General features: G+C 60.8%; 51 protein-coding genes and 2 pseudogenes (1 of these 53 only partly in view). 23 read left to right on the forward strand and 30 right to left on the reverse strand.

What is annotated here, in order from left to right:
- Positions 1-293 precede the first annotated feature (293 nt).
- A complete protein-coding gene (locus FHT70_RS21225) occupies positions 294-1,508 on the forward strand; it encodes a YbfB/YjiJ family MFS transporter (RefSeq protein WP_183704645.1) in 1,215 nt (404 codons plus the stop codon).
- A 123-nt stretch (positions 1,509-1,631) separates the two neighbouring features.
- Complete coding sequence (sbmA, locus tag FHT70_RS21230; protein ID WP_085778978.1) at positions 1,632-2,897, forward strand: peptide antibiotic transporter SbmA; 1,266 nt, start codon at positions 1,632-1,634, stop codon at positions 2,895-2,897.
- A gap of 235 nt (positions 2,898-3,132) precedes the next feature.
- Here the strand turns inward: sbmA and FHT70_RS21235 are convergent, their stop codons facing one another.
- Positions 3,133-4,122: a polysaccharide deacetylase gene (locus FHT70_RS21235; RefSeq protein ID WP_183704647.1), complete on the reverse strand. Its 990-nt coding sequence runs from the start codon at positions 4,120-4,122 to the stop codon at positions 3,133-3,135.
- 121 nt (positions 4,123-4,243) lie between these two features.
- Here FHT70_RS21235 and FHT70_RS21240 point away from each other — a divergent pair, with 121 nt between their 5' ends.
- The 3 genes from FHT70_RS21240 (at position 4,244) to der (ending at position 7,054) form a co-directional block, all read left to right on the forward strand.
- A complete protein-coding gene (locus FHT70_RS21240) occupies positions 4,244-4,828 on the forward strand; it encodes an NnrU family protein (protein ID WP_183704649.1) in 585 nt (194 codons plus the stop codon).
- Between the two features lie 104 nt (positions 4,829-4,932).
- Positions 4,933-5,616 (forward strand): tetratricopeptide repeat protein, encoded by a 684-nt coding sequence (locus FHT70_RS21245; protein ID WP_085778974.1) that lies wholly within the window; start codon positions 4,933-4,935, stop codon positions 5,614-5,616.
- Positions 5,617-5,632: 16 nt separating this feature from the next.
- A complete protein-coding gene (gene der / locus FHT70_RS21250; protein ID WP_064804199.1) occupies positions 5,633-7,054 on the forward strand; it encodes a ribosome biogenesis GTPase Der in 1,422 nt (473 codons plus the stop codon).
- A 62-nt stretch (positions 7,055-7,116) separates the two neighbouring features.
- Here der and FHT70_RS30725 read toward each other — a convergent pair.
- The 3 genes and pseudogenes from FHT70_RS30725 to FHT70_RS21265 form a co-directional block, all read right to left on the reverse strand.
- Positions 7,117-7,414, reverse strand: a pseudogene (locus tag FHT70_RS30725) (MarR family transcriptional regulator); the annotation flags it as partial.
- Positions 7,415-7,487: 73 nt separating this feature from the next.
- Positions 7,488-8,669: a glycosyltransferase family 1 protein gene (locus FHT70_RS21260; protein WP_183704653.1), complete on the reverse strand. Its 1,182-nt coding sequence runs from the start codon at positions 8,667-8,669 to the stop codon at positions 7,488-7,490.
- Positions 8,670-8,904: 235 nt separating this feature from the next.
- Complete coding sequence (locus tag FHT70_RS21265; protein WP_011426340.1) at positions 8,905-9,945, reverse strand: glutamine synthetase beta-grasp domain-containing protein; 1,041 nt, start codon at positions 9,943-9,945, stop codon at positions 8,905-8,907.
- A gap of 432 nt (positions 9,946-10,377) precedes the next feature.
- Between FHT70_RS21265 and gstI the strand changes: the two genes are divergently transcribed.
- On the forward strand, positions 10,378-10,569 hold the full coding sequence (gstI, locus tag FHT70_RS21270; RefSeq protein WP_097597128.1) for a glutamine synthetase translation inhibitor GstI: 192 nt from the start codon (positions 10,378-10,380) through the stop codon (positions 10,567-10,569).
- A gap of 82 nt (positions 10,570-10,651) precedes the next feature.
- On the opposite strand, the gene FHT70_RS21275 is transcribed toward gstI, so the two are convergent.
- From FHT70_RS21275 to FHT70_RS21305, 7 genes are all read right to left on the reverse strand, one after another.
- Positions 10,652-11,575, reverse strand: a complete 924-nt coding sequence (locus tag FHT70_RS21275; protein WP_183704655.1) for a sugar kinase — start codon at positions 11,573-11,575, stop codon at positions 10,652-10,654.
- A 184-nt stretch (positions 11,576-11,759) separates the two neighbouring features.
- Positions 11,760-12,101 (reverse strand): hypothetical protein, encoded by a 342-nt coding sequence (locus tag FHT70_RS21280; protein ID WP_011426337.1) that lies wholly within the window; start codon positions 12,099-12,101, stop codon positions 11,760-11,762.
- 167 nt (positions 12,102-12,268) lie between these two features.
- Positions 12,269-13,255, reverse strand: a complete 987-nt coding sequence (locus FHT70_RS21285; RefSeq protein ID WP_183704657.1) for an oligopeptide/dipeptide ABC transporter ATP-binding protein — start codon at positions 13,253-13,255, stop codon at positions 12,269-12,271.
- A complete protein-coding gene (locus tag FHT70_RS21290) occupies positions 13,248-14,249 on the reverse strand; it encodes an ABC transporter ATP-binding protein (RefSeq protein WP_183704659.1) in 1,002 nt (333 codons plus the stop codon). Before FHT70_RS21290 ends, FHT70_RS21285 begins: the two co-directional genes overlap by 8 nt.
- A gap of 1 nt (position 14,250) precedes the next feature.
- The gene (locus FHT70_RS21295; protein WP_085778968.1) at positions 14,251-15,168 is read right to left on the reverse strand and encodes an ABC transporter permease subunit; all 918 of its coding nucleotides are present in this window, start codon (positions 15,166-15,168) and stop codon (positions 14,251-14,253) included.
- Positions 15,165-16,088, reverse strand: a complete 924-nt coding sequence (locus FHT70_RS21300) for an ABC transporter permease subunit (RefSeq protein ID WP_183704661.1) — start codon at positions 16,086-16,088, stop codon at positions 15,165-15,167. The genes FHT70_RS21295 and FHT70_RS21300 overlap by 4 nt, the downstream gene beginning before the upstream one ends.
- 48 nt (positions 16,089-16,136) lie before the next feature.
- On the reverse strand, positions 16,137-17,717 hold the full coding sequence (locus FHT70_RS21305) for a peptide ABC transporter substrate-binding protein (RefSeq protein WP_183704663.1): 1,581 nt from the start codon (positions 17,715-17,717) through the stop codon (positions 16,137-16,139).
- Positions 17,718-18,003: 286 nt separating this feature from the next.
- On the opposite strand from FHT70_RS21305, the gene FHT70_RS21310 reads away from it, so the two are divergent.
- On the forward strand, positions 18,004-19,725 hold the full coding sequence (locus tag FHT70_RS21310) for an alpha-glucosidase (protein ID WP_183704665.1): 1,722 nt from the start codon (positions 18,004-18,006) through the stop codon (positions 19,723-19,725).
- A gap of 22 nt (positions 19,726-19,747) precedes the next feature.
- On the opposite strand, the gene ade is transcribed toward FHT70_RS21310, so the two are convergent.
- Positions 19,748-21,445 (reverse strand): adenine deaminase, encoded by a 1,698-nt coding sequence (gene ade / locus FHT70_RS21315; protein ID WP_183704666.1) that lies wholly within the window; start codon positions 21,443-21,445, stop codon positions 19,748-19,750.
- A 116-nt stretch (positions 21,446-21,561) separates the two neighbouring features.
- Positions 21,562-22,665, reverse strand: coding sequence for a branched-chain amino acid ABC transporter substrate-binding protein (locus FHT70_RS21320; protein ID WP_183704668.1), 1,104 nt, complete (start codon positions 22,663-22,665; stop codon positions 21,562-21,564).
- A 450-nt stretch (positions 22,666-23,115) separates the two neighbouring features.
- On the opposite strand from FHT70_RS21320, the gene FHT70_RS21325 reads away from it, so the two are divergent.
- A complete protein-coding gene (locus FHT70_RS21325; RefSeq protein WP_183704670.1) occupies positions 23,116-24,030 on the forward strand; it encodes an HD-GYP domain-containing protein in 915 nt (304 codons plus the stop codon).
- Positions 24,031-24,108: 78 nt separating this feature from the next.
- Here FHT70_RS21325 and FHT70_RS21330 read toward each other — a convergent pair whose 3' ends face one another.
- The 6 genes from FHT70_RS21330 to FHT70_RS21355 form a co-directional block, all read right to left on the reverse strand.
- Entirely contained in the window at positions 24,109-25,434 is a 1,326-nt protein-coding gene (locus FHT70_RS21330; protein ID WP_183704672.1) for an aspartate aminotransferase family protein, read from the reverse strand.
- Between the two features lie 338 nt (positions 25,435-25,772).
- On the reverse strand, positions 25,773-26,090 hold the full coding sequence (locus tag FHT70_RS21335; RefSeq protein ID WP_183704674.1) for a metalloregulator ArsR/SmtB family transcription factor: 318 nt from the start codon (positions 26,088-26,090) through the stop codon (positions 25,773-25,775).
- A 108-nt stretch (positions 26,091-26,198) separates the two neighbouring features.
- A complete protein-coding gene (locus FHT70_RS21340; RefSeq protein ID WP_183704676.1) occupies positions 26,199-26,948 on the reverse strand; it encodes a pyridoxamine 5'-phosphate oxidase family protein in 750 nt (249 codons plus the stop codon).
- A gap of 31 nt (positions 26,949-26,979) precedes the next feature.
- Positions 26,980-28,032 carry a choline ABC transporter ATP-binding protein gene (gene choV / locus FHT70_RS21345; protein ID WP_064804161.1) on the reverse strand — a complete coding sequence of 351 codons (1,053 nt, stop codon included), beginning with the start codon at positions 28,030-28,032 and terminating at the stop codon, positions 26,980-26,982.
- Positions 28,029-28,874 carry a choline ABC transporter permease subunit gene (choW, locus tag FHT70_RS21350; protein ID WP_097596985.1) on the reverse strand — a complete coding sequence of 282 codons (846 nt, stop codon included), beginning with the start codon at positions 28,872-28,874 and terminating at the stop codon, positions 28,029-28,031. Before choW ends, choV begins: the two co-directional genes overlap by 4 nt.
- Before the next feature lie 74 nt (positions 28,875-28,948).
- Positions 28,949-29,905: a choline ABC transporter substrate-binding protein gene (locus FHT70_RS21355; RefSeq protein WP_183704678.1), complete on the reverse strand. Its 957-nt coding sequence runs from the start codon at positions 29,903-29,905 to the stop codon at positions 28,949-28,951.
- Between the two features lie 235 nt (positions 29,906-30,140).
- Here FHT70_RS21355 and FHT70_RS21360 point away from each other — a divergent pair, with 235 nt between their 5' ends.
- The 3 genes from FHT70_RS21360 (at position 30,141) to FHT70_RS21370 (ending at position 33,408) form a co-directional block, all read left to right on the forward strand.
- On the forward strand, positions 30,141-30,743 hold the full coding sequence (locus FHT70_RS21360) for a thymidine kinase (protein ID WP_183704679.1): 603 nt from the start codon (positions 30,141-30,143) through the stop codon (positions 30,741-30,743).
- 228 nt (positions 30,744-30,971) lie between these two features.
- Entirely contained in the window at positions 30,972-32,045 is a 1,074-nt protein-coding gene (locus tag FHT70_RS21365) for a hypothetical protein (protein ID WP_183704681.1), read from the forward strand.
- Between the two features lie 232 nt (positions 32,046-32,277).
- Positions 32,278-33,408 (forward strand): DUF2333 family protein, encoded by a 1,131-nt coding sequence (locus FHT70_RS21370; protein WP_183704683.1) that lies wholly within the window; start codon positions 32,278-32,280, stop codon positions 33,406-33,408.
- Between the two features lie 11 nt (positions 33,409-33,419).
- On the opposite strand, the pseudogene FHT70_RS21375 reads toward FHT70_RS21370, so the two are convergent.
- Together FHT70_RS21375 and FHT70_RS21380 are read right to left on the reverse strand one after the other, a co-directional pair.
- Positions 33,420-33,880: pseudogene (locus FHT70_RS21375) on the reverse strand (PAS domain-containing protein).
- 45 nt (positions 33,881-33,925) lie between these two features.
- A complete protein-coding gene (locus FHT70_RS21380) occupies positions 33,926-34,651 on the reverse strand; it encodes a LuxR family transcriptional regulator (RefSeq protein WP_085778952.1) in 726 nt (241 codons plus the stop codon).
- 331 nt (positions 34,652-34,982) lie between these two features.
- On the opposite strand from FHT70_RS21380, the gene FHT70_RS21385 reads away from it, so the two are divergent.
- The gene (locus FHT70_RS21385) at positions 34,983-36,608 is read left to right on the forward strand and encodes a hypothetical protein (RefSeq protein WP_183704685.1); all 1,626 of its coding nucleotides are present in this window, start codon (positions 34,983-34,985) and stop codon (positions 36,606-36,608) included.
- A gap of 67 nt (positions 36,609-36,675) precedes the next feature.
- Here FHT70_RS21385 and FHT70_RS21390 read toward each other — a convergent pair whose 3' ends face one another.
- Complete coding sequence (locus FHT70_RS21390; RefSeq protein WP_097596981.1) at positions 36,676-37,206, reverse strand: TIGR00645 family protein; 531 nt, start codon at positions 37,204-37,206, stop codon at positions 36,676-36,678.
- A gap of 155 nt (positions 37,207-37,361) precedes the next feature.
- On the opposite strand from FHT70_RS21390, the gene FHT70_RS21395 reads away from it, so the two are divergent.
- Positions 37,362-39,041 carry a formate--tetrahydrofolate ligase gene (locus FHT70_RS21395; protein WP_183704687.1) on the forward strand — a complete coding sequence of 560 codons (1,680 nt, stop codon included), beginning with the start codon at positions 37,362-37,364 and terminating at the stop codon, positions 39,039-39,041.
- A gap of 181 nt (positions 39,042-39,222) precedes the next feature.
- Here FHT70_RS21395 and FHT70_RS21400 read toward each other — a convergent pair whose 3' ends face one another.
- Both FHT70_RS21400 and FHT70_RS30730 read right to left on the reverse strand, forming a co-directional pair.
- Positions 39,223-40,173 carry an extensin family protein gene (locus FHT70_RS21400; protein WP_183704689.1) on the reverse strand — a complete coding sequence of 317 codons (951 nt, stop codon included), beginning with the start codon at positions 40,171-40,173 and terminating at the stop codon, positions 39,223-39,225.
- 147 nt (positions 40,174-40,320) lie between these two features.
- Positions 40,321-40,593 (reverse strand): hypothetical protein, encoded by a 273-nt coding sequence (locus tag FHT70_RS30730; protein ID WP_348649560.1) that lies wholly within the window; start codon positions 40,591-40,593, stop codon positions 40,321-40,323.
- On the opposite strand from FHT70_RS30730, the gene FHT70_RS21405 reads away from it, so the two are divergent.
- The 6 genes from FHT70_RS21405 (at position 40,496) to queF (ending at position 47,774) form a co-directional block, all read left to right on the forward strand.
- Entirely contained in the window at positions 40,496-42,700 is a 2,205-nt protein-coding gene (locus FHT70_RS21405) for a TonB-dependent hemoglobin/transferrin/lactoferrin family receptor (protein WP_348649559.1), read from the forward strand. The genes FHT70_RS30730 and FHT70_RS21405 overlap by 98 nt on opposite strands.
- 266 nt (positions 42,701-42,966) lie before the next feature.
- Positions 42,967-45,156 carry an anthranilate synthase gene (locus tag FHT70_RS21410; RefSeq protein ID WP_183704693.1) on the forward strand — a complete coding sequence of 730 codons (2,190 nt, stop codon included), beginning with the start codon at positions 42,967-42,969 and terminating at the stop codon, positions 45,154-45,156.
- 103 nt (positions 45,157-45,259) lie between these two features.
- The gene (locus FHT70_RS21415; protein ID WP_183704695.1) at positions 45,260-45,499 is read left to right on the forward strand and encodes a hypothetical protein; all 240 of its coding nucleotides are present in this window, start codon (positions 45,260-45,262) and stop codon (positions 45,497-45,499) included.
- Positions 45,500-45,513: 14 nt separating this feature from the next.
- Positions 45,514-46,170, forward strand: coding sequence for a DUF2161 family putative PD-(D/E)XK-type phosphodiesterase (locus tag FHT70_RS21420; RefSeq protein ID WP_183704779.1), 657 nt, complete (start codon positions 45,514-45,516; stop codon positions 46,168-46,170).
- A gap of 225 nt (positions 46,171-46,395) precedes the next feature.
- The gene (gene emfA / locus FHT70_RS21425; protein WP_183704697.1) at positions 46,396-47,310 is read left to right on the forward strand and encodes a CDF family cation efflux transporter EmfA; all 915 of its coding nucleotides are present in this window, start codon (positions 46,396-46,398) and stop codon (positions 47,308-47,310) included.
- Positions 47,310-47,774, forward strand: coding sequence for a preQ(1) synthase (gene queF / locus FHT70_RS21430; RefSeq protein ID WP_085778944.1), 465 nt, complete (start codon positions 47,310-47,312; stop codon positions 47,772-47,774). Before emfA ends, queF begins: the two co-directional genes overlap by 1 nt.
- A gap of 135 nt (positions 47,775-47,909) precedes the next feature.
- On the opposite strand, the gene FHT70_RS21435 is transcribed toward queF, so the two are convergent.
- Positions 47,910-48,671 carry a DUF2076 domain-containing protein gene (locus FHT70_RS21435; RefSeq protein WP_183704699.1) on the reverse strand — a complete coding sequence of 254 codons (762 nt, stop codon included), beginning with the start codon at positions 48,669-48,671 and terminating at the stop codon, positions 47,910-47,912.
- 231 nt (positions 48,672-48,902) lie between these two features.
- On the opposite strand from FHT70_RS21435, the gene FHT70_RS21440 reads away from it, so the two are divergent.
- The 3 genes from FHT70_RS21440 (at position 48,903) to leuA (ending at position 52,928) form a co-directional block, all read left to right on the forward strand.
- Positions 48,903-49,487 (forward strand): ATP-dependent Clp protease proteolytic subunit, encoded by a 585-nt coding sequence (locus FHT70_RS21440; RefSeq protein WP_011426306.1) that lies wholly within the window; start codon positions 48,903-48,905, stop codon positions 49,485-49,487.
- 149 nt (positions 49,488-49,636) lie between these two features.
- Positions 49,637-50,866 carry a benzoate/H(+) symporter BenE family transporter gene (locus FHT70_RS21445; RefSeq protein ID WP_176536209.1) on the forward strand — a complete coding sequence of 410 codons (1,230 nt, stop codon included), beginning with the start codon at positions 49,637-49,639 and terminating at the stop codon, positions 50,864-50,866.
- A gap of 343 nt (positions 50,867-51,209) precedes the next feature.
- Complete coding sequence (gene leuA / locus FHT70_RS21450) at positions 51,210-52,928, forward strand: 2-isopropylmalate synthase (RefSeq protein ID WP_183704701.1); 1,719 nt, start codon at positions 51,210-51,212, stop codon at positions 52,926-52,928.
- 348 nt (positions 52,929-53,276) lie between these two features.
- Here the strand turns inward: leuA and FHT70_RS21455 are convergent, their stop codons facing one another.
- The 4 genes from FHT70_RS21455 to FHT70_RS21470 all read right to left on the reverse strand — a co-directional run bounded on the left by FHT70_RS21455 (position 53,277) and on the right by FHT70_RS21470 (position 56,440).
- Entirely contained in the window at positions 53,277-54,116 is an 840-nt protein-coding gene (locus FHT70_RS21455; protein WP_183704703.1) for an anti-sigma factor, read from the reverse strand.
- 1 nt (position 54,117) lies between these two features.
- Entirely contained in the window at positions 54,118-54,627 is a 510-nt protein-coding gene (locus FHT70_RS21460; RefSeq protein WP_183704705.1) for an RNA polymerase sigma factor, read from the reverse strand.
- A 185-nt stretch (positions 54,628-54,812) separates the two neighbouring features.
- Positions 54,813-55,373, reverse strand: coding sequence for a hypothetical protein (locus FHT70_RS21465; RefSeq protein ID WP_085778938.1), 561 nt, complete (start codon positions 55,371-55,373; stop codon positions 54,813-54,815).
- A 158-nt stretch (positions 55,374-55,531) separates the two neighbouring features.
- Positions 55,532-56,440, reverse strand: coding sequence for a metallophosphoesterase (locus FHT70_RS21470; RefSeq protein ID WP_183704780.1), 909 nt, complete (start codon positions 56,438-56,440; stop codon positions 55,532-55,534).
- Between the two features lie 70 nt (positions 56,441-56,510).
- Between FHT70_RS21470 and FHT70_RS21475 the strand changes: the two genes are divergently transcribed.
- The gene (locus FHT70_RS21475) at positions 56,511-56,990 is read left to right on the forward strand and encodes an NUDIX domain-containing protein (protein ID WP_183704707.1); all 480 of its coding nucleotides are present in this window, start codon (positions 56,511-56,513) and stop codon (positions 56,988-56,990) included.
- Between the two features lie 83 nt (positions 56,991-57,073).
- Here FHT70_RS21475 and FHT70_RS21480 read toward each other — a convergent pair whose 3' ends face one another.
- A protein-coding gene (locus FHT70_RS21480; protein WP_183704708.1) for a glutathione S-transferase family protein crosses the window boundary here: on the reverse strand, positions 57,074-57,150 show its final stretch. 937 nt of this gene lie beyond the right edge of the window; the window shows 77 of its 1,014 coding nt (coding positions 938-1,014); its start codon lies beyond the right edge, outside the window; its stop codon occupies positions 57,074-57,076.

Here is a 57,150-nt window from a genome sequence, read left to right on the forward strand (position 1 = left end):
TGAGGCACGAGTTCGAAACCCAAGGATGACACGCATCCCCGTCGCGCAGCCCGTTTATACACCAACGGCAACGTACAAGGATAAGGCTCTCTTGGAGGCTGTGCCCATATTCCTGCGCCCGCGGTCATAAGCGCGGCATCCTTCAAAGCCGCTCATGCTGAGGTGCGCAGCCCATAGGGCGAAGCCTCGAAGCACGCCGCAACGCCGCTCCTTGCATCCATCGAACTCGGAGCGCTCACCTCATCCATCGACTTTCGCAGAATTGATCAATCAATCAGAAATAGTCGTTTGCGATGCCGGTGCTGCAGGGCGATAAGCGCTGCATGCTTTCTCGCCCACCCCATTCTTTACCAAACTTAGTTTCGACGGCCGCCGCCGGCGCCGTAGCCATGGCGGCGGCCATGGGCTTCGGGCGCTTCTCCTACACGCCGATCCTGCCCGGCATGATGAGCGGCGTGCCGCTTTCTGCGGCCGATGCCGGTTCTATTGCGTCGGCGAATTTCGTCGGCTATCTCGTCGGCGCCGTGCTGGCGGCCTATGGCTGGGCGGCGGGGCGCGAACGGCTGGTGGCGCTTGCAGCATTGCTGGCCAACGCAATCCTGCTCGCCGCAATGGCCGCCACCGATTCCGTTGCGGTCTTTGCCGTCATCCGGTTCCTCGCCGGTCTCGCCAGCGCTTTTGCGATGGTCTTCACTTCGTCGATCGTGCTGAGCCACGGTGCTGCTGCCGGCAACGACCATGTGCAGGCGGCGCATTTCGGCGGGCCTGGAGCGGGCATTGCGCTTTCGTCGGTCATGGTGCTCCTGATTGGTCTTGGCTTTCACGATGAGCCGGGCGGCTGGCGCGCCGATTGGATCGGCGGAGCGCTGTATTGCGCGGCAAGTCTCGCCGTGGTCTGGTGGCTCTTGCCCACGGCGCCGGCACAAACAGCGCGAACGGGCAAGGAACCGGCGCTCAACTGGAGTCGGCCGATGGTGCTTGTCACGCTCTCCTACGGCCTGTTCGGCTTCGGCTACGTCATCACGGCAACGTTTCTCGTCACCATCGCGCGGCTATCTGCGACGGGAGCTTTCATCGAGTTTCTCTGCTGGTTTATCGCCGGGGTGACGTCGGCGATTGCCCTCTTCGCCTGGAAGCCGCTGGTGAGGCCGCTTGGGCTCGGCGGCGTCTATGTCGCGGCGCTTCTCATCGAGGCCGCCGGTGTGCTCGCAACCGTAGCGCTGCCGCCCTCGGTCGCGCCGCTGATCGGCGGGGCGCTGTTCGGGGCGACGTTCCTTGCGATCACTGCCTACGGGCTGCAGATCGGCCGCAAGCTTTCCCCAGAGAGTCCGCGGCGGATCCTGGCGATGATGACGGCTGCCTTCGGCGTCGGCCAGATCGTCGGGCCGATTGTTGCCGGCTGGATTGCCGAACGCTCGGGCAGCTTTACCCTGCCGACGGTGATCGCTGCCGCAGCACTTCTTGTCTGCGCGGCGCTCGTAATGCCCGTCGTCAGGAAAATCGCCTAACCGGTTACATCTGCGTAACAATCGGCCAAACCCATTGCTGCTTCCTTCGAACTGCCGTAGTTTCCGGCACAATCAGTGTTCCGACACTCCCGAGACTCACAGTTCAGGAAAGCAAAGCCCCCCGTGTTTCATTCCTTCTTTCCCCAGCCGAAACCTTTCTTCATTTCGCTTGTCGTCTGGACGCTGATTTCAATATTGGGCTGGTATTTCTTCGCGGCCGGTCTCGGCGCGTCGCTTGGCTTTGCGCCGGTTCCCGAAGAGCAGCAGCCGATCGATCTTTCCTTCTTCTTGCTGCCCGAAAATGTCTGGTTCTACAGCTATTTCTTTCTCTCAGCGCTGATCTTCTGCGGCGCCTGGCATCTGATAGCGCGCAATCATCCCTGGAAGCTGTGGTCGATCTGGGGTTCGGCGCTCATCATTTTCGTGACCTATTTCGGCGTGCAGATCACGGTCGTGATCAACAATTGGCGCCGGCCGTTCGGCGATCTTCTGCAGAACGCCTTGTCGAAGCAGCCGGGCATTTCAGTGGATAATTTCTACAGCCTGATGTGGGTCTTCTGTCAGATCGCGTTCCTCAGCATGTTCGTGTCGATCATGACCGACTTCTTCACGAGCCACTACATCTTCCGCTGGCGCGCCGCGATGAACGATTTCTATATGTCGAAGTGGGAAAAGCTGCGTCACATCGAAGGCGCTTCACAGCGCGTGCAGGAAGACACTATGCGTTTTTCGAGTACGCTCGAAGGTCTCGGCATCAGCCTCATCAATTCGGTGATGACGCTTGTGGTCTTCCTTCCGATCCTTCTGGCGCTGTCGCATTATGTGACCGAACTACCGGTCATCGGACCGCTGGCGAATTCGCTCTTCTGGTTGGCGCTCTTCTGGTCGGCATTCGGCACGTTGCTTCTGGCGGTCGCCGGTATCAAGCTGCCGGGCCTGAACTTCCGCAATCAGCGCGTCGAAGCCGCCTATCGCAAGGAACTCGTCTACGGCGAGGATCATGCGGACCGGGCGCAGCCGCTGACGGTGAGGGAGCTTTTCAACAACGTACGGCGCAACTATTTCCGCATGTATTTCCACTACATGTATTTCAATGTCGCCCGCTATTTCTACATTCAGGCGGACGCGCTCTTCGTGATCTTCATGCTGGTGCCGACGATCGTGGCCGGGACGATCACTTACGGTATCTTCCAGCAGATCTCGACGGCCTTCGGCCAAGTCAGCAACTCGTTCCAGTATCTGGTCAATTCTTGGACGACGATCATCGAGCTGCTCTCCATTCACAAGCGCCTCAAGGCATTCGAGGCGGCCATCGACGACGAGCCGTTGCCGGCCATCGATCGGCACTATCTGGAACGAGAGGCGGGTGTCGTGCATGCGGATGGTTGATGGGTAGAGCCTGCCCCTGATCGAAAACGTCGGCGTGTGCGGCCCCCTCATCCGCCTGCCGGCACCTTCTCCCCGGGGGGAGAAGGGACTCGAGGCAGCCCCTCGTGATTATCCATTTCTTGAGAACATATCCGGCGACATCTCGATACCCCCTTCTCCCCAGCGGGGAGAAGGTGCCCGTTAGGGCGGATGAGGGGGCTACACGGCACCCCCGGTCGTTCTCAAAAGGCGCCCGTCAGAGCCCTGACGTCTGCTGCAGTTTCCCGCGTGCTTCGATCATCGGGATCGCTTCCGAATAGCTGACGCAGGCCACATCCGCCCGATGGCAGACGTCGCTGACCAGGCGGTCAAGCGCGCGCCAGTAGGCGCCGCCGTTCATTTCGACGAAATGGAAGCCGAGCTGGAGGGGGATGCGGTCGCCGTTATACTGGCTGTCGAAAACCTGGGAGAAGGCGGCGTAGGCGCGGTCCTCGAATGCCTTCGTATCCGCGCTGTCCTCCTGACCCTTGGAATGGCGAACGAAGAGGTTGTAGTCCATGCCGATGACCGGCTTTTCGCTGGGGCCTTCGGGAATCAGGGGGAGGCCGAAGCGGAGGATGCCGTCTTCCTCGACAGGCATCGCCGGGCCTTTGGTCACGAGGCTTGCGTCATAGGTGAAGCCCGCCTTCTTTTCGGCGGCGATCATGTCGGCGCCCGCCGTCGCCGAGAGATAGGGGGCGCGAAAGCCTTTGATGCCATGGTCGACCAGATCCTGCCAGCCGGCGGGTTCTTCGAGGCCGACGCTCTTCCAGGCATTTTTCAACGTAGCATGGAAGATCGCGTATTCGGCTGACCAGTCGGCTGCGCTCCAGAGGCGGCCGTCAAAATGGCCGCAGGCATGGCTTGCTATGTCGTGCCCTCCAAGATGTGCATGCCAGATATTGCCGAGGCGCTCGCGAATCTCGTCGTCACTCTGGGCAAAACCGACATTGGATTTGCCGCGTTTCTGGTGCGGCGCCTGGTAGGCTCTCTTCGCCGCCTCGTTCATCAGGAAGGTGCAGGAAAGGAAATAAGTGAAGTGGGCGCCGTTCTTCGCCGCCATCTCGCGGCTCTTCAGCCAGAGCGCGTTGTCATGGGCGCCGTCGAAAGAGATGATGACGAGTTGCTTCGGCAGGTCGGCCGCCTTTGCCGCCGCGGGAAGAACGAGGGAGGCGACCAGACAGGTGGCGAGAAGAGGACGAGACATGGGCACCGCGACAATTTGTTCGCGGTTTCCCTCCGATAGAATTGCGGCGAAGCTGCGGTCACAACTGGCATTTTTTCCCGCCAGCCGCTAAGCAATGTCAAACTGCACGGAAGGGACCGCAATGGTACTGCTTATCATCGGCATCATACTTTTTCTCGGTGTGCATCTGGTGCGGGTGGTGGCTCCTGGCCTGCGCCGCTCGATGATCGCAAGCCTCGGCGAGAAGGGTTGGCGGGCCGGGTATTCGATCGCGAGCATTCTCACGCTGATCCTCCTGATCTACGGTTTCGGCCAGGCGCGGCAGGTGACCGGCATGCTTTACAATCCGCCAGTGTGGACGGCGCATATCGCCATCACGCTGATGCTGATCGCGATGATCTGTCTCGTCGCCTCGCTGCTGCCGGCGGGGCATATAGCTACCAAGACCAAACATCCGATGGTGCTGTCGGTGAAGATCTGGGCGCTGGCGCATCTGCTCGCCAATGGCGAGACGTCGTCGGTCCTGCTGTTTGGGGCGTTTCTTGCCTGGGGCGTGATCGTGCGCATTTCGCTCAAGCGCCGCGAGCGGGCGGGCGAAATCACGCTAAGGCCCTTCGTCTCGGCCAAGTACGACCTCTATGCCGTCCTCATTGGCATCGTCGTCTGGGCTCTGACCATCTGGAAGCTGCACGAATGGCTGATCGGCGTTTCACCGCTCGCTACGTGACGAATCTTTCACATCCCCCTTACAACGGCGGCAAAATGGAGTAGAAGGCCGGGCAATGCGCATTTTGCGCAAAGTTATGGGTATTTCCGCGGCCGGAGACGAGAATGGCATTTAACGACGACAGCTTCATCCGTGAGGTCAATGAGGAATTGCGGTCCGACCAGATGAAGGGCGCCTGGCGCCGGTTCGGCCGCTATATTATTGTCGTCGCCATCCTGATCGTCGCCGGCACCGCCGGCAAGGTTCTCTACGAATATTGGGATGATACCCGCTCCTCCGGCGCCGGCGACCAGTTTTTGGCGGCGATGAAGCTTGCCGACGAGAACAAGAACGACGAGGCGCTGGCCGCGCTTGAAAAGCTGGAAAAGGAAGGCCATGGCGCCTATCCGGTGCTGGCGCGCATGCGGGCCGCGACCGTCCAGGCGCAGAAGGGCGATGCTGCTGCTGCAATCGCCGCCTTCAACGAGATCGGCAAAGACAACGGCGTGCCGGCTGCCGTGCGCGATGTCGCCAAAATGCGTGCGGGCTGGCTGCTGATCGAGAACGGTTCCTATGAGCAGGTTTCGGCCGCGATCGAAGAAATGGCCGTGCCGAGTAACGCCTTCCGTCATTCGGCGCGCGAAGCACTCGGTCTGGCCGCCTACAAGGCCGGCAACATGGCGCAAGCGCGGCAATGGTTCCAATCGATTGTCGACGACACCGGCAGCCCGCGTCCTGTTGCCAATCGGGCTCAGATGATGCTTGATCTCATTACCGCATCCGGCAAGGCGCCCGCCGCGCAGGGCTGAGTTTTAAGGAAAAAGAATGAGTTTCACGGTCGCCATCGTCGGTCGTCCGAATGTCGGCAAGTCGACGCTTTTCAACCGTCTGGTGGGCAAGAAGCTTGCGCTCGTCGATGATACACCCGGCGTGACGCGCGACCGCCGGCCGGGTGATGCGCGGCTGATGGGGCTGACCTTTACGATTATTGACACGGCCGGTCTGGAAGAAGCCGACGAGGAGAGCCTGCAGGGCCGCATGCGCGCGCAGACCGAAGCGGCAATCGACGAGGCCGATCTTTCGCTTTTCGTCGTCGACGCCAAGAACGGGCTGACACCGGTCGATACCGCGCTTGCCGAAATGCTGCGCCGGCGCGGCAAGCCGGTCGTGCTCGTCGCCAACAAATCCGAAGCGCGCGGCTCCGACAGCGGCTTCTATGACGCCTATACACTGGGGCTGGGCGAGCCGACGCCGATTTCGGCCGAGCACGGGCAAGGCATGCTCGATCTGCGCGACGCGATCGTCGAGGCGATTGGCAAGGACAGGGCCTATGCCAAGGAGGATGTTGCCGTCACGGACGTCGATATTCCCCACTCGGCTGATGAGGGTGAGGACGAGGACGAAGAGCCAGCTTATGACGAGACCAAGCCGCTGCGAGTGGCAATCGTCGGCCGGCCAAATGCGGGCAAATCGACGCTGATCAATCGCTTTCTCGGCGAGGATCGGCTTTTGACCGGCCCGGAAGCAGGCATCACCCGCGATTCCATCTCGGTCGAATGGGACTGGCGCGGCCGCACCATCAAGATGTTCGACACCGCTGGCATGCGCCGCAAAGCGCGGGTGACGGAGAAGCTGGAAAAACTTTCGGTCGCCGATGCGCTGCGCGCCATCCGTTTTGCCGAAACCGTCGTCATCGTTTTCGATGCGACAATCCCGTTCGAGAAGCAGGACCTGCAGATTGTCGACCTGGTGCTGCGTGAGGGCCGCGCGGCCGTGCTTGCCTTCAACAAATGGGACATGATCGAGGACCGCCAGGCGGTGCTTGCGGATCTCCGCGAAAAGACCGACCGGTTGCTGCCGCAGGCGCGCGGCATTCGCGCCGTGCCGATCTCCGGCCAGACCGGCTGGGGGCTCGACAAGCTGATGCAGTCGATCATTGATACGGACAGGGTCTGGAACAAGCGTATTTCGACGGCGCGGCTCAATCGCTGGCTGGAGACGCAGCAGATCCAGCATCCGCCACCGGCTGTTTCCGGCCGCCGCATCAAGCTGAAGTACATGACACAGGTCAAGGCGCGTCCGCCGGCCTTCATGATTTCCTGCACCCGCTCGGACGCGCTGCCGGAATCCTATACGCGCTACCTGATCAACGGGTTACGCGCCGATTTCGACATGCCGAGCGTGCCGATCCGCATCCATTTCCGTTCGCCTGATAATCCGTACGAGTCGAAGAAGAGACGGACGTAGGGCGCGCTTGCAATGATTGGCGGCCCATTAGCCCTGCGCCATGCGGCAGCCATCTGCAGGTGCTAAGCCACGCTTCTATTCAGCGCTTCGCTCAGCGCTAAGATCTCGGATAGCAGCCCGCTGAAATCGACTGCATCACGGCCGATCTCGGCGGCGATGCAGTCGGTGATGATGGTTTTTTCTTGTAGGTGCTTGCCTTCCCCCGTCGGCCGAAGCACGACCACGCGTTGGTCATCCTCGCGCCTGATGTAGCCGGCGCCTTTCCAGGCGTTCGAGCAATGGGGTCCGGGAGTGTGATTCCAGGAAGAGCTTTTCGCAGAGGCTGCCGACGCTCTGGCCGTTCTCGCCTCACAGCGCGACCCTAACGCCGGCCGTCCGCGGCACGATTGTGGTCGCGAACGATACGCTTCTAGGCCTGCACAAAAGGGAACGATCAATCTCCAGAAGGGAGAGGCCCGGCGTTTTCGCCGGGCTTTCTGCTTCTTGGAAGCGACTTGGCAAATTGCCACGCCTTCTTCCATTTCGGCGTGATCACGCCGTTGGCGGCGCGAATGTTGTTAATGAACTGCTGCGCCGCCGCTTCCCAGGAATATTGCATGGCGAGAGCATGCGCCTTCTCGCGAGAAGCCGAGAGGGCAGCAAGGCAGGCGGCGCGCAGGTCCGTGTCGAGCGCGCCGACTTCGCTGTCTTCACCGATGATGTCGAGAGGGCCGGTCACCGGGTAGGCGGCGACCGGCACGCCCGAGGCCAACGCTTCGAGGATGGTGTTGCCGAAGGTGTCGGTGACCGAGGGGAAGACGAAGACGTCGGCCTGGGCATAGGCTTGCGCCAGCTCCTCGCCGAACTTCACGCCGGCGAAGAAAGCATCGGGATATTGCTTTTCGAGCTCGGCGCGCGCCGGCCCATCGCCGACGACGACCTTCGAGCCCGGCAGATCGAGCTCAAGGAAGGCCGGCAGATTCTTTTCTAATGCCACGCGGCCGACGGTCATGAAGATCGGGCGCGCCAGGCCGAACGGCTTTTCCTCGAGCGCCATAGGGCGGAACTGCGCGGCGTCGATGCCGCGGCTCCAGGGCATGAGATTGCGGATGCGTTTTTCCGACAGTTCACGCGCAAGGCTCGGTGTCGCCACCATGCAGCCGGCGCCGCCATTGTGGAACCAGCGGATGAAGGAATAGAGCCAGCTCTTCGGGATCGGCAGGCGGGCCGTGACATATTCCGGGAAGCGGGTGTGGTAGCTCGTCGAAAACGGCATGCGGTTCTTCAGGCACCAGCGGCGGGCAGTGAGCCCGAGCGGCCCTTCGGTGGCGATATGCACGTAGGAGGGATTGTGCTTTGCGATCTCGCGGGCAATGCGGCGATAACTGGCGATCGACAGACGGATCTCGGGATAAGTGGGGCAGGGGATGCTGTTGAAACGCTCCGGCGTCACCATCCCAACCTCGACGCCCATCTTTGCCAGTTCGCGATTGGTGTTCTCGATCGAGCGCACCACGCCGTTGACCTGCGGATGCCAGGCATCGGTGACGATCACCAGCCGTTCCGGCAGTTTGCCGGCCGAGGTGGCATTGGCCCAGCTCTCGCCGCTGTAAGTGTTTGCCGGACGTTGCAGCATATCGCGATTTCCATCCGCGTTGCAGTGATCTGTCAACGCTCAACCCCAAAGCGGGGTTCCGGAACGGCGATTCCCGCTTGTCTATTTTGAGGCATGACCATGATGGAAATATTACAGCCGCTTGCCAGTCTTTTCAGGCATTTAGCGGTCCGATCGGCGCGAATATGTCAGCGGCCGATCATCATCAGGCAGAAAGAATCACGGCGCCGGTCGAGGACCGGCGCCGCTTGGGAGGTTAGGCGGCAGCGGAAGCCGAACCGGCGAGCGGAACTTCCGAGATCGTCTTCAGAACCTGCGAAGCGATCTGGTAGGGGCAGCCCTGGGAGTTCGGGCGGCGATCTTCCAGATAGCCCTTGTAGTCGTTCTTGATGAAGGAGTGCGGCACGCGGATCGAAGCGCCACGATCGGCAACGCCGTAGGAGAACTTGTTCCACGGAGCCGTCTCGTGCTTGCCGGTCAGGCGCTTGTCGTTGTCAGGACCGTAAACGTTGATGTGGTCCATCAGGTTCTTTTCGAACTGCGCCATCAGCGCTTCGAAGTAGGCCTTGCCGCCGACTTCGCGCATGTACTTAGTCGAGAAGTTGCAATGCATGCCCGAGCCATTCCAGTCGGTGTCGCCGAGCGGCTTGCAGTGATATTCGATGTCGATGCCGTATTTTTCGGTCAGACGCTGCAGCAGGTAGCGTGCCATCCAGATCTGGTCGGCAGCCTTCTTGGAGCCCTTGCCGAAAATCTGGAATTCCCACTGGCCCTTGGCCACTTCGGCGTTGATGCCTTCGTGGTTGATGCCGGCAGCGAGGCAGAGATCGAGATGCTCTTCGACGATTTCACGGGCGACGTCGCCGACATTCGAATAGCCGACGCCGGTGTAGTAGGGGCCCTGCGGAGCCGGATAGCCTTGCTCGGGGAAGCCGAGCGGGCGGCCGTTCTGGTAGAAGAAATATTCCTGCTCGAAGCCGAACCAGGCATCTTCGTCGTCGAGGATGGTGGCACGGGCGTTGCTCGGGTGCGGCGTGACGCCATCGGGCATCATGACTTCGCACATGACGAGAACGCCGTTGGTGCGGGCCGGGTCGGGATAGATGGCGACGGGCTTCAGCACGCAATCGGAGCTGCGGCCTTCGGCCTGCATCGTCGACGATCCGTCAAAGCCCCAGAGCGGAAGCTGTTCCAGCGTCGGGAAGGCGTCGAATTCCTTGATCTGCGTCTTGCCACGCAGGTTCGGTACCGGGGTGTACCCATCGAGCCAAATATACTCGAGCTTATATTTTGTCATCGTGACTCTCTCAATACGACGAAGGTGAGCAAACCCGGAGACGATCTGGGCGCGCAAACGCATCCGACCGCCAGGGGATGCACCTATTGAAGCACGTAGCGTGCCAGTTTGATCGCGGGCGAAGGAAAAATTGTAAATCAGCCAGTCAATCCGCGCTTTTCCTTTCTCGAAGGAAGCCCGTTTGGACGATCGAAGATTGATTCATCAGGAGGATAGAGAGGTTTTCTGCCTCGGAACCGGATGAAAAATTGGGCGTTAGTCTGAAACGGTGAAGTGTTGAACAAATAGGCGGAAGCTTCAGCCATAGACAGCATATGGATCAATCATTAGTTAGATCATGCATTTATTTTGTGCAATTTGCATAAAGGATGTGCATCATGCTATGGTCGCGGTCCTGATGTCGATGCGCCGAACGGAATGGAGGCGAGTCTCATGCCCACCGGTTTCCATCGTGAATCCGCGACGATCTACCAGTTTCCCGTCAAGCCGACGCGGGCCGCAAGCCGGTTCGAACGCGCCAGGCTGATGGAGCGCGAGGCGGCTGATGTCTGCGACGCCGCGCTCGATAGCTGCTGGTATCATGACGAGGCGGTTCGCGAGACAGATCGGCCGACGAAGTCCTGATTTTCATCCCTTAAGGGGGAGGCATGCCGACAAGGCGGGGAGCGCCCGCGCATGGCATATGTACGGTCGTCATGCGCGGGCTTCAGGCGCCGCTCAACCCGAGCTTCTCTCTTGCAATCAACGCCCCATGCTCACTGACGACGCGAGCCGCAACGCCTGCGGCGAAGCGCGCAGCGGCCGGCGCGTCTTGACTCTCGAGATATCGTGCGAGAAAGGCACCATTGAAACTGTCGCCGGCGCTGGTGGTGTCGACGACCTTCTCGACCTTTTCGGCCGGCACGAAGGTCTCCTCGCCGCCGAAATTCAAGGTAACGCCGTCTGCGCCATTTTTGACCACGACATCGAGAGCACCCAGCGCGCGGTAGCGATGGATGGTCGCCTCGATGGAATCGTCGCCGAAATGGGCGGCCTCGTCGTCAAAGCTCGGCATGACGAGCACGGAGGAGCGGGCGCCTTCGCTAATCGTCGCATGCATCACGTCGTAGCTCGACCAGAGGCGTGGACGGATGTTGGGGTCGAAAACCACGAGCTTGCCGGCTGCCTTGGCGCGGCGGATTTCGGCGAGCAGCGTTGCGGCATCCTCCTGCGGCAGGATGGCAAGGGTGATGCCGGAGAAATAAACGATGTCAGCGCTTTCCACCGCCTCGCGCAGATGATCCGGATCGGCAGCCAGGCTGCGGGCAGCCGAACTGTCGCGCCAATAGCTGAAGGAGCGTTCGCCGTTCTTCAGATTGATCATGTAGAGGCCAGGCGTCTTGCCCTTGATGCGGCGAACGAGGTTCGTGCCGATACCCGCTCCGGCGATAAAGGCAGCCATCTCGTCCGACATGGCGTCGTCTCCGAGCGCGGTGAAATAATCGACCGACCAATCGGGGCCGAGGCAAGCGCGGGCATACCAGGCGGTATTGAAGGTATCGCCGGCAAAACCCTTGCGCAGCAGGCCGTCGCCGGCCTGCGAGAGCTCCACCATGCATTCACCGATCGACAGAAACCGTCTTCCGTTCACCTTGTCCTCCCGGCGTCGGAGCGCCGCTGATGCAACAGGCCGCTCTATCGCTTCGAATTAACGCTTCATCCGCTGATACGCGGAGCCGGGCGGAGTGACAAGCGTCGATATTGCAAGCGCCATTGCGACAAGGAACCGAAAGCCGCCTTCGCGGGCAAGCGAAGGCGGCGAGCGCGAAAGGTGTTTATTCGTGGATGGTGTAGCTGCCGAGCGCGCAAAGATCCTGCGTGTCTTCGGTGGTGTCGAGGTCCGAGTCTTCGTCGAATTCGAAGCGCATGTCGTATTTGCAGACGGTACGGCCGTCGGCGATGGTGATGTTCACGGTCTCGCCTGGATTGAGGACATCCTCTCCGAACACGTCTTCTTCCCAGCTGTTGACGCCTGTCGGCGAACTGTAGAAGCGTGTCAGGACGGACTTGGTCCCGTTGGTGAGCTGGAATTTCAGATCTTCGGCATGTGACGATACGGCGGAGGTGGCGATGATCGCAGCGGCAAGCGCGATCAATCCTGATAGTTTCGATTTCATATTGCGTTCCCCAAGCCCATGATTGGGCGGAGGCAGGGATAGCATGCGCGCATCTAAATCTTTGTTATCGGAGATTATAGATTCCGACGCATGTGTGTTTTGGCCGATTCACTGCGAAGGGGACGTGACAAGTGTTACGAGCGAAGGCCGCTTCATGCGGCCTCCACTCACGGCCGGTCCATATGATAGCAGGCCGCCTTCTGACCGGGACGAACCTCTTCGGTCGGCGGCATTTCCGTGCGGCAGATGTCGGTCGCCTTCCAGCAGCGGGGAGAGAAGACGCAGCCTTTCGGCGGGTTGAGCGGCGAGGGCGGATCGCCCTGCAGGCGGATGCGGGTGCGCAGGCGCGCAAGCTTCGGATCCGGGATCGGTGCGGCGGAAAACAGCGCCTGTGTATAGGGGTGAGCGGGATGATCGAAGACAGTGGCGCAGTCGCCTGATTCCACCACGCGGCCGAGATAGAGTACTAGCACATCATCGGAGATCAGGCGCACGACCGAGAGGTCGTGGCTGATGAAGATCAGCGTCAGGCCGAACTCCCTACGCAGCCTGCGCAGAAGCGTGATGACCTGGCCCTGAATTGAAACGTCGAGGGCCGAAACGGGCTCGTCACAGACAATGAGCTTCGGTTTGGTGATGATCGCACGCGCAATGCCGATGCGTTGCGCCTGGCCGCCGGAGAATTCGTGCGGATAGCGGTTGATCATCTCCGGCACCAGGCCGACGGCGCCCATGATTTCGCGCACGCGCTGGGTACGCTCGGCCTTCGAAAGCTTCGGTTCGAAGACAGTGAGCGGTTCGGCGATGATGTCTCCAACCGTCATGCGCGGGTCGAGCGAGGCGATCGGATCCTGGAAGATGATCTGCATGTCTCGGCGAGCGGCACGCATTTCCTCCTCCGTGAGGTCGAGAAGATTGCGGCCCTGCCAGAGGATGCGGCCCTTCTGCGATTTCAAGAGCCGCAGAATGGACCGGCCGAGTGTGGATTTACCGCAGCCGGATTCGCCGACCACACCGAGCGTGCGGCCTTCGGCGAGATCGAAGCTGACATTGTTGACGGCGGTGAGGAAGACCGGCGGCTTGAAGAGGCCTTTCGCCGGCAGTTCGAACTGGGTGGTGAGGTTTTCGACCCTGAGCAGCGATCGATCAGCCATGGTTCAGCAACTCCTCACGGCGCGGAAACGGATGGTAGCAGGCCGCACAGTGGCGCGGCGCCAACGGTTCGAGGGAAGGCGGACGGTCGATGCAATCATCCTGGACCTGCGAACAGCGCGGCGAAAAATTGCAGCCCTTCGGCAGGTGCTGCAGATTCGGCGGGCGGCCGGGGATGACGACGAGATCATCGACATCCTGGTCCGGGCGCGGGATCGAGGCATGCAGCGCGGCCGTATAAGGATGGGCGGGATTATCGAAGAGTTCGTCGACCGGCGCCTCCTCGACGATGCGGCCGGCATACATGACGGCGACGCGGTCGGCGAGACCGGCAACGACGCCAAGATCGTGGGTGATCATGACAAGCGCCGTGTTCATCTCCGCTGTCAGATCGTTGAAAAGGTCGAGGATCTGCGCCTGGATGGTCACGTCGAGCGCCGTCGTCGGCTCGTCGGCGATCAGGAGCTTCGGCTTGGTGAGCAGCGCCATGGCGATGACGATGCGCTGACGCATGCCGCCTGACAGTTCGTGCGGATAGAGGTGGAAGCGCCGCGTCGGGTCGGGGATGCCGACGCGTTTGAGCATGTCGAGGGCGGCGTCCGAAGCGGCGCGCGACGTCAGGCCGCGGTGAACCTCCAACTGTTCCGTCAGCTGCCGCGAAATCTTCAGCGACGGGTTCAGCGCTGTCATCGGGTCCTGGAAGACCATGGCCATGTCCTTGCCGCGGATCTGGTCGAGCTCGCGCGGTTTCAGCGACAGCACGTCCTTGCCTTCGAGCAGCGCCTGTCCCGCCGTCCGGCCGTTCTTGGCAAGCAGGCCCATGATGCCGAGGAAGGTCTGGCTCTTGCCGGAGCCGGACTCGCCGACGATGGCGATGCGCTCGCCGCGCCGCACCGTGAGGTTCATGTTGGAGACCGCCTTCACCTCGCCGTCGGGCGTTGCGAAGGTGATCGAGTAATCCTTGAGTTCGAGCAGGATGTCTTTTTCTTGGAACATTCTATCGATCCTTCGGGTCGAACGCGTCGCGCAGGCCGTCTCCGATGAAGAGCAGGCTGAGCAGCAGGGCGACGAGGAAGCTTGCCGGGAAGATCAGCAGCCAGGGCATGCTTTCCATCGCATCGGTCCCTTCCGCGATCAGAGTGCCGAGCGAGGTCAGCGGTTCCTGCACGCCGAAGCCGAGATAGGAAAGGAAGCTTTCCGTGGCGATGATCTCAGGCACTGTCAGCGCCGCAAAAATGACCACCGGCCCGACGAGGTTCGGGATGATGTGCTTGACGATGATCTTGAACGGCCGCTGCCCGGATGCGCGGGCCGCTTCGATGAATTCGCGATGCTTGATCGACAGCGTCTGGCCGCGCACGATGCGGGCCATTGTCAGCCATTCCAGCGCGCCGATCGCGGCAAAGAGCAGATAGACGTTGCGGCCGAAGATCACCATCAGCAGGATGACGAAGAGGATGTAGGGAAGCGCGTACATGATGTCGACGAAGCGCATCATGATTGCATCCAGCCTCCCGCCGATATAGCCCGATATCGCGCCATAGAGTACGCCGATGACGACCGAGACGACAGTCGCCGTCAGCGCCACGGCCAGTGAGACGCGGGTGCCGTAGAGCACGCGGGCGAGAAGGTCGCGGCCGTTCGGGTCGGTGCCGAAATAATGGCCGGTCTCGATCGAGGGCGGGATGCGGAACGCGGCCCAATCCGGGTCCTCGTAGTTGAAGGGAATGAACCAGGGACCGAGGAAGGCGGCGAGGATCAGGAGCCCGAGGACGGCGATCGACAGAACGGCCGCCTTGTTGCGCCCGAGGCGGCGAAGCGCATCCCTGGTGAGCGAACGGCCTTCGGGCGCCAGGCCTTCGGCCTGCAGAAGCTCCTCTGCGAGCAGTTCGCGTTTTGCGGGATTGAGGATCATCGGTTTCTCACTTTCGGATCGAGCCACGCATAGGCGATATCGACGAGAAGGTTCAGGAACACGATCAGCACCATGTAGAAGATGACCGTTCCGAGAACCATGCCGTAGTCGCGGTTCAACGCCGCATTGACGAAGTAGCGGCCGATGCCGGGCAATCCGAAGATGCTCTCGACAACCAGCGAGCCGGTGAGAAGGTAGCTTGCCGCCGGTCCGAGATAGGAGACGACCGGCATCATGGCGGGCTTCAGCGCGTGGCGCATCACCGTCAGCCGCGGGCCGATGCCCTTGGCCTTGGCAGTGCGGATGAAGTTCTGGTTCATCACTTCGATCATCGACCCGCGGGTTATGCGCGAGATGCGTCCGGCATGGGGCAGGGCGAGAACGACGATCGGCAGGACAAGGAATTTGAGCGAGCCGTCACCCCAGCCGCCGACCGGAAACCAGGCAAGATGGATGCCGAAGATCAATTGCAGGATCGGCGCGATCAGGAAGTTCGGCAGCACGACGCCGATCAGGATCAGGCTACCGAGAATGTAGTCCGGCGTCTTGTTCTGATAGAGCGCCCCGAGACAGCCGACGGTCACGCCGACGAGGATGGCGAGCAGGAAAGCAGCCGTGCCGATCGTGAAGGTATAGGGCAGACCGATCATGATCTGCTGAGCGACGCTGAAATCCTCACTGGAGAACGAGGGGCCGAGATCGCCCTTGAGCAGATCTCCGACGTAGAGCAGGTATTGCTGGATCAGCGGCTTGTCGAGATTGTAGTGGGCCGCAAGATTCTTGAGGATGACCGGCGGCAATGGCCTTTCGCCATCGAAGGGGCCGCCGGGAGCAAGGCGCAGGACGAAAAACGAGGCTGTCACGGCGATCCACATGACGGGGATCGTCGACAGCAGGCGACGGAGAGCGTATTTGATCATGGTCGTGGGCCGGTCCTTCCCGCAGTGTGCGGGAAGGACCGTTTTCCCTTACTCTTTCATCGACAGCCAGCGCGTGCGGTGGATGTCCTGGATGTTGTCGACGAAGCCTTCGATCTTTGGCGAAACGACATTCTTCGAGACGTAATAGTAGATCGGCAGGGCGGCGGATTCATCAAGCGCCAGTTGCTCGGCCTTCTTGAAGATTTCGGCGCGCTTGGTGAGGTCCGTCTGCGCATTGCCGTCCTTGATCAGCTTGTCATATTCAGGATTGGACCAGCGGCCGTAATTCATCTGCACGCCCGTCACCAGGAGGTTCAGGAAATTGTCCGGGTCGTTGTAATCGGCAAGCCAGCCCGCACGGCCGATTTCCACCTGGCCGCGCTGCATCTGGTCGTAATGCACCTTGGTTTCGGCGTTGACGAGCTCGACATCGACGCCCAGCGGCTTCCACATCGAAGCGATCGCGACGGCGATGCGCTTGTGGTTGTCATTGGTATTGTAGCTGAGGACCGCGTGGAGCGGCTTATCTGGGCCAAATCCGGCGTCGGCAAGCAGCTTCTTGGCCTCGGCGACCTTGTCCTTGTAAGGCAGGTCCTTCCAGCTGACATAGGCCGGCTCGCCGTAATTGGCAGTGCCTGGCGGAACCCAGGAATAGGCCGGAAGCTCGCCCGTGCCGAGGATCTGCGGGCCGATCACTTCGCGGTTGATCGCCATGGAGAGAGCCTGGCGGACGCGCTTGTCGCTGAAAGGAGGCTTCTGCGAGTTGACGACGTAATAATAGAGGCCGGAGAAGGGGGCGACATGCGCCTGGCCCGGCAGGTTCTTCTTCATCCATTCGTACTGGTCTGTGGGAAAATCGGTGAGGATGTCGAATTCGCCGGCGCGGTAGCGTTTCAGCGCCGCTTCCTGGTCTTCAAGCACGAAGAACTTGGCGCCGTCTATCTTCAGGTCCTTGGTGCCGTACCACTGGTCGTTCTTGACTGTTGTGACGTGCGAGCCGGGAACCCACTCGACCGGCTTATAGGGGCCGTTGGTGACGATGTTGCCGATCTTGACCCAATCCTGGCCCTTCGCCTCGACGACATGTTTCGGAAGCGGATAGGCGGTGTAGTGCATCAGCGCGTTGATGAAGTATGGCGTCGGATTTTCCAGGATGATTTCGAGCGTCTTGTCGTCGATCGCCTTGACGCCAAGCTGGCTGAGATCGGTGATCTCGCCCTTATTGATCTTTTCGGCGTTCTTGATGGTGAACTGCAAATAGGCGTAGTCGGCGGCGTTCTTCGGATCGACGAGGCGCTGGAAGGCGAAGACGAAGTCTCCTGCCGTTACCGGCTGGCCATCGGACCACTTGATGCCGTCGCGGAGCTTGAAGGTGTAGACCTTGCCGTCAGGCGAAATGGTCCAGCTTTCGGCCTGGCCAGGCACCGGATTGTCCTTGGCGTCTTCGGTGACGAGGCCTTCGAAAATGTCGCCGGCAATACGATTCTCCCAGTCGCCGGAAAGTTTCTGCGGATCGAGCGACTGCGGATCGCCACCATTGTGGATGTTGAGCGTCGCCGCGTGCGCCGAAAACGCCAGCAATGTGCCAAGCATTGCGGAGGCGAGAAATTTTTTCGTGAACTTGTTCATCGTGGGTCCACCTTTCTAGGCTTTGCGCCTTTATTAGACATCTGTTCCCGGTTTTCGACCTCTTACGTGCAGGTCAGTGCGCACCTTATCGCAAAGGCTTTGCGTTGCAACCCCAAATCCGGAGGCTGGTTTGCGGTTGTGGACAAGCCTATATACGTCTCCCTCTTGCGGGATCGCGACGAAGCGTCGCGGCGATTTCGGCTCCATTCATAACGGCTTCACATGGTTGTCTTTTGTTTCGTCCGCTTTAGTGTGGCGAGCGCGAACAAGGCAGGAGACGTAGCCGATGGCATTGCAGGCAGGCGGGAATGCGGACTGGTGGCGCGGAGCGGTGATCTATCAGGTCTACCCGCGCTCGTTTCAGGACACCAACAGCGATGGGCTCGGCGATCTCAAGGGGATCACCCGCCGGCTGCCGCATATCGCCAGCCTCGGTGTCGATGCGATCTGGCTTTCGCCCTTCTTCAAGTCTCCGATGGCCGACATGGGTTACGACGTTTCCGATTATTGCGACGTAGACCCGATCTTCGGCACGCTCGCCGATTTCGACGAGATGATGGCCGAGGCGCACAGGCTCGGCATCAAAGTGATCATCGACCAGGTGATCTCGCACACCTCCGACCGACATCCCTGGTTCGTCGAGAGCCGGGCGAGCCGGAGCAATCCGAAGGCGGACTGGTATGTCTGGGCCGATCCGAAGCCCGATGGGACGGCGCCGAACAACTGGCTGTCGATCTTCGGCGGCCCGGGCTGGGAATGGGACGGCGTGCGCCGGCAATATTACCAACACAATTTCCTGACTTCGCAGCCTGACCTCAATTTCCACAGCGAAGAAGTGCAGGAGGCGGTGCTGCAGACGGTGAAGTTCTGGCTCGACCGCGGCGTCGACGGCTTCCGGCTGGACACGGTCAACTATTATTTCTGCGATAAGCAGCTCCGAAGCAATCCGCCGCATGAGCCCGATACCAGTGACGGGGGCCTCGATGCGCCCGACACCAATCCTTACGGCATGCAGAACCACCTCTACGACAAGACGCAGCCGGAAAATATCAGCTTTCTCAAGCGGTTTCGGGCGCTGCTCGACCGCTATGAAGATCGCACGACCGTCGGCGAAGTCGGCGACGGCGCTCGCTCGCTGAAGACGGTGGCCGCCTATACGAGTGGCGACGACAAGCTGCACATGTGCTACACCTTCGATCTGCTGGGGCCTGATTTCACCGCCGCGCATATCCGCGGCTGCGTCGAAGCCTTCCAGAAATCGGTGACCGACGGTTGGGTCTGCTGGGCTTTCTCCAATCATGACGTGATGCGCCATGTCAGCCGGTTCGCGCTGACGGAAGAGGAGCGGCCTGTTATCGCCAAGCTTGCGATCTCCGTACTTGCGGCGCTGCGCGGTTCGATTTGCCTTTATCAAGGCGAGGAGCTCGGATTGCCGGAGGCGGAGCTTGCCTTCGAGGATCTGCGCGATCCCTACGGCATCCGCTTCTGGCCGGCCTTCAAGGGCCGCGACGGATGCCGCACGCCGATGCCCTGGGAGGCCGGCAAGGCGCATGCGGGCTTCACCTCGGCCGAGAAGAGCTGGCTGCCGGTGCCTTACGAGCAAGCTGCGCTTTCCGTGGATACACAGGAGGACAGCGACAACTCGGTGCTGCACCACTACCGCCGGACGCTCGCCTTCCGGAAGAGCCACCCTGCGCTTGTTGACGGCGAGATGACCTTCATCGGCACAAATCAGGACCTGCTCGCCTTCACCCGCGACAAGGACGGAGAGAAACTGCTGTTCGTTTTCAACCTGACGCGCAAACCGGCGGAATTCCGCCTGCCTGACGGCATGGTATTCGGAGAGCCCTTGGCCATGCCGGGCTACGAGGCTGTGGACGGTGCCGGGACGGTGGCACTTGCGGCGCTGGACGGATTTTGTGCGCGGGTTGGCGGCCTCTCGAAGCTGCTCGGGAAGGTGCCCGTTGCGAAACCTGTCGAGGGTGAATTGCCGGAGGCCTGGCAGTAAGCCCACCCCAACCCGGCGCTACTCACCCGATCAGCGCGAACTTGTCCACGTCGACCATGCCACGGTCGGAAATCTTCAGATGCGGGATGACGGGCAGCGGCAGGAAGGCCAGTTGGAGGAAGGGCTCTTCCAGCGTGGCGCCGAGTGCCAAGGCGGCCTGGCGCAGATGGTGCAGTGTGTCGCGCACTGTCTCGTAAGGCTCGATGCTCATCAGGCCGGCGACGGGTAGCGCGATTTCGCCGGTGATCTTGCCATCCTCAACAACGACGAAGCCGCCCTTGATCTCTCCGAGGCGATTTGCGGCGAGCGCCATGTCGTCCTCTTCGACCCCGACGACGCAGATATTGTGGCTGTCATGGCCGACGGTGGAGGCGATCGCACCCTTCTTCAGGCCGAAGCCCTGGACGAAGCCATTGGCATGATTTCCGTTCTTGCCGTGGCGCTCGATGACGGCGACCTTGATGATGTCGTTGGTTAGATCGACCGTCGCCTCGTTGCCCTTGGCCGGCAGGCGGTAGCGGCGATGCTCGGTGATGATCTTGCCCGGCATGACGCCGATGACCGACGTTTCGCCCTCGGTGACCGGTACGCCAAAATGGGCGGCATTGACCCGCCGGGCCTTGACGCTGTCGAGGCCGATCGGGGCGACCGGTTTGCGCGTGGCAAAAAGCTCGTCGGTGACGCGGCGGCCGGCGGAAAAAACCATCTCTGCACGGCAGCTTTGCAGGCTGTCGAGAACCACGAGATCGGCGCGCCAGCCCGGGGCCACCAGGCCGCGGTCTCTAAGGCCGAAGGCTTGTGCGGCAGAGATCGAGGCGGCGCGGTAGATGGCGAGCGGCTCGACGCCGCTCGCGATCGCCGTGCGGATCATATGATCGAGATGGCCCTGTTCGGCGATATCGAGCGGATTGCGGTCGTCGGTGCAGAGCGCGAGGTAGGGTGAAAGCCGCTCGGTGATGATGGGGATCAGCGCGGCGAGGTCTTTGGAGACAGAGCCCTCGCGCACCAGGATGTGCATGCCCTTGCGAATCTTTTCCAGCGCCTCGGCGGCGCTCGTGCACTCATGCTCGGTGCGGATGCCGGCCGCGAGATAGCCGTTGAGGTCGTTGCCGGAGAGAAGCGGCGCGTGGCCATCGATATGGCCGCCCTGGAAGGCGTCGAGCTTAGCCATGCAGACGGGATCCTTGTGGATCACGCCGGGGAAATTCATGAATTCGGCAAGGCCGATGACTTTCGGATGTTCGCGGAAGGGCAGCAGGCTTTCGATCGGCAGGTCGGCGCCCGCAGTTTCAAGATGCGTGGCCGGCACGCAGGAGGAGAGCTGGACGCGGATGTCCATGATCGTCTCCAGCGCGGATTTAAGGAAGAATTCGATGCCCTCGGCGCCGAGCACATTAGCGATCTCGTGCGGATCGCAGATAGCGGTCGTGACGCCATAGGGCAGGACGCAGCGGTCGAATTCATGCGGCGTCACCAGCGAGGATTCGATGTGCAGATGCGTGTCGATGAAGCCCGGAACGACTATTCTGCCCGAGATGTCGATCTCGGTCTCGCCCGCATAATCGCCCGCAGTGCCAACAATGCGGTCAGCGCCGATGGCGATGTCGGAGCGGACGATTTCGCCGGTGACGAGATCGAAGAAGCTGCCGCCCTTCAGCACGATGTCGGCGGGGATACGGCCCACACCCTGGTCGATGAGACGTTCGAGTCTGTTGGTCATGGCACCGCTCACATTGCAAACCGATTCCGGAACTTATAACCGATCTGCCGCGACATGCGATGCCACAAACGAAACCGGGCGCTTATAGCGCCCGGTCGCAATCTGCAAATCTGGGATTATTCCGCAGCGACGATCTTCCCGCCTTCCCACTTATAGAGCGAGAAGCTCTGCGAGGTCAGGTCGCCGGTCTCGCCGTAGGTGAGCTTCCCGATGGCGGTCGGAACCTCCATGCCGCCCTTCAGTGCAGCCGCGACGGCTTCCGCATCCTCGGCGCTGCCGGCTTTCTCGATACCGGCTTTCAGAACTTCGACGGCGGCATAGGCGTTGAGCGTGAAGGCCTCGGCCGGAATGTTCTTGGCGGTGAGCGCATCGGCAGCACTCTTGGAGTCCGGGCTCTTGGTGGCGTCGGAAGCGTTGGTGAACAGCGTGCCTCCCGCCGCATCGGTTCCGATCGCCCAGAATTCCGTATTGGAGAGGCCGTCGCCGCCGATGATCATCGCGTTGGCGGAGAGATCGTGCAGCTGGCGGGCGAGCAGGCCGCCTTCCGGGTGGTAGCCGCCAAAATAGACGATGTCGACCTTTTCGGCCTTGATGCGGGTGGTGAGGGCGCTGAAATCCTTGTCGCCTGGTGTGATTGCGTCATTGACGACTTCGGTGACGCCGCCGGCATTCAGCGTCGCCTTGAAGGCGTCGGCAAGACCCTTGCCGTAGGCGCCCTTGTCGTTGACGATGGCAATGCGTTTGTCCTTGAAATTCTTCAGCACGTATTTGGCGGCGACTTCGGCCTGCTGATCGTCGCGGCCGCAGGTGCGCAGCACGTTGGCGAGGCCGCGCTTTGTGAGGTCGGGAGCTGTCGCGGTCGGGGTGACCATCAGCACGCCGTTTTCAGCCAAAACGTCCGACACGGGGATCGCTACGCCCGATGTCACCGGGCCGACGACGAAGCGGATGCCGTCGCCGACGACCTTGTTGGCCGCGGAAACGCCCTGCTTCGGTTCGCCGGCATCATCGGCCAGCTCCAACACGACTTTCTCACCGAGAATGCCGCCCTTCTTGTTGATTTCATCGACAGCAGTCTGAGCGCCGTTCTTCACCTGATCGCCATAGGCGGCGACAGGACCGGTCAATGGCGCGATCAGACCGATGGTGATATCGGCATGCGCAAGCGGCGCAAAGGCGAGTGACGCGACGAGGGTCGCCGTCAATGTCTTGAGGGTCATTGTCTGTCTCCTTGGATGGGGTCGTCGACCCGCGATGATGTGCCGCGCCGGCTTTCCCGATCATTCAACAGCCACCGGAGGCTGTGCCAAGGACGATCGGTAACGGTGCGATCGGCGAACCCGCCGGCCATGTTTGACTCGGTGAGGGCTCATGGCGAGATTTCTAGAAATTTTGATGAGATTGCGCAAGTTCATAACAAAATGGAAGGAAAATTCGGCCGATCCGGCCGAGAATTCAGTCGAAACCGATCATTTCCTTCGATTTTCCATAATTTTCAGAGGCGAGGCGGCGAATGGTCACGACCTGCCTCCGGACAAAATCACCTCCATAAGGTTGTCTTTAGCTTTCCTATTAACCGTTAGTTTGGCCAAGGGCAGTAGTATCCAGGAGACCCCGAATACCGCCGCATTGAAAAAGAGAACATAGACCTATCGGGAAACAGAAATCTGATGCTCAAGCGTATCGACGCCGGTCAGGTATGTATCGGAATGTTTGTGGAGGTTGTCGAGGGCCTGTGGCAGGATCCGTTTTTGTCCAAGCGCAGATTTTCCCTGCGACGCGAAGTTGATGCTGCAAAAATTCGTAAATGCGGCACTGCCGGCGTCGTCATCAATACCAGCAAGGGGCTCGATACCAACGGCCTGCCGGGCCGTGACGTCGAGATCGACATTCAGGCCGCGCGCGACACCGTCCAGAGATCCATGCCGTTGTTGGAACAGGCTTTCGCAAAGCTGCGGAACGGCGATGGAGTCAGCATAGATCATGTGGCGCCGGTGATCTCGTCCGTCTCCAAGTCGATGGATGAGAGCCCTGCGGTGTTCCTGAGCGTCACACGCCTGAAATCAAAGGACGAGGTAACCTTCCTGCATTCCATTTCGGTGAGCGCGCTGATGATCCTTTTCGGCCGCCATCTCGCACTCGACGAGCATACGATTCAGATGCTCGGCACTGCGGGTTTGCTGCACGATGTCGGTAAGCTTGAAGTTCCAATTGAGGTGCTGAACAAGGCAGGGCCTCTGGAAAAGGATGAGATCGGCTTGCTTCGGGGCCATCCGGAGAAGGGGCACGCGATCCTGTCGCGGCAGGAGGGCATCTCGGACATCGTTCTCGACGTTTGCCTCAATCATCACGAACGCATCGACGGCAAGGGCTATCCGCGCAGCTTGCCCGCCAGCGAGGTGAGCCTCCACGCGCGGATGGCCACGATCTGCGATGTTTATGACGCCATTACCTCTGTGCGGCCATACAAGGCGCCGTGGAGTGCCAGCCAGGCACTGAAATGGATGTTCGGTGCCGAGGGGCATTTCGATCGCCAGCTCCTGAAAAAGTTCGCCCTCTGTCTTTCCGTCGCCTCTGTGAGCTGAGGTCTGAATTTTCAGACGAAAAGACCCGCGAGAACATTGTCCATCGCGGGTCTCTGGCACCGAGCTTCGAGAGCCTCTTCAGATGTTGTTCTGAAGGATGGTCCTCAGCTTGCCGAAGAGCTCGTCGATATGCTGCTTCTCGATGATCAGCGGTGGTGAGAGCGCGATGATGTCACCGGTGGTGCGGATCAGAAGCCCGCTCTCATAGGCCTTCAGGAAGGCGGTGAAGGCGCGCTTCGTCGGCTCGCCGGCGATCGGGTCAAGTTCGATTGCGCCGATCAGACCGGTGTTCCTGATGTCGATGACGTTGGTGCAGTCCCTGAGCGAATGCAGCGCATCGGCCCAATAATCGGAAAGCTCAGCGGCGCGGGTGAGCAGACCTTCTTCCTTGTAGGTGTCGAGCGTGGCGAGGGCTGCGGCGGAAGCGATCGGGTTCCCGGAATAGGTATAGCCGTGGAAGAACTCAATCATGTGCTCCGGGCCGTTCATGAAGGCGTCATGGATCTCGGAGGTGACGAAGACGGCGCCCATCGGAATGACGCCGTTGGTCAGCCCCTTGGCGGTGGTGATCATGTCGGGCTTGACGTCGTAATATTGCGCGGCGAAGGGGGCGCCGAGACGGCCGAAGCCGGTGATGACTTCGTCGAAGATCAGAAGGATGCCGTGTTTGGTGCAGATTTCGCGCAGCTTCTGCAGGTAGCCCTTCGGCGGAATCAGGACGCCCGTGGAGCCGGCCACCGGCTCGACGATGACGGCCGCGATGGTGGAGGCATCATGCAGCGTGACGATGCGCTCGAGTTCAGTGGCGATGTCGCCGCCATGCTCAGGTTCGCCGCGGGTGAAGTTGTTCTTGCCGGGCTGGTGGGTGTGCGGCATGTGATCGACACCGGTCAGGAGCGTGCCGAACATCTTTCGGTTGGCGACGATGCCGCCGACGGAGATGCCGCCGAAATTGACGCCGTGATAGCCGCGCTCGCGGCCGATCAGGCGGAAACGCGAACCGTTACCCTTCACGCGGTGATAGGCAAGCGCGACTTTGAGGGCAGTCTCGACGGATTCGGAACCGGAATTGGTGTAGAGGACGTGGTTCATGCCTTCCGGAGCGATATCGACCAGGCGGTTCGCCAGTTCGAACGCCTTGGGATGGCCGAGCTGGAAAGCCGGCGCGTAATCGAGTTCGCCCGCCTGCTGGCGGATCGCTTCGGTGATCTTCGGGCGGCAGTGGCCGGCGTTGACGCACCAGAGGCCAGCCGTGCCGTCCAACACCTGACGACCGTCATGGGTGGTATAATACATGTCCTTGGCGCCCACGAATAACCGCGGCTCCTTCTTGAACTGGCGATTGGACGTAAAGGGCATCCAGAAGGCACGAAGATCATTCGGTGCATTGAGGCGGTTGGACATGCTGTTCTCCTGGCCGTTGGCGGCCCGTTCCCGAGGGGTTTGTCGTCCGAATTTTTACTGCCCGGTCAAATTATCAGCGCTTCCCAACGCGTCAACGAGAAAAGTCCCAACGCTCCCATTCCGTTCAGCATCCGATGTTGCGTCGCCGGCAAGAAGTCGCGGGTTGGGCTGATGTCAGGCATCAGACGAAGGTCACACAGAATCCGAAAAAACGACCGGCAGATCGCGTGATTTGCCGGTCGTGTCTTTAAGGTTTAGGTGCTGAAATACGTTGCCGATGCTCCCAGGGGTATTCCCATGCGGCGCGGCACCGGCGGACTGTTATGTCAGCGCTATCATCAGGCTGCGGATCTATTTCGGCTCGGAATGAGGTAGATGTCTTCGAGCGTCGCCAAGATCTTCATGACAGGCTCGGATGTGCTCGAATAGTAGATGGTCTGGGCGTCGCGGCGGGTCTTGACAAGCTTCTGCGCGCGCAGTTTCGAAAGGTGCTGTGAAAGCGCCGACTGGCTGAGGCCGACTTGTGTGGCAAGTACGCCGACGGCGACTTCGCCCTTCACCAGGCTGCACAGGATCAGCAATCTTTTGGGGTTGGCCATGGCTGACAATAGTGCTGCCGCCACATTCGTGTGGTCAGCCAAATCAGGGGTTTCCATATTCTTATCTTCCTAATGCGAAACGTACATCATCTATCTGGTAAGGGCTGTCTGCCGGAGCCCGCGGCAAAATTAGCAACTGGGCTCGAAGATTGTATATACCTAAAATTAAGGTATCGAGTATGCTATTTTAGATATGTTTGAACAAATGTGATCGGAATCCACAGCGGGCGTTTCGAATTCGTATCGCAGCAAAAAGTCGCCGGAAATGATTTCAAAGCCCGCCGGATCGATGCCGCAGATGCGCCAAGAAGCCGATTTCGGGGCCTTTAAGCGCGCTGCAAGGGTTTCCGCCACATCGGGATGGCGCTCTACTAAATCTCGCACTGTTTCGGCCGCTTTGGCGGCAATCTCTTCGATTGCCGGCGATTGGATGATGAGATCCCCGCCGTCGAGATGGTAGGCGCGGCCGAAGCCGGCGTTGAGGCTCGCCTGCTCCGGTTTGAGACGGAAGAAGAGAAAATCGGGGAAATCGATATAGAGATTTGCCTTGGGATGGCGATCGAGAAAACGCGTGCGAATGCGCTCGTGGAACCGATGACCATGCTCAATCGGCTCCGCCGTGCATTGGGTCGTCAGCCGGCTATGGGCAAGCGGATCGCCTTTGCCCGGCTCACCGGTCAGCAACGAGGCGCGCGGGTCTCGTACTAGCGCTTTCGTGTGAGCTGAAAGCTTCGAAACGAGAATAACGGGCGCGCCGTCGACATCGGTAGCGAGAAGGACACGGCTGGCAAAGGGAAAACCAGTGTCGGGATCGAGAACGGCAATTGCCGCGTACCGTGCGGAGCGCAGCAGCACGCGGCCGAGCCTACGGGCCTCGTCGTCGGTTTCGCGTAAGGGCGAGGGCTGATCTTTCATGTCCGCTTTGTGGCAAAGCGGATCGAAAACATCAAGCGTCCTCCTTGCGGCGATGGCGCGTGAGGCCGGCGACGATATCCTGGGCGGTGATGGTGCCGATGACGGTGCCGTTTTCCACGATGCCGATGCTGCCCGGCTGACGGGCGAGTACGTCGAGGACATCGACGAGCGGGGTCGCGGCGCGGGCCGTGGCGCTGACGCTCATACCGGCAGCGGTCTGGCCGAGGCCGGGCTGCATAACGTCGGCGGCCGTCAGCATGTTGATCGGGTTGAGGTTCTGCACGAAGTCGGCGACATACTGGTCCGCGGGGTTCTTGACGATGTCGTGCGGCGTTCCGCACTGAATGATCCGACCGCCCTCCATGATGGCGATGCGGTTGCCGATGCGGAAGGCCTCGTCGAGATCGTGGCTGACGAAGAGAATGGTCTTCTTCAGCCGCCGCTGGAACTCCAGGAGTTCGTCCTGGAGGCGGGTGCGGATCAGCGGGTCGAGCGCAGAGAAGGGCTCATCCATGAGCAGGATCGGAGCGCCGGTGGCAAAGGCTCGGGCAAGGCCGACACGCTGCTGCATGCCGCCTGACAGCTCGTTGACCTTACGGTTTGCCCATTTCGTCAGGTTGACGAGTTCGAGCTGCTCGCCGACGCGGGCCTTGCGTTCGGCCTCCGGCATGCCGGCGAGTTCGAGACCGAAGCCGACATTTTCGGCGACGGTGCGCCAGGGCAGGAGGGCGAACTGCTGGAACACCATGGAGACGGTGTGGGTGCGCAGTTCGCGCAGCGCTTTGGCATTGCATTTGTAAGGGTTGACGAGGCCGGTGGTCGTGGATACCGCGACGTCGCCGCGCACCACGGGAGCGAGCCCGTTGACGGCGCGCAGCAAAGTCGACTTGCCCGAACCGGAAAGGCCCATCAGCACGAGGATTTCGCCTTCCTCGATCGTCAGCGAGGCATTGGCGACGCCCAGCACCAGGCCGGTCGCGGCGCCGATCTCGTCGCGCGTTTTGCCCTGGTCGGCCATGGCAAGGGCGGCTTCCGGCCGATCGCCGAAGATAATGCTGACATCCTTGAAGCTTACCGCGGTCATGCGCCGTCTCCTTCACCCGCCGTGCGGAACATGCGGTCGAGAATGATCGCCAGGATGACGATACAGAGACCGGCTTCGAAGCCTTTTGCGACATTGACAGTGTTCAGCGCACGCACGACGGGGACGCCGAGACCATCGGCGCCGACGAGTGCGGCGATGACCACCATCGACAGCGACAGCATGATGGTCTGGGTGAGACCCGCCATAATCTGCGGCGCGGCGAAGGGAAGCTCGACCTTGCGCAGCACCTGCATCGGCCGCGCGCCGAAGGCGACCGCGGCTTCGACGAGGGAGGGTGGCGTCGAGATGATACCGAGACGCGTCAATCGGATGGGAGCGGGGATCGCGAAGATGACAGTCGCGATCAAGCCCGGAACCATTCCGAGGCCGAACAGGATCAGCGCCGGGATCAGATAGACGAATGTCGGAATGGTCTGCATCAAATCGAGTACCGGGCGCATGGCTGCATAGACCCAGGCGCGGCGGGCGGCCGCGATACCCAGTGGAATACCGATCACCATGCTGACGAAGGTGGAGGCGAGCACAAGCGCGAGCGTCTCCGTAGTCTCCTTCCAGTATCCTTGATTCATGATGAGCAGCAGCCCAACACAGGTGAAGAGCGTAATCGCGATCGACCGCCGCAGCCAAAAAGCGAGGGCGGAAATGACCGCAATGACGATCAGCGGATGCGGCTTTTGCAACACGAAGAGCAGGCCGTCGATGACGTGCGACAGCAGAAAGGCAAGCTGGTTGAAGAACCATTCGCCATTCGAGGTCAGCCAGTCCACGAAGGATTTGGCCAATGGGCCGATGGGAATCTTAGAGTCGGTGATCCAATTCAAGAGCGCGCCTATCCCGAAAAAATTAACAATCGGACAAAAATTAAAGGGGGCGGCGAGCCGCCCCGTTCATGTGATCAAAGGCCCAGGCTGGTCTTGGCGGCCGCCAGCGCGTCGCCCTTGCCGTCGCGGGTCTTGACGCCGGCGAGCCAGGGCTCGAGCGCCGACGGGTTGGCCTTCAGCCATTCGGTAGCCGCAGCTTCCGGCTCCTTGCCGTCGTCGAGGATCTTACCCATGATCTGGTTCTCCATGTCGAGGGAGAACGTCAGGTTCTTCAGCATGGAGCCGACATTCGGGCATTCGCCGAGGTAACCGGCGCGGACATTTGTGTAGACCTTGGCACCGCCGAAGTCGGGACCGAAGACGTCGTCGCCGCCTGTGAGGTAGGTCAGCTTGAAGTTGGTGTTCATCGGATGGGGTTCCCAGCCGAGGAAGACGACGGGCTTGCCTGCTTTCTCGGCCCGAGCGACCTGGGCGAGCATCCCCTGTTCGGAGGATTCGACGACTTCCATATCCTTCATTCCGAAGGTATTCTTTTCGATCAGATCCATGACGAGGCGGTTGCCGTCATTGCCGGGCTCGATGCCGTAGATCTTGCCGTCGAGATCCTCCTTGTGGGCGGCGATATCCTTGAAATCCTTGATACCGAGCTCGGCACCCTTGGCGTTGGTGGCGAGCGTGTACTTGGCGCCGACGAGGTTCGGGCCGAAGGATTCGACCGACTTGTCATCGATGTAGGGGCGAACGTCCTTTTCCTGCGTCGGCATCCAGTTGCCGAGGAAGATGTCGATGTCCTTGTTCTTCAGCGAGGTATAGGTGACCGGCACCGAGAGGACCTTGATGTCGGTCTGGTAGCCGATGCTTTTCAGGACGACGGAGGCGGTCGCCGTCGTGGCGGTAATATCAGTCCAGCCGACGTCGGAGAAGCGAACGGTGGAGCAGCTGTCGGGATCGGCGGCGAAGGCGGCGGTCGCAACGGAGAGGGCGGCGACGGCAGTTGCAGTGACGAGTTTGAATGTGCTTGTTGTTTTCATTTTAGACTCCCAGTCTTTAGGTCCCCAAGCCAATCACCAATAACCCAGTTTGACAAGCGACCTCAGTGCGTTTGCGTCGTATCGGAGGGTGCGATTGCGACGTTTGCGGTTTTTTCCGAGGTACCCAGTTTTCGAGGCTTTCGACGGAGTCCAGACGGCGATTCCTGTGATTATTGCCCTTGCGGGGCTTTTCTTTGCCACTCCGAGCTTTCAATAACCGATCAAGGAGACTCTGATGGCAAAGCTCTATTTCAACTATTCGACGATGAATGCCGGCAAATCGACGATGCTGCTGCAGGCCTCCTATAATTACCAGGAGCGCGGCATGCGCACGGTGCAGCTGATCGCCGCCTTCGACGAGCGCGCCGGCCGGGGCGTGATCGGCTCGCGGATCGGGCTGGAGGCGAGCGCCATTCCCTTCGAACCGGACGAGGATCTGTTCCGACTGGTCATGACCCTGAGCGGTGAAGGGGCGCCGATCTCCTGCGTCTTCGTCGACGAGGCGCATTTCATGACGCCTCTCCATGTCTGGCAGCTCGCCCGCATCGTCGACCGGCTCGGCATCCCCGTCATGGTCTACGGGCTGAGGACGGATTTTCAGGGCAAGCTGTTTCCGGCCTCACAGGAGCTTTTGGCGATTGCCGACGAAATGCGCGAGGTGCGGACGATCTGCCATTGCGGGCGTAAGGCGACGATGGTGGTGCGGCTGGACGCGCAGGGAAAGGTGCTGCACGAAGGCGCGCAAATCGATGTCGGTGGCAATGAGAAATATGTCTCGCTCTGCCGCAGGCACTGGGACGACGAAGTGAACGGGGCATGGATGGCCGAACCGGTTTGAGACCGTCTAGGAAGAGAGCGCCCTGGAGCTCGAATTCGCCAGACGGGAATACGCCGAAGGCAAGCTAGCGGGGAACCTACGGAGGTCTGACCCCGTGGCGTTCCTTGAGGAGTTGAAAGCTGAACGGCGTCCCGAGCGCGTCTAGTTAGAAGCTCCCTCGATCCTAACTGCTCACACTTTTCGGCGTTATGCTCTAGCTTGAGGCAGAAGATTCCCTGGAGAGATTAGGTGCGCAGAGCCCCACCATTCGATAGCCTGTACGAAGCCGCAGGCGGCCTTGCCGAAAAGATTGCGGCCGAGGGAGCCTATTGCGAAGCCTGCATCCGCGGCTTTGACAGCGACGAAACGCGGTCGGCCGACGAGGTTTTTCTCGAACAGAACGCGCGCTTCCAGGCCCATATTGCCGATGGCACGGCGCTCGATGCGTTGCTTGCCGAACTGGTCTTCACCTTGGACCGGATGACGGCGGAGGTTTCGGCCGATCTCGATAGTTTCCGCGGATTGACGCTGCGCGAGAAAATGGCCGGCTGGACGTCGCGCCAGAGAATGTGGCGCATGTATACCGAACGCGTGCGCGAGGCGCCAGTCATCGAGCGGCTGCTCGACCTCCTGACGAAATCGGACGCGCTCGCCAGGCTGATCGTGAGCCAGCGCACCTCGATCATCGAACGCCACAAGATAGCCGAACACGGACTCGTGGGCATTGTCGAGCAACGGCGCCGGCTGGTCGATTCCATCGATATCGCCCGCCTGAAGATGAAGGAGCTCAACGCCAAAGCACTGACGACGCAGGGCCGTATCGGCGTCTATGGCAACAGGGCGCACTGGGAGCAGATGGAGGCAGAGCGGCGGGCGTTGAAGGCAGAGGCCGAACGAATTTCGGCCGAGGAGCACGAGATGCGGGACGACAGCCAGCGGCGCGAGCGCTTCATCGGCCTGTTCCAAGCTTTCGTCGATTCGCTGAATGGCCGGATCGGTGCCTGCAACGTCTTGCTGCGCAAGCTGATGATCGATGTCGAGGAGCGGCTGATCATCTATCAGGCGCAGGTCGATACCGACCGGCCAGGCATGAAGGTCAGGATCAAGCCGGAACTGTTCCCCGATATTGCAGCCCCGATCAGGCTGTTCGAGAAGGATATGCTGGTCGCCCAGGATCTGGAGCGGCGCAAGAGCCGGGCCGACCTCGACGTCGCCGGAAAATTTCCGGCTTACGCCGAGCTGGCACCGGAAACGTCGGGAGCGCCGCTCATCGATACGGCGCGCAGATCCTTCCGCTTCAGGTTGCCGTTCCTGCGTTCCTGAGCCGTGACGCGCGCGGTTCGCGCTGCTTTCATTCGTAAAAATCGAGGGCTCTTGTTGTGCTCGGGCTGGCGAGCGCATATGTGGATGCAGCGGGGCGGCGATGTCCTCCTGCATAATTCCTTAGATTGGAGCCATTTAAGGAATTATGCAGTGACTCAAAGTGCTACAGCGTCCTTAGCGCGTCTAAAACGCGCGGCGCGGTAGTGTTCGCCTCGCCTGACAGGAGACGACGATGCTTGACCGGATTGCCGGTTTTTTCAGGCGGATCGGCCAGACGATCGCCCGCTGGGCGCGCCTGTTTTCCGCCTGGGCCTTTTGGCCCTTTCTTGCCGCGCATGGCTGGTACCAGCGCCGGAGCTGGTTGATCCGGCTGCCGATCATCGCATTCGTGGCGCTCTTCGCCGTACTTTACGGCTATTTCTTCTGGCAGACGCAGGTCTGGTCGAACTTCAACGCTGCCTTCGTCGACCAATACCGCTTTTCGGAACGCAAGATTGCCGCCGGGCAGGAACTGCCGTCCGCCGAGGGCGCGAGCGGCGCGGCCACCAAGACCTGTCAGCGCTCAGCCATTGTCGATGTCACGGCTGACCTTGCCGATTTCAACGTCAACCAGAACGCATGGATTTCTTCCATGCTGCTCTACAAAATGGGCTTCTTCGGGATCGACTGGGATCACACGCCCTTCCTCGACAACAAGGCCTCGTTCCAGCGTGGCATCAACCAGGCAGTCCGGCGTACCTCGGCGGAGCTTGTCGATACACTCGGGCGCGTGCGCGGCACGTCTGGCATCAACAACGATCTGCAGAGCGCGCGCGGCAATCTGCAGTTCGACGAATATAGCTGGTATTTCGGGCTCAATCCGTTCGGGCCTAAAACGCCAACGCCTTCCTACTACCGCTCGGCGATCGGCAGCCTGCGCAAGTTCAATACTGATCTGTCCGCCTGCAACGTTATTTTCGACGGCCGCGCCGACAATCTGATGCAGTTCATCGACCGCATCGCCAACGATCTCGGCGCCACTTCCGACATGCTCGCCGAGCGCTCGGAACACCATAATCGCGGCTGGTTCGACACGCGTGCCGACGACCGGTTCTGGTTCGCCTACGGCCAGCTTTATGCCTATTACGCCATCCTGACGGCTGCACAGGCGGATTTCTCGCAGGTGGTGCAGGAACGCAATCTCGGCGCGATTTGGAGCGGCACTACGCGGCAGTTCCAAGCGGCACTGCGCATCCAGCCCTCGATCATCTCGAACGGCCGCGAAGATGGCTGGATCATGCCGAGCCACCTCGCGACTATGGGCTTCTATATTCTGAGGGTGCGCTCGAACCTCGTTGAGATCCGGTCGGTGCTCGATCGTTAGAGCGTTGCGCGTCAGCGGCGCCCCGTATGATCCTCGAAGCCAACGACGCGCAGCCTCTCGACGAATTCATAGGTGACGCCGACGATGCCGCCGCCGCTGGCATCGTCACGGAAGCGGCCGATGCTGCGCACCAACTTGTAACCGCCGAGCCAGTTGTCGACGCGATAGACGAAATGGAAGCCGACGCCGTGACGGCTTGCCTCCTCGAAGGTCTGGGCGATCAGGCTGCGGTCTTCGGCGTGAATTCGAGACATCAGTTCGGCCAGATTGACCGGCCCGTCGCTATAGGGAAGATCGAAGATCGTGTGCACATCCTCGCTTGCAAAGAAATGTCCGGGTTCGATGTCGATGCGCCAGAAGCCGAAAAGGCGATAGGCCGCAACCATCTGGACGATTTCCGCATCGGTGATGCCATATGGACGCGGGACTGTTCTATCTTGTCGACGACAGGCTGTTCGAAACGAAGAGACACGATTCTCCCAATCACGGGACGACGTGCTGACCCTCTTCTGATTTTTCAGCTGATCAGCTTCAATCGAATTGCTTTTGCTACCAACTGGGTGCGATTGACGCAATCGAGTTTCTTGATCGCGTTTGTCATGTAGGCGTTTACCGTGTGATCGGAGAGCGCCAGGATCTGGCCGATTTCGATCGAAGTCTTGCCCTGTGCCGTCCAGCGCACGACTTCAAGTTCACGCGCCGACAGCGCATTGTGAGCGTTTTCCTCGTTGCGCCTGACGGCATTGTATGCGTCGAGGGCATGCAGGATGATGATCGCCAGCTCGTTGACCTCGCTCTGGCCGAGCGCCGCACGCTCGCCGCAGAACCAGAAGACCAGGCGCTGCCCATCGAGTGCAATCGTCGGCATGGCAACACCCGCAGGTATCGCATGGCGCAGCATCAAGGCGCGGAGTTCGGCTGGAAAGGCCTGTCCATTGACGGTATCGTCGAGGTGCCAGGCCTGCGGCACGGCCGACTCCCTCAGCCGTACGCCGAAAGGGCAACCGCGCATCATGTTGGCGCGATCGAAGTCTCTGATATAGGCCGCGGGAAGCGAGCTTTCGATCAGTAGCGGTTTCAGGAGGAGGTCTTCCGGCGAGGGAGCGTGCATCAGCGTCGCATAGGACAGTCCGAAAGCCGCAGAGACCCTGCCGAGCCCTTGTGCAAACAGGCCGCGCGTTCCTGCAACAGCAAGTTCCGCCGCAAGCAACGACTGTCTTTCAGAGGTGGTCATATAAGACATTTGTACGCCTCCGGCAGCCCCAATGTTAACGCTATCAAATACACAAACACTGCTGGATGCTAGTCCCAATTGCCTTATCTCAAGCCGATTAGTACGAAACGCGCAGAAATAGTCACGACTGCGCGCGCCTCGGTTGAGTTGGGCTTGTGCAAATAGCGTTGTGGTATCTTTGACTTCTTCCGCGGCGGGATAGCTGCGGATCTCGCCTGCTCCGGGAGCGAAGAGAATCACGCCGGAAGAGCTTGAGCAGCGAGAGGCGTCGAAATCTGGCTTGCTGCGGCACGATGCAATTGATAGGCGTATTATCATGTATAACTGAGGCGATTTAATCGTGCGCTTTGCACCTGCTCTGGCTTTTAAGCATCTGTTTTCTCTGGCAGTACTTGTTTTTCTTTTGTTGAACTTGTCGATCGGTGCCGCACCTTCGCAGGCGGCTGGGCAGAAGAAGCCGGCAGGGCAGCCCCCGATGCGTTTCATCATCGTACACAGCCTCCTCTGTATAGAAGATTGTCCTGAATGGATATCGGCGGAGGGCCGCATAACCGCCGATACTCCCGCCCAGCTTAGAAAAGTTCTGAAGAAAATCGGGGGCCGGAAAGTGCCCGTCGTCTTCCAGTCGGAAGGCGGTGAGGTCGATGCTGCCTATGCGATGGGCCGGATGATCCGCAAGGCAGGCCTGGAAACAGCCATAGGGGGCACGCGACTGAAGGATTGCCCGGAGGATGATGCGCGTTGCGCCGCAGCTATCGCCAAGGATGGCAGCTCGGTCGGCGTCACCTATTCGGATGGTGCATACTGCTTTTCCGCATGTCCGCTGGCCTTCGCCGGCGGCATCTCGCGCGTCTCGTCGCAATGGGCCTTCATTGGCGTCCACCAGATCACGACCGTCTACAACAGGGTGCGTATCTCCTATCGCATCGAATATAAGATCGTGAACGGCAAGAAGACGGAAATTTCCCGCAAAGAGGTTGGACGCAAGGCGGTGGGACAGAGCAGTTCCACCAAGCTCGGCAAGAAGGCGACTGCTGCCTTGACGACCTATTTGAAGGAGATGGGCGTTAGCGGCGATCTGATCGCTTTGATGATGAGTACGGCTCCTCATCGTATCACGATCATACCGCCCGCAGATGCACTTCGCATGGGGCTGAACACCGACATGCTGTCTTACAATGAGTGGCCGGGCATGCCGCTCTGCGTGCCGGATGCCGCCACTGATGCCGTCTGCCACGGCCATTCTGCAGTCGCAGACACAAGCGAGAAACTGCCGACAACCCAGTCGATGGACTTTCTGCTGATGCATCATGGCAATTGTCAGGAGGAGTGCACGCAGTGGATTTCTGCGGAAGGAGACATCACGCCGGATACCCCGGTTCGGCTGAAGGCGATCTTGGAGACGCTTGGCGAAAGAAAGCTGCCGGTCGTGCTTCAGTCCAATGGCGGGGACATGGATGCGGCTTTCGCGACGGGACGTATAATCCATGCTGCAGGCCTGGAGACCTCGGTTGGCAGAACGCGGTTGCCGAACTGCCCGACGCTAAATCCGCGTTGCAAGGCGAGCATGGCCAAAAGCGGTCCAACTGAGGGGGAGGTCTCCGCCGGCGGGGCATACTGCCTTTCGACCTGTGCTCTCGTCTTGATGAGCGGAACGCCGCGAATTGTCGGATATTCCGATATCGGTCTCGTGAGACCCACCACGGCTGAATCTGCGAAATTCTTCGCCTATTTCGACGAGATGGGTGTCAATTCCGAGTCTTTCGAGGCGATGATGATCGCGACCTCGATTGAGCGAAAAGAAATTCCTCGTGCTCAGGCGCTCGAGCTTGGGATCGTCAATGGCATCATCCCTTATGGCGATGAGCCCGGCGACCGCCTGTGTGGACCCGATGCCAAGGAAAGTCTTCGATGCCCCAGAAAAGCTGAGGCAGAGATCATTCCTGCTGCTGGGCCCTCGAACTGACGCGGAAAGGAAGGCCTTGACTGCCGGCTTGCCCGCGCATCGACCTGACAAGCGGTTCGTCGTCCCTCTATCCCTCGTCCTTCAAATCGTTCTTCGACGTCACACTCATGAGCTTCTCCAGGAAACCGAGCATGACGGCGGAGGCGACGAAGGTGAGGTGCATGAGCGTCAGCCACATGATCTTGCCGTCTTCGTATTGGTCGGCATTGAGGAAGACCTGCAGCAGATGAATAGAGGAGATGGCGACGATCGAGGAGGCGACCTTGATCTTCAGGCTGCCTGAATCGAGCTTGCCGAGGAAAGAGACCTCGTTGTCGGCGCCGTCGGCTTCATCGAAGCGGCTGACAAAATTCTCGTAGCCTGAAATCATCACCATGACGATGAGGCTTGCGACGAGGGCCGCATCGATCAGGCTGAGCATGGCAAGGATCATGCCCGCCTCGTCGAGAATGAAGACGTTGGCGGTGATCTTCAAGAGCTTATAGCCGAAGGAAACGGCATAGGCGGCGAGCGCCAACACCAAGCCCATGTAGAAGGCGACGAGGAGCCAGCGGCTCGACAGGATGATACGCTCGACGAGGAGTTCCAATGCTTTCATGTCTTCACCTTCAAAAACCGCGACGGTTGAGCGCCCCATAACCGTCCAGCGTGGCGGCTGCAAGGCGAGCGCTATTCACAGCTTGGCGATATTTCGATATCCCACTGACGAGGGAAACGCCTTCGCGCCCGCGCAGGCCGCAATGGGGAGCATCCATGCCAGCAATCAAGTCGGATATCGAGATTGCGCGCGCCGCGGCCAAGAGGCCGATCTTTGAGATAGGGGCAAAGCTCGGCATCGGGGCCGAGCAGCTCGTCCCCTATGGTCACGACAAGGCAAAGGTCAGCGCCGAGTTCATCGCGGCGCAGGCGGGCAAGAAGGACGGCAAGCTGATCCTTGTCACGGCGATCAACCCGACCCCGGCCGGCGAAGGCAAGACGACGACGACTGTCGGCCTCGGCGACGGTCTGAATCGGATCGGCAAGAAGGCGATCGTCTGCATACGCGAGGCTTCTCTCGGCCCCTGCTTCGGCGTCAAGGGCGGTGCGGCCGGCGGCGGTTATGCGCAGGTCGTGCCAATGGAAGATATCAATCTGCATTTCACCGGCGATTTCCATGCGATCACCTCGGCGCACAATCTTCTGGCGGCGATGATCGACAACCACATCTACTGGGGCAACGAAGAGAATATCGACATTCGCCGCATCACCTGGCGGCGGGTCATGGACATGAACGACCGGGCGCTCAGAAGCATGGTCTCCTCGCTCGGCGGCGTTGCCAACGGTTTTCCGCGCCAGGGCGGCTTTGACATCACCGTCGCCTCGGAAGTGATGGCGATCCTCTGCCTTGCTACCGACCTCAAGGATCTGGAGCGGCGGCTCGGCGACATCATCATCGGCTACCGCTTTGATAGGACGCCGGTGCGTGCGCGCGACCTGAAAGCCGATGGCGCGATGGCGGTGCTGCTCAAGGATGCGATGCAGCCGAACCTCGTACAGACGCTGGAGAACAATCCGGCCTTCGTGCATGGCGGCCCGTTCGCCAATATCGCCCATGGCTGCAATTCGGTGACGGCGACGAAGACGGCGCTGAAGCTCGGCGACTATGTGGTGACGGAAGCGGGATTCGGGGCCGATCTCGGGGCTGAAAAATTCTTCGACATCAAATGCCGCAAGGCCGGGCTGAAACCGGACGCGGCCGTTATCGTCGCGACCATCCGGGCGCTGAAGATGAATGGCGGCGTGAAGAAGGAGAATCTCGGCACGGAGGACGTCGCGGCGCTGAAGAAGGGCTGCGCCAATCTCGGCCGGCACGTTGCCAATGTGCGCCGCTTCGGCGTGCCCGTCGTCGTCGCGATCAATCATTTCGTCACGGATACCGATGCGGAGATCGCGGCGGTGAAGGAATTCGTCTCGCGGCTCGGCGCCGAAGCGATCCTCTGCCAGCACTGGGCCAAAGGTTCGGCCGGCATCGAGGAACTGGCGCATAAGGTGGTGGAGCTGGCCGAATCGGGCCAGGCGAAATTCCAGCCGCTCTACGGCGACGACATTTCGCTGTTCGAGAAGATCGAGATCGTCGCCTCGAAGATCTACCATGCCGGCGAGGTGACCGCCGACAAGGCGGTGCGCGATCAGCTGCAGACATGGGAGGAGCAGGGCTACGGCAAGCTGCCGGTCTGCATGGCGAAGACGCAGTATTCCTTCTCTACCGATCCGAACCTGCGCGGCGCGCCGGAAGGCCATATCGTCTCTGTGCGGGAGGTGCGGCTTTCAGCCGGAGCCGGCTTCGTCGTCGCCATCACCGGGGAGATCATGACGATGCCCGGCCTGCCGAAATCGCCGTCGGCGGAGCGGATTTTTTTGAATGAGCAGGGTTATATTGAAGGGTTGTTCTGATCAGAGGCGGACTTCCCGAAACGCTCGACCAGACGTGCTTCCGACGCTTTTCAAAGTCTGGATCGATAAACAACCGGATAAGGCTTTGCATCGTGCCGAGGAACAACGGTCCGATGGCAAAGGCCCAATGGAATTCACCGGTAAATATGAAGTCGACAGCGATGATCAGGAAACTGGTTCATCAGTGACAATAGCGATAGCCGCCCTTCCTTTCAATGACGTCGAGATGAAAATGGGTCTCGTGGGCGGCGTCACTTTCGGGGTCGAGGACAGTGGTGAAATAGAGACAACCGGCGGCGCTGACGGTTCGCTGAAAGGCGCCGGTCAGTGTGGAGTCCTCGCGGCGGGAGCGGACGGCGACGTCCTCGCCTTTCTCGAAATGGAAGCTTGCAATGTCGATAGCGTTGCCGCGAGCATGTTCGGAGATCTTGCCGGTTCCGGCGCCGTTGCGCAGGCGGCACATATAGGACGTTGCCTGGTTGACTGATGTGATGCGGCCCTGTCCCGGCAGGGCAGCGGCGGCGGCGGGGATGACGCTCTCCTTTATCCAGCGGGCAAGCGCGAGGGCGGCCGGGCAACGCATTGTCGCTTCCGGCTTGAGCGCAATGCCGGGCAGGGCCTCGGAGACGATGATCGGCTTGTCGATGCCGCAGCCATTGCCGTCGTCGATGCGCGGCGCTTCCTTGAAGACAACGCCCAGAGCCTGAAGGGCGGCGGTGCATTCTGCATGTTCAGCATCGCTCTCGGGCTCGATTGTCAGTTGCTGCTCTTCGAGCGTCTGCTCGCCCTGCGGCTTGTTTTCTTCCGGCGCCTGGGGGCGGCCGGCAGTACCCGGCGGCAGCGGCGGACCTTGCATCGGTTCCGTCGGCTCCGGTTTTGCCGGGGCGGCCTGCGGCGCGGGCGTCTGGCTGGATGCCGGCGCCTCCGGCTCCTTCACGTCCGGTTTCGGCTGAGGGGCGGGAACTTCCTCCGGTGCGGGCGGTTCCGCCTTTTCCGCTGGCGGGGCAGACGGGCTGGTCGTCTGTCCGGTATCGGGCCGAGGTTCTGGCAAGGGACCCTGCGCGGGCAGGCGGGCGCCGGCAAGAAAGACGCTAGCGGCGAAAAGGATCGCCAGTGTCGAAAGTTTCCTCAATGGGCCCAGATCCTAGTATCGTCGCGGGTAACAACGCATGAGGGCGTTTTTCGTTGCAATTGTGCAACGTCCTACGAGATCGTTAAAACCTGATGATTATATTCAACATAAGGCACTCAGCTATGTTGACAATGGTTCTCATGTTTTTTATGCGGCGAAAAGAGGGCGGAATTCTGCTTCGTCTTCATCCGCAAAAGCCCAGCCAGCCCCTCGAGCGTTCGACGCGCCACGACCAGCCAGCCCGGTAATCACCATCTGAGGGTAGGTTATGATCATCCGGTATTGGCGCTCTGTTCTATCGGTCTGCACGGCAGCCGCAGTTATTCTTCCTGTTTCGCAGTCTTTCGCACAAAGCGTCCCGGCCAGCACGCCGGAAGCCGCGTCGGAGGACAGCACCGTGTTGCAGAAGATCGTCGTCAAGGGCAAGCGCGTGGCGCCGGGCAGTGTTGCCGATACGCCGCTCGCGACCGAGATCACTCAGAAGCAGCTGGCAGAGAAGCAGGTCACTAATTACGACGACATCGGCCGCAGCGTCGATGCAGGCGTGAACTATTCGCGTGCCGATGCGGGCTTCAACCTGCGCGGTCTTTCCGGTGGTCGCATCTTGACGACGATCGACGGCATTCCGATCCCTTACATCTCAAATAGCTCGCGCCAGGGTGCTTTTGCGCCTGCCAACGCCAATGGCGGCGGCGATATGTTCGATTTCGATTCGCTGTCCTCGCTCGATATCGTGCGCGGCGCGGATTCGAGCAAGGGCGGTTCGGGCATGCTCGGCGGCGCTATCGTTCTCAATACGCTGGAGCCGGAGGATCTGATCCCCGAAGGCCGCGATTGGGGCGCGATCGTGAAATCGACCTATGACAGCGAAGACCGCAGCCTCTCCGGCTCGGCCGCCGCCGCCAAGAAGATCGGCGGCACCTCGATCCTGTTCCAGGGCGGTTACCGCAAAGGCCATGAGCGGGCGAACATGGGCAACAATGACGTTTACGGTGCTCTCCGCACCGAGGCGAACCCGGCTGATTTCGACCAACACAACCTGCTCTTCAAACTGCGCCAGGAGCTGGAAGGCGGTCATCGCATCGGCTTGACGGCGGAACGCTTCCGCCGCGACCTGGAAACCGACCTGCGCCATCTTCAGGGAGGAACCAGCCCTCGCAACTTCATGATCGACAATTATGACGGTCGCGAACAGCGTGACCGCGATCGCGTATCGCTCGACTACGATTATGAAGCGCAGTCTTCCGACGCGGTCTTCAGCAGTGCGCGCGCCACGCTTTATTGGCAGGATTTGAAGAAGGAGGCCGGCAGCGGGGGCCGTACGACCGCCAATGTTGCCTATGGCCGCAACAACGAGGTCGAAAACGAAACCTGGGGCTTCAGCGGCACCGCGACCAGGGACTTCGAATATTCCGGCCTCAGCCACTCCGTTCGCGTCGGGCTCGACGTCGGCGTTTCCAGCTGGAGCCAATATAGCTGGGCCCTGTGCCCGACATTGACGACGTGCCCGGCGCTGAACAACCAGGCGGAAGTGCCGAATGTGGACAGTCAGAACCTTGGGCTTGTTGTCGAAGACAAGATCGAGATCGGCAACACCGGTTTCACGCTGACGCCCGGCGTCCGCTTTGACTGGTTCAACTACGATCCCTCGACCGGCGGCGGTTTTGCCAACAATGCCGGCCTTACCCGTTTCGGCGATCTTCGCGACCGAACGGAAGCCGCCATGTCGCCGAAGATCCTTGCCACATTCGACCTGACGCCTGATGTAGAGCTCTATATGCAGCTGGCGGTCGGCTTCCGCGCGCCAACCGTCGACGAACTCTATAGCCGCTTCTATAACCCCACCGGCCGCTACGCCCAGCTCGGCAATCCTGATCTGGAACCCGAAATCGGCCGCGGCATCGAAGTCGGCGCCAATTTCGACACGGGCGATTTTACCGGCCGGGTCGCGGCTTTCCATACCCGTTATCAGAACTTCATCGAGACGGTGACGAGCGTCGACGCGACAGGCTTTACTGAGTTCAATTACACGAACGTGGCTGCGGCGACGATCTCGGGTATTGAAGCCAGCACCGTCAAGACCTTCAATAACGGCATCAATCTGCATGCTTCGCTGGCCTATGCCTATGGCAGGAACGAAGAGACCACCCAGCGCCTGCGCTCGGTGGCGCCGTTCAAGGCGATCATCGGCGGCGGCTGGAGCAATGAGACCTTCGGCTTCGACCTTTCCTCGACGCTTGCGGCCGGCATGCTCACGGACCATCTCAATACACCGGTCACGAACACCAACGACACGACCTTTGATGCGCCCGGTTACGCAATCGTCGACTTGACCGGCTGGTGGACGCCGGAACAGTTGCCGGGCCTGCGCGTCCAAGCTGGTGTCTACAATATCTTCGACCAGGAGCACTACAACGCGCTCGCCTTGCGCGACGTCAATCTCAGCTCGGCGACGGCGTCGCAGCCGCGGGAGTGGTATTCCGAGCCGGGTCGCACATTCAAGGTCTCGCTCACCAAGACTTTCTGAGCCAGTCATGCCTTCAAGGCTGGGGAGGGGCGGCTTTCGGGCCGCCCTTTTCATTCGTGCGATCGCCTCTTGCGTGGCGGCTGATCTCAGGCTAACAATTTTCGCATGATCAAGTCTTTGAACATTGCTGTTTGGTGGTGGGCTCGCTGAGGCGGCCTCGACCAATCGTGTCCAAAGACGACGACGAGTGAGCCGCCCGAAACTTCGAGGCGGCTTTTTTGTTTTATCGCCGCCTGTCGTCCGGGCCCCGATAACGGAGTGGAACTATGGTAACGATCCTGCGGGATGATGGTGCGGAAATCTACGAGACCAAGGGCGGCATCACCGTCACCCGGCAGCGGCGGGCGATCCCCTATGCCGACGCGGTCTCTTCCTATGTCGACAAGCTCGACGAGCGCCGCGGCGCGGTCTTCTCGTCGAACTACGAATATCCGGGCCGTTATACGCGCTGGGATACCGCCGTCGTCGATCCGCCGCTCGGCATCTCCTCCTTCGGCCGCGACGTCTGGATCGAGGCCTATAATGAGCGCGGGGAGGTGCTTCTCGGCTTTGTGACCGAGCGGCTGAAGACGGTGCCCGAGCTTGTGCTCGGCGCCTCCTCCGGCCGCCGTCTCGACCTTTCCGTCAAGGCGCCGGATCGGGTGTTTACCGAGGAAGAGCGTTCGAAGATGCCGACGGTTTTCACGGTGCTGCGCGCCGTGACCGACCTTTTCTATTCGCAGGCGGATGCGAGCCTCGGCCTCTACGGCGCCTTCGGCTACGACATCGCCTTCCAGTTCGACGCGATCGATTTGAAGCTGACGCGGCCCTCTGATCAGCGCGACATGGTGCTCTACCTGCCGGACGAGATCCTGGTCGTCGATAACTATGCCGCGAAAGCCTGGATCGACCGCTACGATTTCGAGAAAGGCGGCGTGACGACCGAGGGCAAGGCTGAGCAGATCGCGCCGGAACCCTTCAAGCAGACGGATGCCATTCCGCCGAAGAGCGACCATCGACCGGGCGAGTATGCCGAACTCGTCGTCAAGGCGAAGGAGAGCTTCCGCAAGGGCGATCTGTTTGAAGTCGTGCCCGGGCAGAAATTCATGGAGCGCTGCGAAAGCAAGCCTTCCGACATTTCCAAGCGGCTGAAGGCAATTAATCCATCGCCCTATTCATTCTTTATCAATCTCGGCAATCAGGAATATCTGGTCGGCGCCTCGCCCGAAATGTTCGTGCGCGTCTCCGGCCGGCGCATCGAGACCTGCCCGATCTCGGGCACGATCAAGCGCGGCGACGATCCGATCGCCGACAGCGAACAGATCCTGAAGCTCCTGAACTCCAAAAAGGACGAATCCGAACTCACGATGTGCTCGGATGTCGACCGCAACGACAAGAGCCGCGTCTGCGAGCCTGGCTCGGTCAAGGTGATCGGCCGCCGGCAGATCGAGATGTATTCGCGCCTCATCCATACGGTCGACCACATCGAGGGGCGGCTGCGCGACGACATGGACGCCTTTGACGGGTTCCTCAGCCACGCCTGGGCCGTGACCGTCACCGGTGCGCCGAAGCTCTGGGCGATGCGCTTCATCGAGAGCCATGAAAAGAGCCCGCGTGCATGGTATGGTGGAGCGATCGGCATGGTCGGCTTCAATGGCGACATGAATACCGGCCTGACGCTGCGCACCGTGCGCATCAAGGACGGCATCGCAGAAGTGCGCGCCGGGGCGACGCTGCTCAACGATTCCATTCCTGAGGAAGAAGAAGCCGAAACCGAATTGAAGGCCTCTGCCATGCTTTCCGCCATCCGAGACGCCAAGACCGGCAATTCCGGCAAGATCCAGCGCGACGTCGCCAGCGTCGGTAAGGGCGTCAACATCCTGCTCATCGATCATGAGGACAGCTTCGTCCACACGCTGGCCAATTATTTCCGCCAAACCGGGGCAACGGTTTCAACCGTGCGCACGCCGGTGCCGGAAGAGATCTTCGACCGGTTGAACCCGGATCTAGTCGTGCTGTCGCCAGGTCCCGGCAATCCCAAGGATTTCGATTGCAAGGCGACGATCAAGAAGGCGCGGGCCCGCAACCTGCCGATCTTCGGCGTCTGCCTCGGCCTGCAGGCGCTCGCGGAAGCCTATGGCGGGGAATTGCGCCATCTGGCGCTGCCGATGCACGGCAAGCCTTCGCGCATCCGCGTGCTGGAACCCGGCATCGTCTTCTCTGGCCTTTCGAGGGAAGTGACGGTCGGCCGCTACCACTCGATCTTTGCCGATCCCTCGACGCTGCCGCGGGAGTTCATCATCACGGCGGAAAGCGAGGATGGCACGATCATGGGTATTGAACATGCCAAGGAGCCGATCGCTGCAGTGCAGTTCCATCCCGAATCGATCATGACGCTCGGCGGCGATGCCGGCATGCGGATGATCGAGAATGTCGTGGCGCATCTGGCGCGCAAGGTGAAGACGAAGGCGGCCTGAGCCTAGCTCCATCCCGCCCCTTTCCATGTTCGGATAGGGGCGAGGGTTGACTCCGTTGGGCAAATCAGAACATTTCCGGAACGATCAACCGGGAATTATCGCTGTGGCCAGTGCCGAGAAGTTCATCGTCCTTCCCTACCGCAAGAACCGCGGCAGTCTCGTGCCTGGCGAAATGCGTCAGGCCTCGAACGCCGTCAGCGCGGAAAAGATCGCTTCGGCGATGGCCGAGCGTTTCGTCGGCGTTGCGGCCTATGCCGTGATGGTCGACGAGGAGACCGGCGACATGACCTCGCCGCGACTGCTCGCACGATATGGCGAGATTGCCGATCTCAACGCTGGCTGATGCGCGATTTTCTGATGGAGACATCGCTCTACCTGCCGGTCAAAGCCTTCCTGGAAGCGGCCGGTTATGTGGTCAAGGGTGAGGTCGGCGGATGCGATCTCGTCGGGTTGAGCGATGGCGAGCCGCCGGTCGTGGTGATCTGCGAACTCAAGCTCTCCTTCAATCTGGAACTGCTGCTTCAGGCGGTCGATCGGGCTGCCGTGAGCGACGAAGTCTGGATCGCGGCGCGCGTTTCGGCCAAGGGGCGCGGGCGGGAGACGGACAAGCGCTACCGCGACCTCTGCCGGCGGCTCGGCATCGGCATGCTCGGCGTCTCGGATGGCGGCGAGGTCAGCGTCATCGTCAGTTCGATCTCGCCGATGCCGCGCACCAATCCCAAGCGACGCTCACGCCTCGTCAAGGAGCATCAGCGCCGTCGCGGCGATCCTGCCGTCGGCGGCGGCTCGCGGGCGCCGGTCATGACGGCCTATCGCCAACAGGCGCTGCTCTGCGCGGCCGCACTAGACCGCGGAATTGTGCGTCCGCGAGATATGAAGGCGCTGACGCCAAAGGCCGGTCCGATCCTGCGCGACAACGTCTATGGATGGTTCGAGCGCCGGGAAAAGGGCGTCTACGCCCTGACGACGGCAGGCCAGGCCGCGCTTCTGCGGTGGCCGCAATCTCTCGGGTAAGATTCCGCTCCCCCGGCGCTGTAGAGGATCGCGTATCGGGTGCCGGCACTGCTTCCCGTCGGGAAGCGACCACTGGCTGTGAAGGGACCCCTCATTCTCTTTGACAAATCCTCCATCATCGCCCATATCAGCCGCAACTGGGCCGCCTGCGCGACATTCGCGTGGGCGGTTTTGCATTTCAATGGCTTGGACCCTGCAATTCATTCGCAACCGCAGGAGGACGATATGAGCGACAACGGCGATCTTACTGTTCAAAAGCTGGCGATGTGGGGTATTCCGCTGTCCCTCGGCGTCATGGGCCTAAAGATGGTGGCCTGGTGGGTGACCGGATCGGTGGCGTTGCTGTCGGACGGGCTCGAATCGACGGTCAACGTCGTGGCCGCCTTCATCGCCTTCTTCGTCATCCGCTACGCGCAGAAGCCGGCCGATCACGACCATCCTTTCGGCCATCACAAGGCGGAATATCTCTCCGCCGTGACCGAAGGCGTGCTGATCGTCGTCGCCGCGCTGCTGATCGTCAAGCAGGCGATCGGTTATCTCGCGGAACCGCGCATGCTCGATGCGCCGGTGCTCGGTCTTGCGATCAATATTGCCGCCGGCCTCATCAATGTGGTCTGGGCGCGGCTGTTGATTCGGACAGGACGCAAACATCGCTCGGCGGCGCTGGCGGCGGATGGGCAGCATATCATGTCGGATGTGGTGACATCCGTCGGCGTGCTCGTCGGCCTGCTGCTGGCGTTGGCGACGGGTTATGCAATCTTCGACCCGGTTCTTGCCATTCTGGTTGCCATCAACATTCTCTATCAAGGCTGGAAAGTGATCTCGCAATCGATCGGCGGTCTGATGGACCAGGCGGTCGAGCCGCAGGAAGAGGAAGCGATCAAGCAGGCAATCGCGACCCATGCGGCGGGTTCGATCGGCGTGCATGACCTGAAGACGAGGCGCGCTGGCACCGTCACTTTCATCGATTTTCACATGGTGGTGCCCGGCACTATGTCCGTGCGGCAGGCGCATGATATATGCGACCGCCTTGAGGATGCCATCAGAGCGGTGCATGAGGGCGCCAAAATAGCCATTCATGTGGAGCCGGAGGGCGAAAAGGCCCATGGCATCCGCGTCAAAGTCATCAAGGAGGCATGATGCCGAATACCGATGTTTCCAGCCTGTCGATGCTGGGTCAGCAAACCGAAACCGCGAAATCGCCGGAAGAGGCGGTGCTGGAGAAAGTGCCGGCCAATCATGCCGGCACCGACTATGTCGTGCGCTTCACCGCGCCGGAGTTCACCTCTCTCTGCCCGATGACGGGGCAGCCGGATTTCGCCCATATCGTCATCGACTACATCCCCGGCGAATGGCTGGTGGAATCGAAGTCGCTGAAACTTTTCCTGTTTTCCTTCCGCAATCACGGCGCCTTCCACGAGGATTGCTCGATCTACATCGCCAAGCGCATCGTCGAACTGCTCGACCCCAAGTGGCTGAGGATCGGCGCTTACTGGTATCCGCGCGGCGGCATTCCGATCGACGTCTTCTGGCAGACGGGCAAGCCACCGGAAGGTGTGTGGCTGCCGGAGCAGGGTGTCGCCACCTATCGTGGACGTGGGTGAGGAGCGTCGGGCAAAGCCCGAGCAATCGATCCAGTGAATCGATTGCAGCGACGAACGCCCTGAGCTTAAAGCGAAGGGCCGGGAGACAGTGCGGCAATTGATTACAAACTGCCGCCCATTTCTGCTCGTTAGACCTCAAACATCCGTCACGTCGTCGCCAGACGAATCATCACTATAATCATCGCCGTCATCGTAATCGGCCTGCTGCAGGTTGTCGTCATTGTCATTGCCGGCAATATCCGCGGCCTGACGGACGTCGTCGTTGCCGTAATAATTATTGATGATGGTTTCTTCAGTCGGGGCGGCTGCATTGCCGAAGGGGTTGGCGCCAAAGGGTGAGCCCCAGCCGAGCGAGGACATGTGGTTGCCGAAAATGCCGCTCAGGGAGTTGGCAAGCAGCATGCCGCCTGCAACGCCCGCGGCCGTGCCGAGCGCGCCTCGCAGAAAGCTGCCGCCGGCAGACGGCGCGTAGGCCTGCTGACTCCAGGGGCCGGTGGGCTGCTGCGGCGTCTGGCGATCGTAGCCGCGCGGCTCGTCATAGGCGCGGGACGGTTGCCCCCAAGGGCCGGGGTTGGAGGGGACAGGCGCGGGCTGCTGCGTCTGGGTATTGCCGAAGATTGAGCTCAGGAAACCGCCGCCCTGTTCGGCCTGGCGGTGCTCGCTGGCTCCGGCTTCAAACTGCCGGACGCGCTCTTCAAGTTCCTTGATGTGGTTGGCGGCCGCTTCCAGCCCCTTTTCCTGCACGATGACGGCCTGGGCGAGATAATAAGTGGCGGACGGCTGCTCGCGCGTCGCCTGGTCGATCAGAGCTTCGGCCTCGCGGTCGCGCGGCTGGGCTTGCGCGGTGCGCACGCGATCGAAGAGGGCGGTCAGCAATTGGCGTTCTTCCGGTGACATGTCCGGTCTCCTGTTGATCTCTTTTGGCGATTGCCATGTGAGAGGTGAGGTAGGAACCGATTCCGGCTTTTCAAAGCCTTCCACCGTTACATTTCAGTAAGACTTGCGGAACAGTGCGCGGCTTCTTAAGGATATCTCCACCGCTTCGATGCCTTGTGTTTTTCCCGCATTGTTTTAGGCATTGAGTCGCACTATGTGCGAGGAACCCGAATTCATCTCCGAGAGGTTCGAATGAACGACGAAGAACAGGACGACAAGACGAAGGAACTGCCGCTCGGCAAGGAAACGGAGGCGAATCTTTTCAAGTCGCGTTCGATCTTCATCTATGGACCGATCAACCAGGAACTGGCGCAGAAGGTCTGCTCGCAACTCGTTGCACTTGCTGCGGCCAGCGACGAAGACATTCGCATCTATGTCAATTCACCCGGCGGTCATGTCGAATCCGGCGATTCCATCCATGACATGGTCAAGTTCATCAAGCCGAAGGTCTGGATGATCGGCACCGGCTGGGTCGCTTCGGCCGGCGCGCTGATCTATGTCGCGGCTCCCAGGGAGAGACGCCTGTGCCTGCCGAACACGCGCTTCCTGCTGCACCAACCGTCGGGCGGCACGCGCGGCATGGCGTCCGACATCGAGATTCAGGCACGCGAGATCATCAAGATGAACGAGCGCCTGAATAAGATCATGGCGGAGGCCACCGGCCAGCCGCTCGAGAAGATTGCCAAGGACACGGATCGCGACTACTGGCTCTCGGCCGAAGAGGCGAAGGACTATGGCCTTGTCTCGCGCATCGTGACGTCGCAAGCCGACATCTGAGTTTTCTCGACCGAAACCTTCGAAACGCCCTTGCCTGCCGACCGCAGGTGAGGGCGTCTTGATTTCGGTTATGCTTGCGGTCATTGACCGGTAGGGCTGGACGGAAAGCCCTCAATCTGGACTTGCGCGGGCGCCAACCATCATGCTCCATGCGCCATTCCAGCAGCCCAGAGTCCGCCATGCTCAAAGATTTTTCCGTCCAGGCCCTGTTCATGGGTCTGCTTACCGCTTTCGTCGGCTCCGCCAGTTCCTTCGCCGTCGTGCTGCATGGGCTGCAGGCGGTGGGTGCGACGGATGCGCAGGCCGCTTCGGGGCTGATGGCGTTGTCGATCTCCATGGGCGTCTGCGCGATCGTGCTCAGCGCCGTGACTCGACTGCCGATCAGCATCGCCTGGTCGACGCCGGGGGCGGCGCTGCTCGCAAGCACCGGCGCAATCGAGGGCGGCTTCAATGCAGCGGTCGGCGCATTCCTGATCTGCGCCGTGCTGATCATCATTGCCGGGTTGTTCAAGCCGCTCGGCCGGGCGGTCGCCGCCATTCCCGCGCCGCTCGCGAATGCGATGCTATCAGGTGTGCTGATCGGCCTCTGCTTTGCGCCGGTGAAGGCGATCGGCTTCAATCCGCTGCTCGGTCTGCCGATCGTCATTTCCTGGATCGTCGTCGGCGCCTTCATGCGGCTCTGGGCGGTGCCGGCCGCACTCGCCGCCTTCGTGCTGGTGCTCGCCTTCGGCGTCGACATTCCCGACGGCGCTTTCGCCTCGCTCGAACGATCGCTGGTGCCGACGGCGGAACTCGTGCGGCCGGTATTCACCCTCGCGGCCTTCATCTCGATCGCGCTGCCGCTTTTCATCGTCACCATGGCCTCGCAGAACATTCCCGGCATCGCCGTCCTAAAAGTCAATCACTATGATCCGAAGCCAGGTCCGCTCTTCGCCGTCACCGGCTTCTTTTCGTTGCTGTCGGCGCCTTTCGGCGGCCATGCCGTCAACTTGGCGGCGATCACCGCGGCAATGTGCGCCGGGCATGACGCGCATGCCGATCCCAAGCGGCGCTATTGGGCATCGTTGATCGCCGGCGTCGGTTACGTGATCCTCGGGCTGCTCGCCGGCGCGGTCACGGCCTTCGTCGCCTTGGCGCCGCCCATTCTGATCGAGGCGGTGGCGGGGCTGGCGCTGGTCGGGGCCTTCTCATCCTCGGCGATGTCGGCTTTCCAGGCGCAGGAATCGCGCGAGGCGGCGGCGATCACCTTCCTCGTCACTGCATCCGGCGTTTCCTTCGCCGGCATCTCGGGTGCCTTTTGGGGACTGATCGCCGGCGGGCTGATGCTGGCGCTGTCGCGGCTGGTGAAGATGTCGAAAGATCGCGCTCGGCAGAAGTAACGGAAAGCCGGCGCGCCGAGAGGGCTTGCCAGTTTCACCGCCCAACGCTATAAGCGCGGCCATGAAGACCTCTGGCGCCAAGATTTCCGATACGATTGCACGCGGCCGCATCGCCCTGCGTGACGTCTCGAGCGCCGTGACCTCGCTTCTTCTCCTCGGCCTTACGCGCGGTTGCCGGGTCCGTTGAGGAGCGCCCGGCGGCCGAAAGCCCGCCCGGCATCGCTCCTCGCGATTCACTTTCAAAATTGACCTAACGACCGACGAAGGTCCGCATTTGTTTATCGCCAAGGCCGATGCGATCGGCTAAGAGGCGGGGCAAATGCCGGGACGAGGAGACAAGATAATGGACAACACCACCAGCCGATCCTCCGCAAAAGGCATGCCTGATGCCGCGGTGAAATACCGGCCCTATCCGCAGGTAAACATTCCCGACCGCACCTGGCCGACGAAGACTATCACCAAAGCGCCGGTCTGGTGCTCGGTGGACCTGCGCGACGGCAATCAGGCACTGGTCGACCCGATGGGCCACGACCGCAAGGCCCGCATGTTCCATCTGCTGATCGAGATGGGCTTCAAGGAAATCGAGATCGGTTTCCCTTCCGCCTCGCAGACGGATTTCGATTTCGCCCGCTGGTGCGTGGAAGAGGGCAACGTGCCCGCCGACGTGTCGCTGCAGGTGCTGGTACAGTGCCGCCCGGAGCTCATCACCCGCACCTTCGAAGCGTTGGAAGGCGCGAACCGGCCGATCGTGCATTTCTATAACTCGACCAGCGAGCTGCAGCGTCGTGTCGTTTTCGCCAAGGATGTGCAGGGCATCAAACAGATCGCCGTCGATGCCGCCAAGATGATCACCGACATGGCGGCCAAGGCCGGCGGCGGCTACCGTTTCGAATATTCGCCCGAGAGCTTCACCGGCACGGAGCTGGAAGTGGCGCTGGAGATCTGCAACGCCGTCATCGAGGTGGTGAAGCCGACGCCGGACAACAAGCTCATCATCAACCTGCCGTCCACCGTCGAGATGGCGACGCCGAACGTCTATGCCGACCAGATCGAATGGATGTGCCGCAGCCTCGACAATCGCGAGAACCTGATCGTCTCGCTGCATCCGCACAACGACCGCGGCACCGGCATCGCCGCCGCCGAACTGGCCTTGCTGGCAGGTGCCGACCGTGTCGAAGGCACGCTGTTCGGGAATGGCGAGCGCACCGGCAATGTCGACGTCGTGACGATGGCGCTCAACATGTTCACGCAGGGCGTCGATCCCGGGATCGACTGCTCGAACATCGAACGCATCAAGGAAGTGTTCGAATATTCGAACCAGATGACGATTGCCGAGCGTCACCCTTATGTCGGCGAGCTGGTCTATACGGCGTTCTCCGGCTCGCATCAGGATGCGATCAACAAGGGCATGAAGGCGGCACAGGTCGCCAACCATCCGGTCTGGGAAGTGCCTTATCTGCCGATCGATCCGCGCGACGTCGGCCGCTCCTACGAGGCGATCATCCGCATCAACTCGCAGTCCGGCAAGGGCGGCATCGCCTATATCCTGCAGCAGGATTACGGGCTCAACCTGCCGCGCAACCTGCAGGTCGAATTTCGTGAGGATATCCAGCGTATCACCGACGTGGAGGGCAAGGAGCTTCCCTCGAAGCGCATCTACGACCGCTTCATCGAGCGCTACGTGACGCAGCCCGAGGCGCGCCTCAAGTTCGTCGACCACCACACCTATCCCGACACCGAGCGCAAGGGCCAGCGGATCGTTGCAGCTGAAATCACCGACAATGGCGAGATCAAGCGCATCGAAGGGCGCGGCAACGGCCCGATCGACGGCTTCATCAACGCACTGTCGCATTATCTCGGCATCGAGATGTCGGTCGAGGATTATTCCGAGCATTCGCTACAGCACGGCTCGAATGCGGCGGCGATCTCCTATGTCGAGACCTCCTATCCCGGCGGCAAGCTCTTCGGCGCCGGCATCAATACCAACATCGTCGCAGCATCGTTGGAGGCGATCGTGTCGGCTGCCAACCGGGTGCTCGAAGTGAAGGCTGGCAAGGCTTAATCTGCGAAGGGTACAGGCCGCGATCGTTTTGGTACGGCGCGGCCTGACGATTCGGTTGATTCCGTTGCGTCTTCGCTAAGCGAAAGCAGCGAAAGGCCGTGTGGCCCCCTCGTCCGCCCTACGGGCACATTCACCCCGCTGGGGAGAAGAGGGAGCGAGTGGCGGCCTACCTTCCCTCGGCGCCCTCTTACGAATGAGAGGGAGCCAGACGTTGCGGCATATCCCTTCTCCCCAGCGGAGAAGGTGCCGGCAGGCGGATGAGGGGCGGCTGATGCTGATGGTCGATTTTGCCATTTACCGCCTCAGCTCCGCTGGCGGTAATCATTCACCTCATACGACAGGCGGCAATCAAATCGCCGTGGCAATCTTCATGGCAAGCTGGCCGAGGGTGGCTTCGGCGGAGGGGCCGGCGAGAACGTAGGAGGTGCCGGCATTGTGCCAGGTGACCAAGCCAATCTCGTCCTTGATCGTTTCCTTGAAGTCGTCGGTCTCAGGCGGCTGCGCGTCCTTCCGGAAGCAGATGGAGATTATATCGCCGTCGCTGTTGGAATAGACGAGCTGACCGACGGGGCGATTGTCGCCGAGAATTATGCGGGCACCCTGGAAGGTCCAGGATTCGGCGCTGAGATCCGGCACGCGGAAAGGCACGCCGATGACGGTCGTCAGCCAGCTGGAGATTTCTTCGGCCTGCGATGCCGGCACTTCGACGAGGTGACGGGGTTGGCGGATCAGCAGGCGTTGATAGGCTGTGACGTCGCCGAGCCAGTTGCTGGTATTGGCGGGCGCCGTGGCGGTCGTGGTGGCGATCTCGTCGGCATCCGGGGTGGTGCCGGCAAAATAGCCGATGCCGCAACCGACGACGAAGAGGATAAGAGCCGCTGCCAGCGCCTGCGGGCCGCTCGGGGCCAATTTCACCTGGGGGCGCATGGCGCGCTGGGCGATCGGCGTCTTTGGCGGCTGCGTGCTCTTGATCGAGCGGACGAGGGCGAGCGGCACCGGCTCCTTCAGGACATCGTCCAGGCGGCGGCGGCCGAAATCGGCGCCATGACGCAGCTTTTCATGCAGACGGCGCGCATTCTCGTCGGTTGCCAGGTGCTGTTCCAGTTCGTGCCGTTGTTCGGGAGAGACCTCGCCGTCGAGAAGGGCGGTGAGCTGGGCTTCGAGCGGCAATTTCCTAAGATCGAGCAATTCAGTACCTGTGGATGGGGTGGGTGCCGGCAAGCCCGGCGAAATGCAGCCTTGCGGTGGCAAGCTGGGAGACGACGCTTGCCGTCGAAATGCCCATGATCTCGGCCGCCTGCTGATAGCTGTGGCCTTCGACATCGACGAGCAGGAAGATCGAGGAAACACCGTCCGGCATTTCGGCGATCATGCGATGGATGGCGTCGGGATCGACCGGGGCCGAGCGTTCACGGGCAGCCTCTCTGATGTCGGTGACGTTGCCGCGTGCCGACGCCTTCGGCTTCCGCTTGCGGCTGTCCTCCGTCCACTGCTGGCGGGCAAGCGTATATACCCAGCTTTCCAGTCGGCCCTCGCCACTCCACTGATGCCCCTTGGCAATGGCACGCAGACAAACGGCTTGGACAAGTTCATCGGCCACGCCAGCCTCGCCCGCGAGCGTGATCGCGAAGCGGCGAAGGTGGGGCAGAAGGCCGACGAGATCACGCCGGAGGTCGATGGTCGTTGCGGGCTGACGCATTGTCTATCCAAGAAGCATTCACAATGGTTTCGCGGACGAAAGGTTCGGCATCGGACGCGAAACCGGCTTTGTCGGCACCGGAGATGCAGGCTCTTTATGAAGCAAATCCACTGCACTTCGCAAGCATCCGGTCATCTTATCCCCTTTCCCAAGGGGTTTTCCTAATCTAGCCCGCAAAGCTTGCGTCAATATGTCCTGTAACCGTTCAAGCTTTGCAGCAGAGCGCGGTAGGCCCAGGTGTCTTCGCCGCCGCGGTCGCGAATTTCGACGAGCTGGACGCGAGCCCCCTGGATGTCTCCTTGTTCCACCAGCGCCATACCCATGTAGGAGCGGGCGAGAATATAATTCTCATCCGCCTGCAATGCCTTGCGGTAATAGGACATGCCGAGCTCCATGCGACCGGCTTTGCGGTTCGCATAGCCGAGATAATTCAGAATGCGCGGGTCGTTCTGATTACGGGCAAGATTGAGCACGGTGATGGCGTTCTCATACTGGCCGGCATAGGCAAACTCGCGGGCGAACTTATAGAGATCGTCGTCGTTGAAGCTGTTCTTCTTCGGGGTGACGCATTCCTTCTTCTGCTTATCCCAGACCTTGCCGCCGGTGCAGGTCTTGGTCGTCTGGGTCTTCGGCGGCGGATTGGTGTCGTCGTTGCTGTCGCCGACCGCGAAGGCGGCGCTCGCCATGCCGAGTACAAAGCCGGCGGCAAGTGTTGTTCTGCACAGGCGATGGAAGGGGGAAGTCATTGGCGGCTCCGTTCTGAGGCGATGCAGTCGGTCGGATTGTACGCTTACCGGTAAAAATACCAAGAGGGTAGGCAGCCTCCATGACAAATGTTGCGACTGTGGCGAAGCGCTTTCCGAGATTGATTCAAGTGCCGCATAAAAAGAGTCGGAAGTCAGCGCTAAGGGGCGAAAATATCGACGCTTTCCGACATCATCGCATCGCCTGTCCTGTTCAGGCTGAAGCGCTCGCCGGTGAGTTCCCAGGCGCCCGGAGAGCCGTCGATGGAGAAGAGGTTGTAGGCGGCTGGCGGCTTAATGCTGCCCGGTCCCTGCGAGGCCGACGCGATGCCGACGACCGGCACCGGCTGCACCTGGCCGCGCAGCCAGTGGAGCGTGTTCAGATGCGTGTGGCCGTGCAACACGAGCTCGGCGCCGCCGGTCGAAATCACGGCCGCGAAGCGACGGATGCCGATCATGCGTTTGTGAAAGGCGGTGGCGCCGCGGATCGGCGGATGATGGATCATGACGACGCGGAAGAGACCGGCTTCGCCGGCCGCGCGCAGCATGTTCACCGTATCGCGGGCCTGGCGAGCGCTGAAAAAGCCGGAGGCGGCGAAAGGGGGCGTGGCGACTGCCGTGGAGCAGCCGACGATCGCAACTTTGTCGCGGACACGTAGATAGGGAAAGATGCGGCGGTCTTCCTGCCATTGCGGCGAGGCGAGGTCGCCGCGGACATAATCGTACCAGGCGCGCATCGATTTCTCATAGGCACCCGGCACATAGGCGTCGTGATTGCCTGGAACGACCGAGGTGTCGGCGGGATCGCCGAGCGCGCGCAGCCAGGCGGCGGCGGCGCGGATCTCGATGCCGCTCGCCAGGTTGACGAGGTCGCCTGTGACGGCCAAATGATCGGCCTGATGGGCGCGGATGTCATCGAGCAGCAGATCCAGCGTGCTGGCGAAAAGGTGCTTGCGTCGATTTCGATGCCAGTTCACAAAGCCGGTTATGCGTTTTGAAAACAGCTCTTGAACGGAAAGACGGGGCAGCGGTCCGAGGTGGACGTCGGAAATATGCGCGAGCTTGAACATGCTACGAGACATAGACCAGCTTATTGACAAATCAAACACATGCGGCGCGATGAAGAGCCGAAACGGGACGATGGTGGATAAAGAGAAGCGGCCTCCTCACATCAGGCTGGCCTTGCGCCTCCTGCATGTCTATTTCTCCTTCGCCCGCGGCATGACGATGGGCGTCAGGGCCGCCTGTTTCGATAAGGACGGGCGGATTTTCCTCGTGCGCCACAGCTATGTCGGTGGTTGGCATATGCCCGGCGGCGGGCTGGAGCGCAACGAGACGGCCGAAGAAGCGCTGGTCAAGGAACTGCGCGAGGAGGGCAACCTCAGAATCATCGGAAAACCGCAGCTGGTCCAAGTCTATTTCAACACCACGACCACCCGGCGCGACCACGTCGTATTCTATCGCGTAACCGTCGAGCAGACGGCGCCGCGGCCGCCGGATTGGGAGATTTCCGACAGCGGGTTCTTTTCGCTCGACAGCCTGCCCGAGGGCACGACCGAGGCGACGCATCGCCGCCTCGCCGAGCTTCGGGGCGAGCAGGAGCCTGACCATCGCTGGTGAGAAGCTTCAGGCTGCATTCAGCCCGCTGCATAATTTCTTAAATCGGAATCGATTTAAGAGTAAATTATGAGCAATTTAAAGTTCTACAGCGTCGTCCTTTGCGCGTCTAAAAGGACGCGCGGCGCTGTAGCGCGGTCATGCGGGCTGTCGAGATCGAGCG

The sequence above is a fragment of the Rhizobium sp. BK049 genome (assembly GCF_014193135.1).
Classification (GTDB): Bacteria; Pseudomonadota; Alphaproteobacteria; order Rhizobiales; family Rhizobiaceae; genus Rhizobium.

Coding starts and splice junctions, on each gene's coding strand:
- FHT70_RS21340 (WP_183704676.1), bottom strand. CDS start 26,948: ATGAAAGATCAGCCCTCGCCCTTACGCGAAACCGACGACGAGGCCCGT.
- FHT70_RS21445 (WP_176536209.1), top strand. CDS start 49,637: ATGCGCCATTCCAGCAGCCCAGAGTCCGCCATGCTCAAAGATTTTTCC.
- FHT70_RS21265 (WP_011426340.1), bottom strand. CDS start 9,945: ATGACAAAATATAAGCTCGAGTATATTTGGCTCGATGGGTACACCCCG.
- FHT70_RS21290 (WP_183704659.1), bottom strand. CDS start 14,249: ATGTTCCAAGAAAAAGACATCCTGCTCGAACTCAAGGATTACTCGATC.
- FHT70_RS21305 (WP_183704663.1), bottom strand. CDS start 17,717: ATGAACAAGTTCACGAAAAAATTTCTCGCCTCCGCAATGCTTGGCACA.
- FHT70_RS21360 (WP_183704679.1), top strand. CDS start 30,141: ATGGCAAAGCTCTATTTCAACTATTCGACGATGAATGCCGGCAAATCG.
- FHT70_RS21245 (WP_085778974.1), top strand. CDS start 4,933: ATGGCATTTAACGACGACAGCTTCATCCGTGAGGTCAATGAGGAATTG.
- FHT70_RS21320 (WP_183704668.1), bottom strand. CDS start 22,665: ATGACCCTCAAGACATTGACGGCGACCCTCGTCGCGTCACTCGCCTTT.
- FHT70_RS21335 (WP_183704674.1), bottom strand. CDS start 26,090: ATGGAAACCCCTGATTTGGCTGACCACACGAATGTGGCGGCAGCACTA.
- FHT70_RS21470 (WP_183704780.1), bottom strand. CDS start 56,440: ATGTTCAAGCTCGCGCATATTTCCGACGTCCACCTCGGACCGCTGCCC.
- FHT70_RS21295 (WP_085778968.1), bottom strand. CDS start 15,168: ATGATCCTCAATCCCGCAAAACGCGAACTGCTCGCAGAGGAGCTTCTG.
- FHT70_RS21285 (WP_183704657.1), bottom strand. CDS start 13,255: ATGGCTGATCGATCGCTGCTCAGGGTCGAAAACCTCACCACCCAGTTC.
- emfA (WP_183704697.1), top strand. CDS start 46,396: ATGAGCGACAACGGCGATCTTACTGTTCAAAAGCTGGCGATGTGGGGT.
- der (WP_064804199.1), top strand. CDS start 5,633: ATGAGTTTCACGGTCGCCATCGTCGGTCGTCCGAATGTCGGCAAGTCG.
- FHT70_RS21435 (WP_183704699.1), bottom strand. CDS start 48,671: ATGTCACCGGAAGAACGCCAATTGCTGACCGCCCTCTTCGATCGCGTG.
- queF (WP_085778944.1), top strand. CDS start 47,310: ATGCCGAATACCGATGTTTCCAGCCTGTCGATGCTGGGTCAGCAAACC.
- FHT70_RS21440 (WP_011426306.1), top strand. CDS start 48,903: ATGAACGACGAAGAACAGGACGACAAGACGAAGGAACTGCCGCTCGGC.
- choV (WP_064804161.1), bottom strand. CDS start 28,032: ATGACCGCGGTAAGCTTCAAGGATGTCAGCATTATCTTCGGCGATCGG.
- gstI (WP_097597128.1), top strand. CDS start 10,378: ATGCCCACCGGTTTCCATCGTGAATCCGCGACGATCTACCAGTTTCCC.
- FHT70_RS21225 (WP_183704645.1), top strand. CDS start 294: ATGCCGGTGCTGCAGGGCGATAAGCGCTGCATGCTTTCTCGCCCACCC.
- leuA (WP_183704701.1), top strand. CDS start 51,210: ATGGACAACACCACCAGCCGATCCTCCGCAAAAGGCATGCCTGATGCC.
- FHT70_RS21420 (WP_183704779.1), top strand. CDS start 45,514: ATGGAGACATCGCTCTACCTGCCGGTCAAAGCCTTCCTGGAAGCGGCC.
- FHT70_RS21475 (WP_183704707.1), top strand. CDS start 56,511: ATGGTGGATAAAGAGAAGCGGCCTCCTCACATCAGGCTGGCCTTGCGC.
- FHT70_RS21240 (WP_183704649.1), top strand. CDS start 4,244: ATGGTACTGCTTATCATCGGCATCATACTTTTTCTCGGTGTGCATCTG.
- FHT70_RS21325 (WP_183704670.1), top strand. CDS start 23,116: ATGCTCAAGCGTATCGACGCCGGTCAGGTATGTATCGGAATGTTTGTG.
- FHT70_RS21395 (WP_183704687.1), top strand. CDS start 37,362: ATGCCAGCAATCAAGTCGGATATCGAGATTGCGCGCGCCGCGGCCAAG.
- FHT70_RS21380 (WP_085778952.1), bottom strand. CDS start 34,651: ATGTCTTATATGACCACCTCTGAAAGACAGTCGTTGCTTGCGGCGGAA.
- FHT70_RS21370 (WP_183704683.1), top strand. CDS start 32,278: ATGCTTGACCGGATTGCCGGTTTTTTCAGGCGGATCGGCCAGACGATC.
- FHT70_RS21310 (WP_183704665.1), top strand. CDS start 18,004: ATGGCATTGCAGGCAGGCGGGAATGCGGACTGGTGGCGCGGAGCGGTG.
- FHT70_RS21235 (WP_183704647.1), bottom strand. CDS start 4,122: ATGTCTCGTCCTCTTCTCGCCACCTGTCTGGTCGCCTCCCTCGTTCTT.
- FHT70_RS21410 (WP_183704693.1), top strand. CDS start 42,967: ATGGTAACGATCCTGCGGGATGATGGTGCGGAAATCTACGAGACCAAG.
- FHT70_RS21280 (WP_011426337.1), bottom strand. CDS start 12,101: ATGAAATCGAAACTATCAGGATTGATCGCGCTTGCCGCTGCGATCATC.
- FHT70_RS21355 (WP_183704678.1), bottom strand. CDS start 29,905: ATGAAAACAACAAGCACATTCAAACTCGTCACTGCAACTGCCGTCGCC.
- FHT70_RS21460 (WP_183704705.1), bottom strand. CDS start 54,627: ATGCGTCAGCCCGCAACGACCATCGACCTCCGGCGTGATCTCGTCGGC.
- FHT70_RS21390 (WP_097596981.1), bottom strand. CDS start 37,206: ATGAAAGCATTGGAACTCCTCGTCGAGCGTATCATCCTGTCGAGCCGC.
- FHT70_RS21330 (WP_183704672.1), bottom strand. CDS start 25,434: ATGTCCAACCGCCTCAATGCACCGAATGATCTTCGTGCCTTCTGGATG.
- ade (WP_183704666.1), bottom strand. CDS start 21,445: ATGACCAACAGACTCGAACGTCTCATCGACCAGGGTGTGGGCCGTATC.
- FHT70_RS21465 (WP_085778938.1), bottom strand. CDS start 55,373: ATGACTTCCCCCTTCCATCGCCTGTGCAGAACAACACTTGCCGCCGGC.
- FHT70_RS21260 (WP_183704653.1), bottom strand. CDS start 8,669: ATGCTGCAACGTCCGGCAAACACTTACAGCGGCGAGAGCTGGGCCAAT.
- FHT70_RS21300 (WP_183704661.1), bottom strand. CDS start 16,088: ATGATCAAATACGCTCTCCGTCGCCTGCTGTCGACGATCCCCGTCATG.